The sequence below is a fragment of the Streptomyces iakyrus genome (assembly GCF_000717055.1).
In the GTDB taxonomy this organism is placed as follows: Bacteria; Actinomycetota; Actinomycetes; order Streptomycetales; family Streptomycetaceae; genus Streptomyces; species Streptomyces iakyrus.
Window position 1 is genome coordinate 456,415 of sequence record NZ_JNXI01000001.1, and the last position, 57,190, is coordinate 513,604.

At 71.9% G+C, this 57,190-nt stretch carries 51 protein-coding genes (2 of these 51 running past the window's edge); 19 read left to right on the forward strand and 32 right to left on the reverse strand.

The genetic code is table 11. The features are described 5' to 3' along the window. Positions 1-370: the 5' end (the start) of a DNA repair protein RecO gene (gene recO, locus OO68_RS02060; RefSeq protein WP_033306310.1), read on the reverse strand. The gene continues 377 nt to the left of window position 1, outside the view; the window shows 370 of its 747 coding nt (coding positions 1-370); its start codon is at positions 368-370; its stop codon lies off the left edge, out of view. A 26-nt stretch (positions 371-396) separates the two neighbouring features. Further along, entirely contained in the window at positions 397-612 is a 216-nt protein-coding gene (locus OO68_RS02065) for a hypothetical protein (RefSeq protein ID WP_030836519.1), read from the reverse strand. A 448-nt stretch (positions 613-1,060) separates the two neighbouring features. Between OO68_RS02065 and OO68_RS02070 the strand changes: the two genes are divergently transcribed. Both OO68_RS02070 and OO68_RS02075 read left to right on the forward strand, forming a co-directional pair. Then, complete coding sequence (locus tag OO68_RS02070) at positions 1,061-1,525, forward strand: GNAT family N-acetyltransferase (RefSeq protein ID WP_033306311.1); 465 nt, start codon at positions 1,061-1,063, stop codon at positions 1,523-1,525. A gap of 66 nt (positions 1,526-1,591) precedes the next feature. Continuing rightward, a complete protein-coding gene (locus OO68_RS02075) occupies positions 1,592-3,067 on the forward strand; it encodes an alpha/beta hydrolase (RefSeq protein WP_033306312.1) in 1,476 nt (491 codons plus the stop codon). 7 nt (positions 3,068-3,074) lie between these two features. Here OO68_RS02075 and OO68_RS02080 read toward each other — a convergent pair whose 3' ends face one another. Then, on the reverse strand, positions 3,075-3,512 hold the full coding sequence (locus OO68_RS02080; protein WP_033306313.1) for a VOC family protein: 438 nt from the start codon (positions 3,510-3,512) through the stop codon (positions 3,075-3,077). Positions 3,513-3,649: 137 nt separating this feature from the next. Next, the gene (locus OO68_RS02085) at positions 3,650-4,087 is read right to left on the reverse strand and encodes a protein-tyrosine phosphatase family protein (protein ID WP_033306314.1); all 438 of its coding nucleotides are present in this window, start codon (positions 4,085-4,087) and stop codon (positions 3,650-3,652) included. Between the two features lie 226 nt (positions 4,088-4,313). Here OO68_RS02085 and OO68_RS02090 point away from each other — a divergent pair, with 226 nt between their 5' ends. From OO68_RS02090 to OO68_RS02110, 5 genes are read left to right on the forward strand one after another with little or no spacing between them, the layout of a single operon-like run. After that, the gene (locus OO68_RS02090; protein ID WP_033306315.1) at positions 4,314-5,942 is read left to right on the forward strand and encodes an ABC transporter substrate-binding protein; all 1,629 of its coding nucleotides are present in this window, start codon (positions 4,314-4,316) and stop codon (positions 5,940-5,942) included. Between the two features lie 4 nt (positions 5,943-5,946). Beyond that, positions 5,947-6,909 (forward strand): ABC transporter permease, encoded by a 963-nt coding sequence (locus OO68_RS02095; RefSeq protein ID WP_033306316.1) that lies wholly within the window; start codon positions 5,947-5,949, stop codon positions 6,907-6,909. After that, complete coding sequence (locus OO68_RS02100) at positions 6,906-8,876, forward strand: dipeptide/oligopeptide/nickel ABC transporter permease/ATP-binding protein (protein ID WP_033306317.1); 1,971 nt, start codon at positions 6,906-6,908, stop codon at positions 8,874-8,876. Before OO68_RS02095 ends, OO68_RS02100 begins: the two co-directional genes overlap by 4 nt. Beyond that, complete coding sequence (locus tag OO68_RS02105) at positions 8,873-9,892, forward strand: oligopeptide/dipeptide ABC transporter ATP-binding protein (protein WP_033306318.1); 1,020 nt, start codon at positions 8,873-8,875, stop codon at positions 9,890-9,892. The genes OO68_RS02100 and OO68_RS02105 overlap by 4 nt, the downstream gene beginning before the upstream one ends. Continuing rightward, the gene (locus tag OO68_RS02110; RefSeq protein ID WP_033306319.1) at positions 9,889-10,821 is read left to right on the forward strand and encodes a dihydrodipicolinate synthase family protein; all 933 of its coding nucleotides are present in this window, start codon (positions 9,889-9,891) and stop codon (positions 10,819-10,821) included. Before OO68_RS02105 ends, OO68_RS02110 begins: the two co-directional genes overlap by 4 nt. Before the next feature lie 15 nt (positions 10,822-10,836). Here the strand turns inward: OO68_RS02110 and OO68_RS02115 are convergent, their stop codons facing one another. The 5 genes from OO68_RS02115 to leuA all read right to left on the reverse strand — a co-directional run bounded on the left by OO68_RS02115 (position 10,837) and on the right by leuA (position 17,665). Continuing rightward, complete coding sequence (locus OO68_RS02115; protein ID WP_033306320.1) at positions 10,837-11,499, reverse strand: response regulator; 663 nt, start codon at positions 11,497-11,499, stop codon at positions 10,837-10,839. Further along, complete coding sequence (locus OO68_RS02120; RefSeq protein WP_051814291.1) at positions 11,496-12,737, reverse strand: sensor histidine kinase; 1,242 nt, start codon at positions 12,735-12,737, stop codon at positions 11,496-11,498. The genes OO68_RS02115 and OO68_RS02120 overlap by 4 nt, the downstream gene beginning before the upstream one ends. 50 nt (positions 12,738-12,787) lie before the next feature. Then, positions 12,788-14,881, reverse strand: a complete 2,094-nt coding sequence (locus OO68_RS02125) for an MMPL family transporter (protein ID WP_033306322.1) — start codon at positions 14,879-14,881, stop codon at positions 12,788-12,790. 152 nt (positions 14,882-15,033) lie between these two features. Continuing rightward, positions 15,034-15,732: a tellurite resistance TerB family protein gene (locus OO68_RS02130; RefSeq protein ID WP_033306323.1), complete on the reverse strand. Its 699-nt coding sequence runs from the start codon at positions 15,730-15,732 to the stop codon at positions 15,034-15,036. 211 nt (positions 15,733-15,943) lie between these two features. Next, complete coding sequence (gene leuA / locus OO68_RS02135) at positions 15,944-17,665, reverse strand: 2-isopropylmalate synthase (RefSeq protein WP_033306324.1); 1,722 nt, start codon at positions 17,663-17,665, stop codon at positions 15,944-15,946. Positions 17,666-17,999: 334 nt separating this feature from the next. Between leuA and OO68_RS02140 the strand changes: the two genes are divergently transcribed. The 4 genes from OO68_RS02140 to OO68_RS02155 all read left to right on the forward strand — a co-directional run bounded on the left by OO68_RS02140 (position 18,000) and on the right by OO68_RS02155 (position 21,388). After that, a complete protein-coding gene (locus OO68_RS02140) occupies positions 18,000-19,061 on the forward strand; it encodes a M4 family metallopeptidase (RefSeq protein WP_033306325.1) in 1,062 nt (353 codons plus the stop codon). Between the two features lie 20 nt (positions 19,062-19,081). Then, positions 19,082-19,348, forward strand: a complete 267-nt coding sequence (locus OO68_RS02145; RefSeq protein WP_033306326.1) for a protealysin inhibitor emfourin — start codon at positions 19,082-19,084, stop codon at positions 19,346-19,348. A gap of 100 nt (positions 19,349-19,448) precedes the next feature. Further along, complete coding sequence (locus tag OO68_RS02150; protein ID WP_033306327.1) at positions 19,449-20,771, forward strand: GH1 family beta-glucosidase; 1,323 nt, start codon at positions 19,449-19,451, stop codon at positions 20,769-20,771. Positions 20,772-20,941: 170 nt separating this feature from the next. Beyond that, the gene (locus tag OO68_RS02155; RefSeq protein WP_078625131.1) at positions 20,942-21,388 is read left to right on the forward strand and encodes an ATP-binding protein; all 447 of its coding nucleotides are present in this window, start codon (positions 20,942-20,944) and stop codon (positions 21,386-21,388) included. Positions 21,389-21,402: 14 nt separating this feature from the next. Here OO68_RS02155 and era read toward each other — a convergent pair whose 3' ends face one another. Then, entirely contained in the window at positions 21,403-22,365 is a 963-nt protein-coding gene (gene era, locus OO68_RS02160; RefSeq protein WP_106974241.1) for a GTPase Era, read from the reverse strand. Between the two features lie 160 nt (positions 22,366-22,525). Between era and OO68_RS02165 the strand changes: the two genes are divergently transcribed. Next, on the forward strand, positions 22,526-23,836 hold the full coding sequence (locus OO68_RS02165) for an ammonium transporter (protein WP_033306328.1): 1,311 nt from the start codon (positions 22,526-22,528) through the stop codon (positions 23,834-23,836). Further along, on the forward strand, positions 23,833-24,171 hold the full coding sequence (locus tag OO68_RS02170; protein WP_033306329.1) for a P-II family nitrogen regulator: 339 nt from the start codon (positions 23,833-23,835) through the stop codon (positions 24,169-24,171). The genes OO68_RS02165 and OO68_RS02170 overlap by 4 nt, the downstream gene beginning before the upstream one ends. Positions 24,172-24,200: 29 nt before the next feature. Here the strand turns inward: OO68_RS02170 and OO68_RS02175 are convergent, their stop codons facing one another. From OO68_RS02175 to OO68_RS02215, 9 genes are all read right to left on the reverse strand, one after another. Then, positions 24,201-24,677, reverse strand: coding sequence for a hypothetical protein (locus OO68_RS02175; protein WP_033306330.1), 477 nt, complete (start codon positions 24,675-24,677; stop codon positions 24,201-24,203). Positions 24,678-24,847: 170 nt separating this feature from the next. Beyond that, a complete protein-coding gene (locus tag OO68_RS02180; RefSeq protein ID WP_033306331.1) occupies positions 24,848-25,201 on the reverse strand; it encodes a cytidine deaminase-like protein in 354 nt (117 codons plus the stop codon). A gap of 20 nt (positions 25,202-25,221) precedes the next feature. Next, entirely contained in the window at positions 25,222-25,581 is a 360-nt protein-coding gene (locus tag OO68_RS02185) for an MmcQ/YjbR family DNA-binding protein (RefSeq protein WP_033306332.1), read from the reverse strand. Continuing rightward, positions 25,578-26,882 carry a hemolysin family protein gene (locus OO68_RS02190; protein ID WP_033306333.1) on the reverse strand — a complete coding sequence of 435 codons (1,305 nt, stop codon included), beginning with the start codon at positions 26,880-26,882 and terminating at the stop codon, positions 25,578-25,580. Before OO68_RS02190 ends, OO68_RS02185 begins: the two co-directional genes overlap by 4 nt. A 9-nt stretch (positions 26,883-26,891) precedes the next feature. Continuing rightward, positions 26,892-27,389: an rRNA maturation RNase YbeY gene (gene ybeY, locus OO68_RS02195; RefSeq protein WP_033306334.1), complete on the reverse strand. Its 498-nt coding sequence runs from the start codon at positions 27,387-27,389 to the stop codon at positions 26,892-26,894. Between the two features lie 14 nt (positions 27,390-27,403). After that, entirely contained in the window at positions 27,404-28,471 is a 1,068-nt protein-coding gene (locus tag OO68_RS02200) for a PhoH family protein (protein WP_078625132.1), read from the reverse strand. A 133-nt stretch (positions 28,472-28,604) separates the two neighbouring features. Next, positions 28,605-29,741: a carbohydrate kinase family protein gene (locus tag OO68_RS02205; protein ID WP_033306336.1), complete on the reverse strand. Its 1,137-nt coding sequence runs from the start codon at positions 29,739-29,741 to the stop codon at positions 28,605-28,607. Between the two features lie 80 nt (positions 29,742-29,821). Next, positions 29,822-31,111 carry a glucarate dehydratase family protein gene (locus OO68_RS02210; protein WP_033306337.1) on the reverse strand — a complete coding sequence of 430 codons (1,290 nt, stop codon included), beginning with the start codon at positions 31,109-31,111 and terminating at the stop codon, positions 29,822-29,824. After that, positions 31,108-32,058, reverse strand: a complete 951-nt coding sequence (locus OO68_RS02215) for a 5-dehydro-4-deoxyglucarate dehydratase (RefSeq protein WP_033306338.1) — start codon at positions 32,056-32,058, stop codon at positions 31,108-31,110. Before OO68_RS02215 ends, OO68_RS02210 begins: the two co-directional genes overlap by 4 nt. Positions 32,059-32,156: 98 nt before the next feature. Here OO68_RS02215 and OO68_RS02220 point away from each other — a divergent pair, with 98 nt between their 5' ends. After that, positions 32,157-32,939: an IclR family transcriptional regulator gene (locus OO68_RS02220; protein WP_033306339.1), complete on the forward strand. Its 783-nt coding sequence runs from the start codon at positions 32,157-32,159 to the stop codon at positions 32,937-32,939. Positions 32,940-33,164: 225 nt separating this feature from the next. Next, positions 33,165-34,478 carry an MFS transporter gene (locus OO68_RS02225; RefSeq protein ID WP_033306340.1) on the forward strand — a complete coding sequence of 438 codons (1,314 nt, stop codon included), beginning with the start codon at positions 33,165-33,167 and terminating at the stop codon, positions 34,476-34,478. 5 nt (positions 34,479-34,483) lie between these two features. On the opposite strand, the gene OO68_RS02230 is transcribed toward OO68_RS02225, so the two are convergent. From OO68_RS02230 to hrcA, 10 genes are all read right to left on the reverse strand, one after another. After that, positions 34,484-35,476, reverse strand: coding sequence for an adenosine deaminase (locus tag OO68_RS02230; RefSeq protein WP_033306341.1), 993 nt, complete (start codon positions 35,474-35,476; stop codon positions 34,484-34,486). A 20-nt stretch (positions 35,477-35,496) separates the two neighbouring features. After that, complete coding sequence (locus OO68_RS02235) at positions 35,497-36,402, reverse strand: ribonuclease Z (protein ID WP_033306342.1); 906 nt, start codon at positions 36,400-36,402, stop codon at positions 35,497-35,499. A gap of 6 nt (positions 36,403-36,408) precedes the next feature. Then, positions 36,409-36,762 carry a histidine triad nucleotide-binding protein gene (locus OO68_RS02240; RefSeq protein WP_033306343.1) on the reverse strand — a complete coding sequence of 118 codons (354 nt, stop codon included), beginning with the start codon at positions 36,760-36,762 and terminating at the stop codon, positions 36,409-36,411. Between the two features lie 98 nt (positions 36,763-36,860). Further along, entirely contained in the window at positions 36,861-40,052 is a 3,192-nt protein-coding gene (locus OO68_RS02245; protein WP_078625133.1) for a S41 family peptidase, read from the reverse strand. 45 nt (positions 40,053-40,097) lie between these two features. Further along, positions 40,098-40,643, reverse strand: coding sequence for a hypothetical protein (locus tag OO68_RS02250; RefSeq protein WP_051814293.1), 546 nt, complete (start codon positions 40,641-40,643; stop codon positions 40,098-40,100). A 49-nt stretch (positions 40,644-40,692) separates the two neighbouring features. Further along, positions 40,693-41,085, reverse strand: a complete 393-nt coding sequence (locus tag OO68_RS02255) for a VOC family protein (RefSeq protein WP_033306345.1) — start codon at positions 41,083-41,085, stop codon at positions 40,693-40,695. Between the two features lie 16 nt (positions 41,086-41,101). Next, complete coding sequence (locus OO68_RS02260) at positions 41,102-41,842, reverse strand: 16S rRNA (uracil(1498)-N(3))-methyltransferase (RefSeq protein WP_033306346.1); 741 nt, start codon at positions 41,840-41,842, stop codon at positions 41,102-41,104. Then, positions 41,839-42,912, reverse strand: coding sequence for a nitronate monooxygenase (locus tag OO68_RS02265; RefSeq protein ID WP_033306347.1), 1,074 nt, complete (start codon positions 42,910-42,912; stop codon positions 41,839-41,841). Before OO68_RS02265 ends, OO68_RS02260 begins: the two co-directional genes overlap by 4 nt. A gap of 191 nt (positions 42,913-43,103) precedes the next feature. Continuing rightward, positions 43,104-44,240 carry a molecular chaperone DnaJ gene (dnaJ, locus tag OO68_RS02270; RefSeq protein ID WP_033306348.1) on the reverse strand — a complete coding sequence of 379 codons (1,137 nt, stop codon included), beginning with the start codon at positions 44,238-44,240 and terminating at the stop codon, positions 43,104-43,106. Then, positions 44,240-45,256 (reverse strand): heat-inducible transcriptional repressor HrcA, encoded by a 1,017-nt coding sequence (gene hrcA, locus OO68_RS02275; RefSeq protein ID WP_033306349.1) that lies wholly within the window; start codon positions 45,254-45,256, stop codon positions 44,240-44,242. The genes dnaJ and hrcA overlap by 1 nt, the downstream gene beginning before the upstream one ends. Positions 45,257-45,426: 170 nt before the next feature. Here hrcA and OO68_RS02280 point away from each other — a divergent pair, with 170 nt between their 5' ends. Beyond that, positions 45,427-46,158, forward strand: a complete 732-nt coding sequence (locus tag OO68_RS02280; protein WP_033306350.1) for an MBL fold metallo-hydrolase — start codon at positions 45,427-45,429, stop codon at positions 46,156-46,158. A gap of 31 nt (positions 46,159-46,189) precedes the next feature. Further along, complete coding sequence (locus OO68_RS02285; RefSeq protein ID WP_033306351.1) at positions 46,190-46,993, forward strand: DUF3097 domain-containing protein; 804 nt, start codon at positions 46,190-46,192, stop codon at positions 46,991-46,993. A 141-nt stretch (positions 46,994-47,134) separates the two neighbouring features. Here the strand turns inward: OO68_RS02285 and hemW are convergent, their stop codons facing one another. Both hemW and OO68_RS02295 read right to left on the reverse strand, forming a co-directional pair. Next, positions 47,135-48,367: a radical SAM family heme chaperone HemW gene (hemW, locus tag OO68_RS02290; RefSeq protein WP_033306476.1), complete on the reverse strand. Its 1,233-nt coding sequence runs from the start codon at positions 48,365-48,367 to the stop codon at positions 47,135-47,137. Between the two features lie 27 nt (positions 48,368-48,394). Further along, entirely contained in the window at positions 48,395-50,614 is a 2,220-nt protein-coding gene (locus OO68_RS02295; RefSeq protein WP_033306352.1) for a SpoIIE family protein phosphatase, read from the reverse strand. 192 nt (positions 50,615-50,806) lie between these two features. Here OO68_RS02295 and OO68_RS02300 point away from each other — a divergent pair, with 192 nt between their 5' ends. After that, positions 50,807-54,802, forward strand: coding sequence for a HAMP domain-containing protein (locus tag OO68_RS02300; RefSeq protein ID WP_033306477.1), 3,996 nt, complete (start codon positions 50,807-50,809; stop codon positions 54,800-54,802). Beyond that, on the forward strand, positions 54,799-55,269 hold the full coding sequence (locus tag OO68_RS02305; RefSeq protein WP_033306353.1) for a response regulator: 471 nt from the start codon (positions 54,799-54,801) through the stop codon (positions 55,267-55,269). The genes OO68_RS02300 and OO68_RS02305 overlap by 4 nt, the downstream gene beginning before the upstream one ends. Before the next feature lie 65 nt (positions 55,270-55,334). Here OO68_RS02305 and OO68_RS02310 read toward each other — a convergent pair whose 3' ends face one another. Next, positions 55,335-57,190, reverse strand: the 3' portion of a protein-coding gene (locus OO68_RS02310; protein ID WP_033306354.1) for an AMP-dependent synthetase/ligase. 19 nt of this gene lie beyond the right edge of the window; only the last 1,856 of its 1,875 coding nucleotides appear in the window; its start codon lies off the right edge, out of view — the gene reads right to left on this strand; its stop codon occupies positions 55,335-55,337.

The following is a 57,190-nucleotide window of genomic DNA, read 5'->3' on the forward strand; positions in this document are numbered from 1 at the left end:
GCAGCAGGTACTGCTGCACGGCCGGCTCCCCCTCATGGTCGGTGAACCGCTCGGCGGTCTCCAGCATGACGGTGCCGGCCGTGTACCGCGCGTAGTCGCTGACGATCCCGCCGCCGTACGGCGCGATGGTCTCGCTCTGCGTGCACAGCGGCAGCCCACGCCCGACGAGCTCGCTCCCCTTGGCGAAGAACTGCACGTCGACGTGGGAGAACGGCTCCAGGCGCGCACCGAATTTCGACTTCGTCCGGCGCACGCCCCGGGCCACCGCGCGCACCCGTCCGTGACCGCGCGTGAGCAGCGTGATGATCCGGTCCGCCTCACCCAGCTTCTGGGTGCGCAGCACGATGCCGTCGTCGCGGAACAGACTCATGGAGCCATTCTGGCAGGGTCGTCACGTCAAGGGACCTCGCCCCTGCTGCGGGCGTTGGCGTATGCGGTCGCCGCGCGCAGCCGCTCGGCCGGGGTGGCGTGCCGGACGGCTCCGGGGTCGGCGTCCCACTCCCTGCCGCCCCCGTACGGCCGCAACTGCACATAGGGCCCCTCATGCCCCATCACGATGCCGATGCGGCCGCTGCGGGTGTCAACGACGTACGCGCCGACGGGAGGCTTCATCGCGGCACCGCCGCGAGCCGCCGGGCGGTATCCGATGCACACCTGCCCCCTTCGCTGAGCGGGCAGGGCGCTTCCCTCACAAAACTCACCGGGTCAAGTCCCGGTGAGGGCAGGATAATTCCGTCCTTGACGAGTTCTGCCCGCAATTCTTTCAACGCGTCCTCCGCTCCTTCGGCGCAGAGCGCCGAGTGTCGTGCCTCCACCGTGCTCCCCCTCCTGTCGTGTTTTCACTCTTCGCATCTCCCCGGTCACGCTCCGCGTCTACACTCAGGAAGGGTCTGTGCCGTACAACTGCGGCGCGGCACAAAGGGGTTCGGTACGGGATGCCGCAAAACACCCCTGGGAGAATCGCTTTGGGGAGGCCGATGGCGACGAGCGGCATGCTGCGGTCCGTTGAGACAATCCAGCTGTGCAAACACCACAGGGGAATGCGCAGCCGGAATGGGGCATGCGTCCCGCGCGGCCGGCGGATGTCGAGGCGATAGCGGAACTACGGGCCGTGGTGATGCGCCCGGGCCTGGAGCGGTTGGGCCGTTACGACGAACACCGGGTCCGGCAGCGGCTGCGGGACGGCTTCTGCGCACAGCACACGTCGGTCATCACGAGCGCCGGCGATTTCGCGGGCAGCGTGGCGCTGCGCCCGTCCGAAACCGGCCACTGGCTGGAGCACTTCTACCTCGCTCCGGCACTCCAGGGCCGGGGCCTGGGCTCCGTGGTCCTGGGAACCCTTCTGGGCAGGACGGACGCCTCCGGTCACCTCGTCCGCCTGAACGTCCTCCAGGGCAGCCGGGCCCGCCACCTCTACGAACGGCACGGCTTCACGGTGGAGAGGCAGGACGCGATCGACGTCTTCATGCTGCGATCGCCGGGGGCCGGTCCCGGAGCTTCGGCCAACCGCACCACCGTGGGGTAATCCCCCTGGAATAGCGGGAGTTACCCGGATGTGGCCGCACGCCGAAGTCCGCCAGGCTTGCTCGGCATGAAGCAGATCACGAAACATCTGGCGCTGGTCGCCGTCGCCGGTGCGGTGCTCGGGTTCGCCGGTCCCGGCGGTGCGTCCGAGCCCCCGGCCGCTCCCCTCGACTGGACCCGGTGCACCGGCCCCGGCCTCGACCCCAGACAGCAGTGCGCCATGCTCGACGTCCCCATGGACTACTCCGACCCCGACAGCCCGGAGATCCGGATCGCCGTCAGCCGGATCCCCAGTGAGAAACCGTCCGCGCGGCGGGGCACGCTGTTACTCATCCCGGGCGGGCCCGGCGGGGACAGCCTCGGCGACCCCTCCGGCAAGGGGCAGAAGCTGCCGCAGCGGGTGCGGGACGCTTACGATCTCGTCGGGTTCGCGCCGCGCGGGATGGCGCCCTCCACCTCCGTCGACTGCAAGGCCGACCCCGCCGACATCAGCATGACGAAGCGTGTGCCCTGGCCGGCCCCGGACGGTTCCATCGACGGGAACATGGCCACCGCCCGGCGTACGGCCGAGGCCTGTGTCCGCAACGGCGGTGAGCTGATCCGGCACATCAGCACCGCCAACGAGGCCCGTGACCTGGACCGCCTGCGGGCCGCCCTCGGCGAGCAGAAGATCTCCGCGTGGGGTGTCTCGTACGGCACCTACGTCGGCGCGGTCTACGGCCAGTTGTTCCCGCACCGCACCGACCGCATCGTGCTGGACAGCAACAACAACCCCGACCACACCCGCGTGACCCGCAACTGGCTCGCCGCCTTCGAGACCGGGGTCGAGGACAACTTCCCCGAGTTCGCCACGTGGGCGTCCAGGCCCGGCAATCCCCACCGGCTCGCCCGTACGCCCGCCGAGGTCCGCTCAGGCTTCCTGCGGCTCGCCGCCCGGCTGGACCGCGACCCCCTCCCCTGGCCCGGCGCCAACCCCCCGCTGCTGGACGGCAACGCGCTCCGCCAGACCATGCTGTCCAGCCTCTACGACCCCGACGGCTACCCGGTCCTGGCCGAGGCCGTCCGCGCCGCCCGCAGGGGCACCGTGCCGCCCGCGCCCGTGTCCCCGCCGGAGTCGGTCCTGCAGAACCTCGCCGCGGTCGGCGTCGGCACCATCTGCAACGACGTCGAGTGGCCCGGCTCCGCCGCCGCGTACCAGAAGGACGTCGACGAGAGCCGGGCCGCGTACCCGCTGACCGCGGGCATGCCGCGCGGGCCGATGGTGTGTGCCGCGTGGCCGTACAAGCCGAAGGAGCCGGCCGTGCGGATCACCGACCGCGGTCCCTCCAACGTCCTGCTCGTGCAGAACGAGCGGGATGTCGCCACCCCGCTGGCGGGAGCCCGGAAGCTGCGGCAGGCCCTCGGCGACCGGGCGGTCATGGTCACCGTGAACTCCACCGGCCACGACGCCTATCTGGCCAACGGCAATGCCTGCGGTGATGCCACGGTCTCCCGCTTCCTGGCGACGGGCGAACGCCCCCGCCGGGACCTGTACTGCGACTAGGGCCCGTTCAGCGTTCGGCGAGGGCGGCCGGGGCCTCCTGGACCGCCCAGCCGTTGCCGTCGGGGTCCTGGAAGAAGACGAAGGAGTTCCAGTCGTCCTCGCCCCGGCCCTCCGCCCAGCCGGACGCGCCCACGTGCAGGACCGGGGTCACCTCGACCCCGCGTCCCACCAGTGCCGCCCTGGCCGCCTCGATGTCCGTCACACAGAGCTGGAGGCCCCGCAGCGAACCGGGGGCCGTCCGCGGCTGCCCGGGCGGCTCGGGCATCCCCGACTCCAGCACGATCGAGCAGCGGGACCCGGGCGGAGTCAGCTGGACGAAGCGGCCGACGCCCTCGAAGAACGCGGCGTCGATCTCGGCCCGGAATCCGCACTGGTCCTGGTAGAAGGCCTTGGCCCGGTCCAGGTCGGAGACCGGCACGACGAGCACTTCGAGGGTCCAGTCCATACGCACACCTCCCCGGCCATGGTCCCCCCGCCGCACGGACCGCGCGCGTCAGCCGTGCCGGCCGTACCGGCGGGCCACCGCGCGGAACGCCTCCTCCAAGGTATGCGGTGCCGCGCCGAAGGAGACGCCCATCGGGCTCACCCCTCGCCGAATCCGCGTACGTACCGCCGCTGCCAGGGCGTCTCCACGGCATGCCGGTCGTAGTGCCGGCGGACGTACTCCACCGCTTTCTCCCCCGGCACCCCGTCCAGCACCGCCAGGCAGGCCAGGGCCGTGCCCGTGCGACCGCGTCCGCCGCCGCAGGCGATTTCCACCCGCTCCCCGGCGGCCCGCTCCCACACGCCGGCCAGCACCGCGCGGGCGGCCGCCCGGTCCGCCGGGAGGCGGAAGTCGGGCCAGCGGATCCAGGCGGACTCCCAGGGGACCCCGGGCGGGCGCCGGCCGAGCAGGTAGACACCGTAGGAGGGCAGGGGCGCGTCGGGGTGCAGGGGATGCCGCAGGCCCCGGCCCCGGACCAACCGGCCGGAGGGCAGTCGCAGGACACCGGCGTCGCTCTCGCTCCACAGCTCGCTCACGCCCTCATCATGCTCCGTGTGCGCCCGTCCGGTGGCGGACTTGCCCTGACGGGCGGTCAACTCACGTCGGGCGCGGTGCCGATGGTGCGCCCTGCGGCGGATACGCCATTCGTGTGCGATCCCTTGACCACCCCCACGGCCCCTCCTATGGTCGCGCTGACCGCAGGACGTAGGACGTCGTATCTCCCCTGCCGGTCCCCTGCCACCGGATCTCGCTGGAGGACCCGTGCGCGACGTGACCCCCGACGTGCCGGCGCCGCACCGCCGGTCGTTCCTGAAGTACACCGGCGCGCTGGGCGCGGCCGCCGCCGTCTCCGCGTCGCTGTCGGCCTGTTCGTCCGGTCCGGAGTCCACCAACGACACCGGCACCGGCGGTGGCCGGGACCGCACCCTCACCGCGGTGATCGGCTACGGCAACGACGGCAGCTGGGACCCCACCCAGACGGCGTCCGCGTTCTGTATGGCCGCCAACCACCACATCTACGAGGGGCTGCTGGACACGGACCCGATCTCCCGTGAGCCGTACGCGGCGCTGGCGACGGAGGTGCCGGGGAATCCGGACAGCACGTCCTGGAAGTTCACCCTGCGGGCGGGCGCGACGTTCCACGACGGGAAGCCCGTCACCGCCGACGACGTGGTCTTCGTCTTCGAGCGGATCCTCGACCCGGACACCCAGACCCTCGCCAAGGGCTTCTTCGCGAGCTGGCTGAAGGAGGTCCGCAAGATCGACGCGCGGAACGTCGAGCTGGTGCTGAAGTTCCCCTTCCCGGACGGTCTTTCACGGCTGACGCTCGCCAAGATCATGCCGAAGCACGTGTTCTCCCGGCCGGGAGGCTGGGAGGAGGCGATCAAGGGCAAGGCGATCGGCTCGGGGCCGTACCGGCAGACCGCGCACCACCCGAAGTCGAACACGACCTTCGAGGCGTTCGACGGCTACAACGGGCCGCGCAGGCCCGCTTTCCGGAAGATGAACTGGCTGACCATCGTGGACGCGGCCCCCCGCGTCGCGAAGATCTCGGGCTCCAGTGCCGGCGCGCAGATCGCGGACAACATCCCGTACGCCAACATCGGCCGGCTGGAGAGCGGCGGGATGACGGTCGCCGGCGGGGCCGGGATGAACAACCTGTTCCTGATGTTCAACACCGGGCACAAGCCCTTCGACGACCCGCGCGTGCGCCAGGCCCTGCACTACGCCATCGACACCGAGAAGATGGTCGAGGTCGCCCTCAAGGGCCACGGCAAGCCCTCCACCTCCTTCCTCGACGAGGCCAACCCGTCCTACCGCAGGGCCAGGACGGTCTACGACCACGACCCCGACAAGGCGAAGGCGCTGCTGAAGGCGGCCGGGGTCAAGGGTCTGAGCATCGAGATCCTGGCCGTGAACGTCAGCTGGATCGTCGACTGCCTGCCGACGATCAAGGCGTCCTGGGACGCGATCGGGGTGAGGACGGCCCTGTCCCCGCAGGAGACCACCGCCGTCTTCACCAAGATGGACCAGAAGCAGGACTACCAGGTCGTGGCCGCCGCTTCGAACCCCAACCAGTTCGGCATCGACGCGGACCTGATCATGCACTACAACTACGGGCCCGGGAACCTGTGGATGCAGTACACCCGCTGGGCCTCCGACCCCGTCGCCAGGCAGCTCTTCAAGGACATGGAGCGCGCCACCCGGGAGCCCGACCCGGCGAAGAAGAAGACGATGGTCCAGGACTACATCGACGTCGTCGCCGAACAGGCCGTGCTCTACCCGGTCGTCCACAACGAGCTCATGACCGCCTGGGACCCCGCGCGGCTCAGCGGCATAAGGGCACAGCCGTACCCGGGCATCAACCTCCTCCAGGCCAAGTGGGCCTGAGCGTATGACGGCCGTCCTGCGGATCCTGCTCCGCCGTGTCGCCCTGCTCGTGCCGCTGATGCTCGGCATCGTGCTGTTCGTGTTCCTGGTGATGCGGTTCTCGGACGTCGACCCGGCGTCCGCGTTCTTCCAGGGCGCCAACCCCACCCCGCAGCAGCTGCACGACTTCCGCGAGGAACACGGCCTGCTGGACCCGCTGCCGGTGCGCTACGCGGACTTCGTGGCCGACCTGCTCCACGGCGACCTGGGCACCAGTGCGCTGACCCGGGCGCCGGTGATCGACCAGGTCACCACCGCGCTGCCGCTCACCCTCCAACTCACCTTCCTGGGACTGGGCATCGCCGTCGTGCTGTCCCTCGTGGGCGGGGTGACCGCGGCGATCCACCGGGACCGGCTGCCCGACCAGATCATCCGGGTGGTGTCCCTGACCGGTGTCGCCGCGCCCGGCTTCTGGCTGGCGCTGCTGATGATCCAGTACCTCGCGGTCGACCTGGGCTGGTTCCCGACCGGCGGCTACATCAACCCGGCGGACTCCTTCACGGGCTGGCTGAAGACCATGACCCTTCCCGCCTTCGCGCTGTCGCTGCCGGTGGCGGCGCAGCTGACCCGGATCGTGCGGACGGCCGTGGTGGAGGAGCTGGACAAGGACTACGTGCGCACGGCGATCGGCAGCGGGCTGCCTCCCCGGGTGGTGGTGGGCCGGAACGTGCTGCGCAACGCGCTCATCAACCCGCTCACCGTGCTCGGCCTGCGCGTCGGCTATCTGCTGGGCGGCGCGGTCGTCATCGAGACGATCTTCTCGCTGCCCGGCATGGGCAAGCTGATGATCGACGCCGTGAAGAACGGCGACCCGGCCGTCGTCCAGGGCGTCGTGCTGACGACGGCGGCCGGGTTCGTCGTCGTGAACCTCGTCATCGACGTCCTGTACCTGCTGGTCAACCCGCGACTGAGGGACGCAACCCCATGATGACCCGCAAGAGTCTCACTGCGGCGCTGTCCCGGCCCGGCGTCCGGCTGCGCGGCCTGCGCAGGCTTCCGCTGCTGTCGAAGATCGCCGTCTGCTTCCTGGTGGTCGTCGCGCTGATGGCGCTGCTCGCCCCGTTGCTCGCCCCGCACGATCCGCTCGACCAGCAGCCGCCCGTCGACGGCACCGGGCATCCGTCCGCCGGGCACTGGATGGGCCAGGACAGCCTCGGCCGGGACATCCTCAGCCGGCTGATGTACGGGGCGCGCTGGTCGCTCGCGATCGGGCTCGGCGCGACCGGACTGGCCCTGGTGGCCGGAGCGCTGCTCGGGGCGGTCGCGGCGACCTCCCGCAAGGCGGTCGACGAGACGCTGATGCGCTGCCTGGACGTCGTCATGGCGTTCCCGGGCATCGCGCTGGCCGCCGTGCTGGTCGCGGTGTTCGGCGGCGGCATCACGGTGCTGATCTGCGCTATCGCGTTCCTGTTCACCCCGCCCGTGGCGCGGGTGGTCCGGGCGAACGTCCTCGACCAGTACGGCGAGGACTATGTGACGGCGGAACGGGTGATCGGCGCCCGGACCCCGCACATCGTGCTGCGGCACGTGGCGGTCAACTGCGCCGCGCCGGTGCTGGTGTTCTGCACGGTCCAGGTCGCCGAGGCGATCGTCTTCGAGGCGTCACTGTCCTTCATCGGGGCGGGCGTGCGGCCGCCCGACCCGTCCTGGGGCAGTGTCATCGCGGACGGCAAGAACATGGTGCTGACCGGCGGCTGGTGGGCGACGGTGTTCCCCGGGCTGCTGATGCTGGTCACGGTGCTGTCGCTGAACGTCCTGTCCGAAGGCGTGTCCGACGCGTGGGCGGCCCCGTCGGCCCGGCAGGTGGACGTACCGGAGGACGACGACCGGCTGGAGGCGCCGGAGCCCGGCAGCGGGGAGGTCGTGCGGCTGCCCGGTCTGGCGGAGGCCGCGCGGCGGTTGCGGGCCCGGGCCCGGCACATCCCCCGGGACGGTCAGCCGGTGCTCGCGGTGGAGAACCTCGCCATCGGCTTCGACGGGCGGCACGGCGGCGTCGACGTCGTGGACGGCGTCAGCTTCGAGGTGCACCCCGGCGAGGTGCTCGGGCTGGTCGGCGAGTCGGGCTGCGGCAAGTCGCTCACCGCACTGGCGGTCATGGGCCTCCAGCCGAAGGGGGCGCGCGTGCGGGGCCGGGTCCGTTTCCGCCAGCGGGACCTGCTCGCCGAGCCGATGCGGGTGCGCCGCGGGCTGCTCGGCCATGAGATGGCGATGATCTACCAGGACGCACTGTCGTCGCTGAACCCGGCGATGACGATCCGCGCGCAGCTCAAGCAGGTCGTGCGGCGCGGCGGCCGCCGCGTTCCCGCCGAGCTGCTGACGATGGTCGGCCTCGACCCCGAACGCACCCTGCGCAGCTACCCGCACGAGCTGTCCGGCGGGCAGCGTCAGCGCGTGCTGATCGCGATGGCCCTGTCCCGCGACCCGAACCTCATCGTCGCGGACGAGCCGACGACGGCCCTCGACGTGACCGTGCAGGCGCAGGTCATGGAGCTGCTGCTGCGGCTGCGCGAGGAGCTGGGCTTCGCGTTGATCCTGGTCTCGCACGACCTGGCGCTGGTCGCGGACGTCACCGACCGGGTGGTGGTGATGTACGGCGGGCAGATCGTGGAGACGGGCGTGACCGCCGACCTGGTCGAGTCCCCGGCGCATCACTACACGCGCGGGCTGCTCGGCAGCGTGCTGTCGCTGGAGTCGGCGCAGGAGCGGATGACGCAGATCAGGGGCGTCGTGCCGTCCCCGGCCGACTTCCCCGCGGGCTGCCGCTTCGCCGGCCGGTGCCCGCTCGCCACCGGGACCTGCCGTACGACACCCCCCGGCCTGCTGGGCACGCCGACGCACACGGCCGCCTGCCACCACCCCGCGATCGACCTGGTCACCCCGGAGGCCGTGACGTGAACGCCCTGGTGGAGCTCTCCGGCACGCACGTCGTCCACAAGGCCCGCAGCGGCGGCCTGTTCACCCGCGACCGCGTGTACGCCCTGACCGGTGCGGACCTGGCCATCTCCCCCGGCGAGACCGTCGGCGTGGTCGGCGAGTCCGGCTGCGGGAAGTCGACGCTGGCCAGGGTGCTGGTCGGGGTGGAGCGGCCGACGCGGGGGACGGTGTCCTTCCGGGGCAGGGACCTGTGGGCGATGCCGGCCACCGAGCGCCGCCGGGCCGTCGGCGGCAGCACCGGCATGGTCTTCCAGGACCCGTCGACGGCCCTGAACCGCCGCCTGACGGTCCGGCAGATCCTGCGGGACCCGCTGGACGTGCACGACCGGGGCACTCGCCCGCAACGCGACGAGCGCGTCCGGGAGTTGATGTCCCTGGTCGGCCTCCCCCGGGCCCTCGCCGACGCCCTGCCGGGACAGCTGTCGGGCGGGCAGCGCCAGCGCGTCGCGATCGCCCGGGCGCTGGCCCTGGACCCGGACCTGGTCGTGGCGGACGAGCCGACGAGCGCCCTGGACGTGTCGGTCCGGGCGCAGATCCTCAACCTCCTCCTCGACCTGAAGGAACGCCTGGGCCTGGCCCTGGTGTTCGTCTCCCACGACATCCAGACGGTACGGCGGATGAGCGACCGTGTGATCACCATGTACCTGGGCCGGATCGTGGAGGAGACCCCGGCCGCCCTGGTCAGCGATCGGGCCCGGCATCCTTACACCCGGGCCCTGTTCTCCGCCACGCCCGGCCTGCTCGACCCGGTCGAGCCGATCCCGCTGGCCGGCCCGGTCCCGTCGGCGACCCGTCCGCCGAGTGGCTGCCCGTTCCGCACCCGCTGCTGGAAGGCGGACGGGACGTGCGCGGAGCGAATGCCGGGTTTCTCCGCCGCGTCGGCGCCCGCGCACCGCTTCCGCTGCCACCATCCTGTCCGGGAGGACGAGTCGACCCGTGACCTCGTCCACCGGCGCGATCCGATGGAGGCCCCATGACGTTCACCCCGCTGACCGGTGTCATCCCGCCCGTGTGCACGCCCCTGACACCGGACGGTGAGGTGGACGTCCCCTCGCTGACCGGGCTCGTCGACCATCTGGTGGCCGGTGGCGTGCACGGACTGTTCGTGCTCGGCTCGACCTCGGAGGCCGCGTTCCTGCCGGACCGGCAGCGCCGCCTGGTCGTCGAGTCCGTGACGGGCCACGTGGGCGGGCAACTGCCGGTATTGGCCGGGGCGATCGACATGACGACGCCCCGGGTCCTGGACCATGTGGCGTCGGTGACGGCGGCGGGCGCGGACGCGGTCGTCGTCACCGCCCCGTTCTACACCCGCACCCACCCGGCGGAGATCGCCCGCCACTACCGCGCGGTCGCCGCGGCGAGCCCGGTCCCGGTGATCGCCTACGACCTTCCCGTCGCCGTCCACACGAAGCTGCCGGCCGAGGTGGTGCTGGAGCTGGCCGCCGAGGGTGTCGTGGCCGGGCTCAAGGACTCCAGCGGGGACCTCGCCGCGTTCCGCCAGGTCGTGACCGGCGTGCGGGAACGCCGGGGCATCACCGGCTTCAGCGTACTGACCGGCTCCGAGCTGATCGTCGACGCGGCCCTCGCGATCGGCGCGGACGGCACGGTGCCGGGCCTCGGCAACGTCGACCCGCACGGCTACGTCCGCCTGGACGGCCTGTGCCGCGCCGGGAACTGGGACGAGGCCCGTACCGAACAGGAGCGCCTGTGCGCCCTGTTCGGCATGGTGGGCGTCGGCGACCCGGCCCGGATGGGCCCCAACTCCTCGGCGATCGGCGCCTTCAAGGCGGCGCTGCACCTGCGCGGCGTGATCGCCTGCCCGGCGACGGCCCGGCCGCAGATCCCGCTGTCGCCGGAGGAGGTGGAGCAGGTGGGCAAGTACCTGGCGGCGGCGGGGCTGCTGTAGCGCCCCGCCCGCCGGTCAGACGCTGCCCGGTGTCACCATGCCCGACTCGTAGGCGATGATGACCAGTTGGGCCCGGTCCCGTGCCGCCAGCTTGCCCATGATGCGGCTGACGTGGGTCTTCGCGGTGAGCGGGCTCAGGCCCAGCGCGTCGGCGATCTCCGTGTTGTTGAGGCCGCGCGCGACCAGCGCGAGCACCTCCCGCTCCCGGCCGGACAGGCACTCGGGCCCTCCGGTCGCCGGCGCGGAGGGGCTGCGCAGGAACCGCTCGATCAGCCGCGCGGTGGGTCCGGGCGACAGCAGGGAGTCCCCGGCGGCGACCGTGCGGATGGCGTCGAGGAGTTCGGCCGGCCTGGTGTCCTTGACCAGGAACCCGGAGGCGCCGGCGCGCAGCGCGTCGACGACGTTCTCGTCGGTGTCGTACGTGGTGAGGACGAGCACCCGGACGCCGGCGAGATCCTCGTCGGCGGCGATGAGCCGGGTGGCCTCGATGCCGTCCAGGTCGGGCATGCGGATGTCCATCACGACGAGGTCGGCCCGTGCGCCACGGGCCAGTTCCACGGCCTGCCGGCCGGTGGCGGCCTGGCCGACGACCTCCATGTCCCGGGCCGACTCCACGAGCATCGCGAACGCCTCCCGTACCAGAGTCTGGTCGTCCGCGAGCAGCACTCGGATGGTCATCCGTTCCTCTCCCCCGTCGTGGTCAGCGGCAGGACCGCGGTCACCACGAATCCGCCCCCGGTGCGCGGTCCGGCGTCGAGTGTGCCACCGACGCTGCGGGCCCGCTCCCGCATCCCGACGAGTCCGAAGCCCGGGGTGCCGCCCGGGGCGGGTCCGGTGCCGTCGTCGCGGACCGACAGGTGCAGGGCGCCCTGCCGCTCGTCCAGTTCGACGCGGACGGCCGGTCCGGGCCCCGCGTGCCGGACCGCGTTCGTCAGGGCCTCCTGCACGATGCGGTAGGCGGCGGCGCCGACGGCGGGCGGCGCCTGCCGTATCCGTACGGTCTGCTCGACCCGGGCGCCGGCCAGCCGCGCGGCCCGGGCCAGGTCGGGCAGCCCGTCGAGGCCGGGCAGCGGGCCGCGGGCCTCCGGGGGGCCGTCCTCGCGCAGGACCTCCAGGGTCGTGCGGAGTTCACCGCGGGCGCTGCGGCAGGTCTCAGCGATGTCGTCGAGGGCCTTGGCCACCGTCTTCCGGTCGAGCCGCTCCGGGTCGGCGGACAGCACATGGGCGGCGACGGAGGTCTGCACGCCGATGAGGGTGATGGTGTGGGCGAGCAGGTCGTGCAGGTCCCGGGCGATCCGCAGCCGCTCCTCGGCGACCCGCCGCCGGGCCTCCTCCTCACGGGTGCGTTCGGCCCGTTCGGCGCGTTCCACGATCGAGGTGACATACCGACGGTAGAAGCGCACGTCGACGCCGAGGAACAGCACGGCGACGACCCAGCCGGACGCCTTCAGCAGCCCCAGCGCCTCGTGGGCGCTGATGGTGAGCATCACGCCCACCGACAGGGTGATGACGCCGATGCCGACCAGCACGGTGCGCAGCGCCCGGCCGGTGACGGCGACGGTGTAGAGGGCCACGTAGGCGGCCTGGGTGCCCGCGGTGTGCGCGTAGCCGAGGAAGTGGTAGGGGAAGACGCAGGCCACCACGGCGAGCAGGACGAGCACCGGGCGGCGGCGGCGCCACACCAGCGGCACGTGGGAGACGAGCAGCAGGGCCCAGCCGAGCGCGTCGGGCCGGTGCCCGTCGTCGACGAGCAGCGCGAGCGTGACGGCGAGCGCGGCCGCCAGAACGGCGAGCAGCGCGTCGTTGCGGAGGGCATGCGGGGCGGTCAAGGGGTCCCGGTTGATCGCGGCCATGTACCGCTCGGCGTACCGCGTCCAGGTCGTCGATGCTGTGGTGGGTGCCTGCACGGGCAACATCCTCGGCCAGAAGGGCGCCCCTCCGGGAGGGGAGGGGCGCCGTCGGTCGGTCAGGGGGCGTTCGCGGCCACGGGCTCGTGTTCCTCCGGCGGTGCCGTCCGCTCCGGAGCGCGGGAGAGCCTCCCGGGCCACCACATCCGCCGCTTGAGCAGCACGCTCGCCGTGGTCACCAGATACGTGCGCACCAGGAACGTGTCCAGCAGCACCCCCACCGCGATCACGAACCCGAGCTCGACCAGGCCGACCATCGGCAGCGTGGTCAGCACCGCGAACGTCGCCGCGAGCACCACTCCCGCCGAGGCGATGACCCCGCCGGTCGTCCGCAGCGCGGTGAGCGCCGCGGCCTCCGGCTCGGCCCCGCCCACGGACTCCTCCCGCATCCGGTGCATCAGGAAGATGCCGTAGTCGACACCGAGGGCGACCAGGAACACGAAGGACAGCAGCCCGAGCCCGGGATCGTTCCCGGCGAAGCCGAACACCGGGTCGAACACCAGCCCGCCGATGCCGAGAGCGGCGCCCCAGACCGCCACCACCGCCGCCAGCAGCAGCAGCGGCGCGACGAGGCTGCGCAACAGCCCGACCAGGATGACGAACACGGCCCCGAGCACCAGCGGCACGATCACCTTCCGGTCCCGCGACTCGCTCTCGGCCAGATCCATCTGCTGCGCGCTGGGGCCGCCGACGTACGCGCCCTCGGGATCGAGCCCGGCCCGCAGCGTCTCGATGGTGCGGGTCTCGGCCGGGGTCTCGGGGGCCGCGGTGGTGAAGACGGCGATCTCCGTCCAGCCCGCCCCGGTGCGTCCGGCCGCCACCTCGGCGACGCCCTCGGTCCTGCGGGCCCGGTCGGCCGCCGCCTCGGCCTGTTTCTCGGGCACGATCACCGTCACGGGCCGGCTGCTGCGCTCGGGATACTCCCGTGCCAGCGTCTGCATCGCGGTGATCGACTCAGGCCGGTCGGTGAAGGAGTCCTCCTGCTTGATACTCCCGGACAGATTCAGTGTGCCGAGCGCGAGCGCACCGAGCAGCGTGGCACCGCCCACGAGCACGGTGACGGGCCGCCGCGTCGCCGAGGTGCCCATCGCGGCGAACAGCGACCGCCGGGCCTTCGGCTCACTGCCGAACGCGGGGATCAGCGGCCAGAAGATCCGCCGTCCCAGCAGCACCAGGACGGCCGGCAGCAGGGTCGTCATGGCGACCAGCGCGGCGAGCACCCCGATCGTGCCGACCGGGCCCATGCCCCTGCTGCTGTTGAGGTCGGCGGCGAGCAGGCACAGCAGTCCGGCCGCGACCGTCCCCGAGGAGGCGAGGATCGCCGGCCCGCAGCCGCGCAGGGCGGTGCGCATGGCGTCGTACGGCCGCTCGTGACGCCGCAGTTCCTCGCGGTAGCGGGCGATGAGGAGCAGCGCGTAGTCGGTGCCGGCGCCGAGGACCAGCACGGTCATCACGCCGCCGCTCTGCCCGGTGACCGTGACGTCGAACAGTTCGTGCAGCCCGTACCCGGCGGCCATCGACACGGTGGCGGCGACCCCCGCCACGGCGAGCGGCACCAGCCACAGGAAGGGGCTGCGGTAGATGAGGATGAGCAGCACGGTGACGACGGCGAGCGTGGCGAGCAGCAGCGTGGCGTCGAGCGTCCCGAACACCTTGTCCATATCGGTGTTGAGCGCGCCGGGCCCGCCGACCTCGACGCTCAGCCCGCCGTCGCCGTCGGCGATGTCCCGCACCTCGTCGACGAAGGCCTCCCGGGCCTTGTCGTCCTGGCCGGGCTGGGTGCTGGTGACCGGGTACATCAGGGTGGAGCCGTCCTTCGAGGGGATGCCCCGCGGCTCCCCCGTCAGATCGTAGGCGCCGCTGACCTCGGCGATCTGCTCGGCGGCGGTGCGCCGGTCGGCGTCGGTCAGCCCGCCGTCCCGGTGGTAGACGAGCACCAGGTCGGTCGACTCCCCGCCGGGCAACCGGTCCTGGATCCGCGCCACCTGGGTCGAGTCGGCGCTGTCGGGCAGGTAGTCGACCGCACGGTTCTGCTGGACGTCGGCGAACTTCCCGGCGAGCGGCCCGACCAGCACGAGCGCGGCGAGCCACAGCCCGACCACCACCCAGGGCACGGCCCGCTTCCGCCCGGTGCGTGTCCTTACGGCCGCCATGTGTACGGCTCCCTCCGGTCGGGTGTCTGGGATCGGTCTCCAGACTCCCGCCGCGTGAGGGCCGTTCCGTCGGGCGTGAGGTCGATTCGGGGGTTACTGCGGAGGGCGGCTTCCGCCGCGCTCTACTCCCCGGGGAGTAACGCGGGGGTGCGCTACGAGGGCGTGCGGGCCGCCGCTGCCAGCAGTCGGGTGATGTCGTCGGAGCAGATCGTGAGCGCCCCTCCCACGGTCGCCAGCACATCGCGCTCGGCCGGGGTGTAGGGCCCGTCCGCCAGGGCGATGCGGGCGCCCTGGAGCAGGATCGATTCGCGGCCGACGCCGGCGAGGTGCGGGGCGAGCGGGTCCAGCGCCTCGTGCAGCTCTATGGCCAGCCCGGCACCGCAGGGTTCACCGGTGATCCGGCCGGTGTCCGCCTCCAGCGCCTCGACGAGCGCGGCCAGCTGCTCCTCCGTGCAGTCGTCGAAGCCGGCCGCGCGCACGGCGAGCACGGCGGCCTCCAGTGCCGTACGGGATCCGGCGCCGCCCGCGGCCAGCACGGCGAGGGCGACGGTGTGCACGGCGTCGCGGAGCATCGCGGAGAAGCGGACGGTGGTCGGATGGTCGAGGACGTCGGTGCCGAAGTGGCGGCGGCAGGCCGCGCACTCCACGACCGGGCCGGTCACGCCGCGCGGCAGCACGGGCAGGCCGAGCAGGGTGAAGCGGCGCTGTCCGGTCAGCCGCTGGTAGTTGCGGTCGCCGCCGCAGCCGGGGCAGAAGAACTCGCCGTCACCGGCGGCCGTCCACGCGGTGCGGGTGCCCAGGATGCGAGAAAGCCTGGCGGCATGACCGTTTCGTCCCCGTCCTGGCAGCACGTCGCACCTCCGTCACGCCGCACGGCAACGCCGCCGTGCTTGCGTGATGTTAGCCACATCCAGGACGAGGAGTCAGCACCCCGGAGGAGGCCTTTCCGTGACCTCCACAGACAATGGCCGGTATACGACGGGGCTCCACCCGCCGGACATCGGCGGACGGAGCCCCTGCGGCAGTCGCGTACGGGTGCGCGCCGCGGACCCGTACGGCTGGTCAGCGAGCCGCGCGGTTGACGGCCGAGACGACCGCCTTCAGCGAGGCCCGCGTCGTGTTCGCGTCGATCCCGATGCCCCACAGGACCTTGTCGCCGATGGCGCACTCGATGTAGGAGGCGGCCTGCGCGGAGGCGCCCTCGCTCATCGTGTGCTCCTGGTAGTCCAGCAGGCGCACGTCGATGCCGACGGACTGCAGGGCGTCGAAGAAGGCCGAGATCGGACCGTTGCCGGAACCGGTCAGGACGGTGTCCTGGCCGTCGACCGTGGCCTCCACCTTCAGCGTGTCCACGCCGTCGGTGTCGGTCGTCGACTGGTTGTTCTTGACCTGGATCCGCCCCCACGGGTTCTCGGGGTTGGGCAGGTACTCGTCCCGGAAGACCGACCAGATGTCCTTCGGCGTGACCTCGCCGCCCTCGGCGTCCGTCTTGGCCTGGATGAGCTTGGAGAACTCGATCTGCATCCGGCGCGGCAGTTCCAGCTTGTGGTCGTTCTTCAGGACGTAGGCGATACCGCCCTTGCCCGACTGCGAGTTGACCCGGATGACCGCCTCGTAGGAGCGGCCGACGTCCTTGGGGTCGATGGGCAGGTAGGGGACGGCCCATTCGATGTCGTCGACGGTGACGCCCTGGGCGGCCGCGTCGGCCTCCATGGCGTCGAAGCCCTTCTTGATGGCGTCCTGGTGGGAGCCGGAGAAGGACGTGTAGACCAGGTCGCCCACGTACGGGTGGCGCGGGTGGACGTCCATCTGGTTGCAGTACTCCCACGTGCGACGGATCTCGTCGATGTCGGAGAAGTCGATCTGCGGGTCGACGCCCTGCGAGAAGAGGTTCATGCCCAGGGTGACCAGGTCGACGTTGCCGGTGCGCTCGCCCTGCCCGAACAGGCAGCCCTCGACGCGGTCGGCGCCGGCCATCAGGGCCAGCTCGGCGGCGGCGACGGCGGTGCCGCGGTCGTTGTGCGGGTGGATCGACAGGCAGACGTGCTCGCGGCGGGAGAGGTTGCGGCCCATCCACTCGAAGCGGTCGGCGTGCGTGGAGGGCGTGGAGCGCTCGACGGTCGCCGGCAGGTTCAGGATGATCTCGCGGCCCGGGCCGGGCTGCCAGACGTCCATGACCGCCTCGCAGACCTCCAGCGCGAAGTCCAGCTCGGTGTCGGTGAAGATCTCGGGGCTGTACTGGTAGCCGAACTCGGTCTCCGGGCCCAGCAGCTTCTCCGCGTACTCCATGACCAGGCGGGTGCCGTCGACGGCGATCTGCTTGATGTCGTCCCGGGAGCCGCGGAAGACGACCCGGCGGAAGACGGGGGCGGTGGCGTTGTACAGGTGGACGGTGGCGCGCTTGGCGCCCTTCAGCGACTCCACCGTGCGCTCGATCAGGTCCTCGCGGGCCTGGGTCAGTACGGAGATGGTGACGTCGTCGGGGATGGCCCCGGGCTCCTCGATGATGGAGCGCACGAAGTCGAAGTCGGTCTGGCCGGAGGCCGGGAAGCCGACCTCGATCTCCTTGTAGCCCATCTTGACCAGCAGGTCGAACATGGCGCGCTTGCGGGCCGGTGACATGGGGTCGATCAGGGCCTGGTTGCCGTCGCGCAGGTCGGTGGAGAGCCAGCGGGGGGCGGTGGTGATGCGCTGCTCCGGCCAGGTGCGGTCCGGGATGTCGACCTGCTCGTAGCGGCCGTACTTGTGGATCGGCATGGAACTGGGCTGCTGGCGGTTCGCCATGATGCGGGGGCTCCTCAGGGGGTGTCCGGAAGGACGGCCGACGACGCAGCACCAAGCTCCGCGGGGAGGGAGTCGGCCTCGACTACAGGCCCTCGCCGCGGCAGCTAAGGAGAAGCAGCCCGAAACGCATGATGCGCAGCATGCTAGCCGAGCCTCTCTCCGGCGCGTTGGGTCGTATCAGTATGCGGGACCGGACGCACATATGGGACAAAAAGTGCGCTATGCCACTTCGTCATACCACCCGCCACGGAGCGTGAGGGCCGTTGTCCCGGTATTTCACCAATCATGGTGGCCACTAGTGACAGTTTCGTCACGCAGTGCAAGGGTGCCGGGCATGACGATCCACGGGGGCTTCGAGCCCGTCTTCTGCACCATCGTTCCGCCTCATGTCCTCGACAAGCTCGCCCAGGCCGAGGATCCCGCGCTGGCCGGTCCGGCCCGCCGCACCCTCCAGCGCGACGCCTTCGAGCGCACCCAGCGCCGCCTCACCACGGTCATCGGCGCGAGCGCCGTCGCGGCGGTCGCCGACGGCAAACCCCAGCGCACGATCCACGACGCCCGGCACGGCACCGACCTGCCCGGCCACAAGGTCCGCGGCGAGGGTGACAAGCCCGGCAAGGACGCCACCGTCAACCGCGCCTACGCCGGTCTCGGCGCCACCTTCGAGCTGTTCCTCCAGGCCTACCGGCGCGACTCGATCGACGGCGACGGCCTTCCGCTCAACGCGACGGTGCACTACGACCGCGACTACAACAACGCGTTCTGGAACGGCGAGCAGATGGTCTTCGGCGACGGGGACGGCGAGATCTTCCTCGACTTCACCATCCCGATCGACGTCATCGGCCACGAACTCGCCCACGGCGTCACGCAGTACACGGCCAACCTCACCTACTTCGGCCAGCCCGGCGCGCTCAACGAGTCCCTGTCGGACGTCTTCGGCGCCCTGATCAAGCAGTACACGCTCGGCCAGACCGCCGCCGAGGCCGACTGGCTGATCGGCGCGGGCCTGCTCGCCCCGCGGGTGACGGGCACGGCGCTGCGCTCCATGAAGGCACCGGGCACGGCGTACGACGACGACGTCCTCGGCAAGGACCCGCAGCCCGCGACGATGGACGACTTCGTGCGCACCGGCCGCGACAACGGCGGTGTCCACATCAACTCGGGCATCCCGAACCACGCCTTCTACCTCGCGGCCACGGCCCTCGGCGGGCACGCCTGGGAGCGGGCCGGGCAGGTCTGGTACGACGTGCTGACCGGCGGCGAGCTGCGGCAGGACGCGATGTTCGTCGACTTCGCCACCCTCACCGTCAAGGCCGCCCGGGAGCGCTTCGGTGACGGGGAGGAGCTGGACGCCGTGTCGAAGGGCTGGGAGCAGGTCGGGGTGCGGACCCTGTAGTTCCGTACTAGACAGGTGCCATGCGTATTCAGGTGCGGCGCACGGGCGGGTTCGCGGGCATCGAGCGGCATGCCGAGGTGGACACCTCGGGCCGGTCCGATGCCGCCGAGTGGCACGCGCTGGCCGAGGAGGCCCTGGCCGACGGCCGGAGCATTCCGCCGGTCGGGGTCCCGGACGGGTTCAGCTACCAGCTCACGGTGGACGGGAAGACGGTGTACTGCGCGGATCCCCGGCTGACGGACGGGCAGCGGAAGCTGATCTCGCGCGTGCTGAAGGAAGGGGCGTGACGGGGGAAGGGGTTTGACGGGTCCGCGTCGCCGGCCGGGCAACGCCTCCTTCCGGCCCGGCCGTTGACTTCCGTTACCACCGGTACGGATGATCCAGCGCATGGCGACTGACGCAGGCAACCCGATCCCCCGCTTCCCGGCCGGCTTCCTCTGGGGCGTGTCCACATCGGCGCACCAGATCGAGGGCGGCGCGGACGAGCGCGAGCCATCCGTGTGGGACGCCTTCACGGCCGAGCCGGGGCGGGTGAAGGACGGCTCGACGGCGGCGGTGGCCTGCGACCACGTCCACCGCCACCGCGAGGACGTGGCGCTCCTGGCCGGCCTGGGCGTGAACGCCTACCGCTTCTCGCTCTCCTGGCCGCGGGTGCGCTCCGGGAAGGGCCTGGACTTCTACGACCGGCTGGTGGACGACCTGTGCGCGGCGGGCGTCCGCCCGGTGCCGACGCTGTTCCACTGGGACCTGCCCGCGGACCTGGACTGGCTAGAGCGGGACACGGCCGAGCGCTTCGCCGAGTACGTGTCCCAGGTGGCCGGCCGTCTCGGTGACCGCGTGACGAAGTGGATCACCCTGAACGAGCCCGCCGAGCACACCTTGCTGGGCCACGCCCTGGGCGTGCACGCACCGGGGAAGAAGCTGCTGTTCGACGCGCTGCCGGTCGCCCACCACCAGCTGCTCGCCCACGGCCTGGCCGTCCGGGCCCTGCGCGCCGCGGGCGCGTCGGACATCGGCATCGCCAACTCGCACGGCCCGACCTGGGCGGCGTCGACCGAGGCGGCGGACCTGGAGGCGGCGGACTTCTACGACCTGCTGCTGAACCGGCTGTTCGCGGACCCGCTGTTGCTGGGCCGCTACCCGGACGGCATCGGCGAACTGATGCCCGGGGACGTCGAGGCGGACCTGAAGGTGATCGCCGAACCGCTCGACTGGTACGGGATCAACTACTACGCCCCGACCCGGGTGGGTGCCCCGCAGGGTGCGGAGATCGAGTTCGGCGGGGTCGCCATGCCCGCCGAACTGCCCTTTTCCGTACGGGAGATCGAGGGCCGGCCGGTCACGGACTTCGGCTGGCCGGTCGTCCCCGAGGGCCTCACCGAGCTGCTCACGGCCTTCCGCGACCGCTACGGCGACCGGCTCCCGCCCGTCGTCATCACCGAGAACGGCTGCTCGTACCCGGGCGTCGACGACCAGGACCGCATCGCCTACCTGGACGGCCACGTCCGGGCCCTGCACCGGGCCGTGGCGGCGGGCGTCGACGTGCGCGGCTACTTCGTGTGGTCCCTGCTCGACAACTTCGAGTGGGCGGAGGGCTACACACGCCGCTTCGGCCTGGTCCACGTCGACTTCGGCACCCTGGAGCGGACCCCGAAGGCGTCGTACCACTGGTACCGGGAGCTGCTGAGGGCGCAGGGCCGTACGGCTTGACGCCGAGATTCCGCCGAAATGATCAGGCAGGTAGTTGCAGCGTGAACTGCTCTACGAGCATAGTTACTTGGGTAACCAGAGTTCCGGAAGCAGCAACTCCCCCACCCGGCCGGTCCGTTGCCCGCTCGCCCCTTCCTTGACTTCGCCCACCCCCACGGAAGGCGATCGCCGTGTCCCCCCACACGACATCCACTCCCCGGTTCCTGGACGCGGTGCGCCCCGACCGCACCGACTGGCTGGAGCTGCCGCCACAGCGGACCAGTGCCAGAGTCGCCCGTCACGCCCTGCGCGCCCGGCTGGCCGCGTGGCAGGTGCCCGAGGAGGCATGCGCGAACGCCGTGCTGCTCGTGTCCGAGCTGGTGACCAACGCCGTGCTGCACACGCTCAGCGAGCGGATCCTGTGCGGCGTCCAGCTGATGACGGACGCGCGCTTCCGGCTGGAGGTGCACGACGGCGACCTCACGGGCCGCGGCATCCCCGATGGCTGCCCCGACCCCGACGACGAGGGCGGCCGCGGCCTGCTGCTCGTCCGGGAGATAGCCGAGGCCTGGGGCGTCACCCGCTCGGCCCTCACGGGCGGCAACGCGGTGTGGGCGAGCCTGGGGGCGCCGTTGTAGCGCGGCGCGGGACCTCAGAACCCCAGCTTCCGCAACTGCCTCGGATCCCGCTGCCAGTCCTTCGCCACCTTCACGTGCAGGTCCAGGAAGACCGGTGTGCCGAGCAGCGCCTCGATCTGCTTGCGGGACTTGATGCCGACCTCCTTCAGGCGCTTGCCCTTGGGGCCGATGACGATGCCCTTCTGGCTGGGGCGCTCGATGTAGACGAAGGCGTGGATGTCGAGGAGCGGCTTGTCGGCGGGGCGGTCCTCGCGGGGGAGCATCTCCTCGACCACGACCGCGATGGAGTGCGGCAGCTCGTCGCGGACGCCCTCCAGCGCGGCCTCGCGGATCAGCTCCGCGATCATGACCTGCTCGGGCTCGTCCGTGAGCTCCCCGTCGGGGTAGAGCGCAGGCCCCTCCGGCAGCAGCGGGACGATCAGGTCGGCCAGCAGGCCCACCTGCTGGTCGCCGACCGCCGACACGGGCACGATCTCCGCCCACTCGAAGCCGAGTTCCTTGCCGAGCTGGTCGATCGCGATGAGCTGCTCGGCGAGCGTCTTGCCGTCCACCAGGTCGGTCTTGGTGACGATCGCGATCTTCGGCGTCTTCTTGATGGACGCCAGTTCCTTCGCGATGAAACGGTCACCGGGGCCGAGCTTCTCGTTCGCCGGGAGACAGAAGCCGATCACATCGACCTCGGCCCACGTCGTGCGCACGACGTCGTTGAGCCGCTCGCCCAGCAGCGTGCGCGGCTTGTGCAGGCCGGGGGTGTCGACCAGGATCAGCTGGGCGTCCGGGCGGTGCACGATGCCCCGTACGGTGTGCCGCGTCGTCTGCGGCTGGTTCGCCGTGATCGCCACCTTCTGGCCGACCAGAGCATTCGTGAGGGTGGACTTGCCCGCGTTGGGGCGGCCCACGAAGCAGGCGAAGCCGGCCCGGTGGACGGCTCCGGCCGGCTCTTCGGATGACTGGGTACGAACGCTCATGGCGCCCATTGTCCCTGATCCCCGGAGCCGCCCCGCACCGGACGGGTTCCGTGAGCTTTCCGAAACCCTCACGCAACGAAACGTCGCGGAAACACACCCGTACGCAGCCGGAAACGCGGGCCGGTGAACCTCTGACGAGCCCCCGGAGCCCCCACCCGTTGGAGACACCGTGCCTCTGGCCGCCGCAAGCGCCGACACCGGCGACACCGCCTGGCTGCTCGCCGCCACCGCCCTCGTCCTGCTGATGACCCCCGGCCTGGCCCTGTTCTACGGCGGCATGGTCCGTACGAAGAGCGTGCTCAACATGCTGATGATGAGCTTCGTGTCGATCGCCCTGGTCACGGTGGTGTGGCTGGCGGCCGGCTACTCGCTCGCCTTCGGCGAGGACGCCGCCGGGGGGCTCATCGGCGGGCTCGACCACGCCGGCATGAGCGGCCTCGGCCCGGACAGTGTCCAGGGCACGGTGCCCACGGTGCTGTTCGCCACGTTCCAGCTCACGTTCGCGATCGTCACGGCCGCCCTGGTCAGCGGCGCCGTCGCCGACCGGGCGAAATTCGGCGCCTGGCTGGTCTTCGTGCCGGTGTGGGCGCTGCTCGTATACGTTCCGGTCGCGCACTGGGTGTGGGGCCCGGGCGGCTGGATCCTGGAGAGGCTGGGCGCGCTGGACTTCGCCGGCGGACTGCCCGTGGAGATCGTCTCCGGCGCCTCGGGGCTTGCCTTGTGCCTGGTCCTGGGCCCGCGCATGGGCTTCAAGAAGGACGCCATGCGCCCGCACAACCTGCCCATGGTGATGCTGGGCGCCGGTCTGCTCTGGTTCGGCTGGTTCGGCTTCAACGCCGGCTCGGCGCTCGGTGCCAACGGTCTCGCCGCCGCCGCGTTCCTCAACACCCTCGCCGCGGGGTGCACCGGCCTGCTCGGCTGGCTCTTCGTGGAGCAGAAGCGCGACGGCCACCCGACGACCCTGGGCGCCGCGTCCGGCGCGGTCGCCGGTCTGGTCGCCATCACCCCGTCCTGCGGGTCCGTCTCGCTGCTCGGCGCGCTGGTCGTCGGCCTCGCCGCCGGTGCCGTCTGCTCGTACGCGGTGAGCTGGAAGTTCAAGCTGAACTACGACGACTCCCTGGACGTCGTCGGCGTCCACCTGGTCGGCGGCGTCATCGGCACGCTCCTCATCGGAGTCTTCGCCGTCGAGTCGATGACGGGCGGCGCCGAGGGCCTCCTCCACGGCGGCGGCCTCGGCCAGCTCGGCAAGCAGCTGGTGGCCGTGGTCGTGGTGGCGGTGTACGCGTTCGGTGTGACGTACGGGATCGCCAAGCTGATCGACGTCACGATGGGCCTGCGCGCGAGCGAGGAGCAGGAGCAGACCGGCCTGGACCTTACGGTGCACGCCGAGACGGCCTACGATCACGGGGTCCTGGGCCACGGCGCCCCGGTCTCCTCCTCCGTCGTCCCCCACGCCCAGAAGGTCACCCCCCAGGCATGAAGCTCATCACCGCGATCGTCAAGCCGTACCGCCTCGACGAGGTCAAGAACGCCCTTCAGGAACTCGGCGTGCACGGCCTGACCGTGAGCGAGGCCAGCGGCTACGGCCGGCAGCGCGGCCACACCGAGGTGTACCGCGGCGCCGAGTACCAGGTCGACCTGGTGCCCAAGGTCCGGATCGAGGTCGTCGTCGAGGACGCGGACGCCGATGCCGTCATCGACGCGGTCGTTAAGGCCGCGCACACCGGCAAGATCGGGGACGGCAAGGTGTGGGCGCTGCCCGTCGACACGGTCGTGCGGGTGCGGACGGGCGAGCGCGGGCCGGACGCCCTGTAGGCACCCGGCCCGCACCTGTGCGCGGAGGGTCAGTCGAACACGAACGGGCCCGGTGACTGCGGTCCGCTCGCCGTGCAGGTGATGGTGATGCCGAAGACGGTCATCTTCAGCGAGCCGCCGAAGGCCTCCAGGCTGTCGCCGGAGGCCACGGTGCCGCTGAGCGGGCCGACCTCGACGGGGGCCCCGGCGGCCATCGCCGGGTTCTCCGTGCCGGTGAAGTCGACGGTGCCGCCGCCGCTCTTCACCAGGGTGAGGGTGGACGAGATCGAGTCCTCGCCGAGTCCGATCGGCGCGGTGATGGCGGAGGACTTGACGGTGACGGTGGCGGCGGTGCCGTCCTGCGTGGCCGTGAGGGTGGCCTCGCCACTGCCGAAGGCGCCGCAGTCGGCGTTGATCGTCGCCGTCTGCGGGGTGACGGCGAGGGCCGCGGGGGCGACGGCGAGCCCGGTGACCGCGAGGGCCCCGGCCGCCAGTGCCGCACCTGCTCCGATTCGCTTGCATCTCATGGGATCCGGCTCCGTTTCCGTGGGGGGCGGACCGCTCGGCGCGTGGATGCGGACACACCGCCGAGAGTCGAACCTGACGGTCCGTCGGAACTGACGGTTCCATTGATGCGTGTGGGGCAGGCGGCGGCAAGGTTGAAAACTGGCCTAATTACCGCCGGTTACAGTGAAGTTCAGCCAGCGGTGACGGTGGTCCGGACCGTTCCGTCGGGCCCGGCCACGAGCAGCGGCGTCTCGCCGCTCCCCAGGTCCCGTACGGCCGCCCGGTCCTCCTCGGACACGGTCTCCGCCTCCGTGACGACCGCCGCCGCCTCCAGGGACGTCGCGCCCGAGGCGACCGCCATCGCCACCGCCGTCCGCAGGGCACTGAGCTTCAGTGAGTCGAGGGCCACGGTGCCCGCGACATAGGTGCGTCCGGTCTCGTCCCGTACGGCCGCCCCCTCGGGCACGCCGTTGCGGGCCCGCGCGGAACGGGCCAGGGTGACGATCTTGCGGTCCTCGGGGTCGAGCGCGCTGCTGTCGGTCATGATCCGAGCATACGGAAGCGTCAGGGGCGGTCGAGGCGCAGGCGGTCCGCTCGGGGCAGGCCCGCGACGACCAGGTCGTAGGAGTCCTCGATGAGCTCGCGGACCAGCTGGTCCGCGAGGTCGCCGTCGACCGTGACCGTGTTCCAGTGGCGCTTGTTCATGTGCCAGCCGGGGACGATGAGGCCCTCGTGCTCGCGGCGCAGCCGGATCGCTTCATCCGGGTCGCACTTGAGGTTGGCCTTCAGAGGGCGCGCGTCGAGGAACGACAGGGCGAAGAGCTTGCCCCGGACCTTGAAGACTGAGATCTCCGGGCCGAAGGGGAAGTCCTCCACCGCCGCGTTGAACGACAGGCAGAACGCGCGCAACTCCTGCGGGGTCACTCCGGCTTCTCCTCCTCGGGCGGTTCCGCCGGGCCGACCGGCTCCGCCAGCACCGTCACGATCTTGTTCCGGCGGCCGGCCGCGGCCTCCGCGGTCAGGCGCAGCGCCCGGCCGTCGGGCAGGTCCACGACGGAGGAGGCCCCGGCGATGGGGACGCGGCCCAGCGCCTTGGCCAGCAGGCCACCGACCGTCTCGACGTCCTCGTCGTCGTACTCCTCCAGGCCGTACAGCTCGCCCAGGTCGCCGATGTCGAGGCGGGCCGTGACGCGGAAGCGGTCCTCGCCGAGCTCCTCGACCGGCGGCAGTTCACGGTCGTACTCGTCGGTGATCTCGCCGACGATCTCTTCGAGGATGTCCTCGATGGTGACGATGCCGGCCGTGCCGCCGTACTCGTCGATGACGACGGCGACGTGGTTGCGTTCCTTCTGCATCTCGCGCAGCAGGTCGCCGGCGTTCTTGGTGTCGGGGACGAAGAACGCCGGGCGCATGGCCGTGGACACCTGCTCGGACTCGGCCTCGCGGCTGATGTGCGTCTTGCGGACCAGGTCCTTCAGGTACACGATCCCGACGATGTCGTCCTCGCTCTCGCCGGTGACCGGGATGCGCGAGAAGCCGGAGCGCAGGGCGAGGGTGAGGGCCTGGCGGATGGTCTTGAAGCGCTCGATGACCACGAGGTCCGTGCGCGGCACCATGACCTCGCGGACGAGGGTGTCGCCCAGCTCGAAGACGGAGTGCACCATGCGGCGCTCCTCGTCCTCGATGAGGGACTCCTTCTCGGCGAGGTCGACCAGGGCCCGCAGCTCCGCCTCGGAGGCGAAGGGGCCGCGCCGGAAGCCCTTGCCGGGGGTGAGCGCGTTGCCGATGAGGATCAGCAGCGACGGGATCGGGCCCATGACCCGGGCCAGCGGCACCAGGACGTACGCCGAGACCGTCGCGGTGTTCAGCGGGTGCTGGCGGCCGATGGTGCGCGGGGAGACCCCGACGGCGACGTACGACACGAGGACCATGACCGCGATGGCGACCAGGAGGGCCTCGGTGGTGCCGTCGAACTCCTTCAGGCAGCCGTACGTGATCAGCGCGGCGGCGGCCATCTCGCAGGCGACGCGGACCAGCAGCGCCACGTTGAGGTAGCGGGTGGGGTCGGCGGCTACCTGGGACAGCTTGGCGCTGCCCCGGCGGCCGGAGCGCACGGCCTCCTCGGCGCGGAAGCTGGAGACGCGCGCGAGGCCCGCCTCCGCGCAGGCGGCGAGCCAGGCCACGACGACCAGGGCGATGGCGCCCAGGGCGAGTTGCGGACTCATCGGCGGGCGTTACGAGACCGTCGGCGCCGGGGACGGGCCGGTCAGGCCCCGCTCCGCGCGCCAGCCGTCCACGATGGCCGCCTGGAGGCCGAACATCTCGGCCTTCTCGTCCGGTTCCTCGTGGTCGTAGCCCAGCAGGTGCAGCACGCCGTGGACGGTGAGGAGCTGGAGCTCCTCGTCCATGGAGTGCTGCGTCTCCGCTTCCTTGCCCTGCTTCAGCGCGACCTCGGGACACAGCACGATGTCGCCGAGCAGCCCCTGCGGCGGCTCGTCGTCGTCCTTGGAGGGCGGGCGCAGCTCGTCCATCGGGAAGGACATGACGTCCGTCGGACCCGGGAGGTCCATCCACTGGATGTGGAGCTGCTCCATGGCGTCGGCGTCCACGACGATGACCGAGAGCTCGGAGAGCGGGTGGATGCGCATCCGGGCGAGCGCGTAGCGGGCGATGTCGAGGATCGCCTGCTCGTCGACCTCGGTGCCGGACTCGTTGTTGACGTCGATCGACATGGTGCTGTGTGTGTCTACTTCCCCTTGTGCCCGGACTTGCCGCGGCTCTTGTGCGTGCCGTTCTGGGTGCCGTGCGTGGTGTCGTACTTCTCGTACGCGTCGACGATACGGCCCACCAGCTTGTGCCGGACGACGTCCTGGGAGGAGAGACGGGAGAAGTGCACGTCCTCCAGGCCCTCCAGAATGTCCTGCACCTGCCGCAGACCGCTCTTCGTCCCGTCCGGCAGGTCGACCTGCGTGACGTCACCCGTGATCACGATCTTCGACTCGAAGCCGAGGCGGGTGAGGAACATCTTCATCTGCTCGGGGCTCGTGTTCTGGGCCTCGTCCAGGATGATGAAGGCGTCGTTGAGCGTGCGGCCACGCATGTAGGCGAGCGGCGCGACCTCGATGGTGCCCGCCGCCATCAGCCGCGGGATGGAGTCCGGGTCGAGCATGTCGTGCAGCGCGTCGTAGAGCGGGCGCAGGTAGGGGTCGATCTTCTCGTAGAGGGTGCCCGGGAGGAAGCCGAGCCGCTCTCCGGCCTCGACCGCGGGGCGGGTCAGGATGATGCGGTTGACCTGCTTGGACTGCAGGGCCTGCACGGCCTTGGCCATCGCCAGGTACGTCTTGCCGGTGCCCGCCGGGCCGATGCCGAAGACGATCGTGTGCTTGTCGATCGCGTCGACGTAGCGCTTCTGGTTGAGCGTCTTGGGACGGATCGTGCGGCCGCGCGAGGACAGGATGTTCTGCGTGAGCACCTCGGCCGGGGTCTCCTGGCCGTCGCTCTCGCCGTTGTCGCTCGCCTTCAGCATGGCGATCGAGCGTTCCACTGCGTCCTCCGTCATCGGCTGCCCGGTGCGGAGCACCAGCATCATCTCGTCGAACACGCGCGAAATGAGGGCGACGTCCTTCTGGTCGCCGACCGCGCTGATCTCATTGCCCCGGACGTGGATGTCGGCCGCCGGGAAGGCCTTCTCGATCACGCGCAGGAGGGAGTCGCCGGACCCCAGGACGGTGACCATGGGGTGCTGGGCGGGGACGGTGAGCTGTGCTCTCGCCTGCTCCTGCGCGGGGGTGTGAGCTGTCGATGATTGAGTCATGGGCCGGCGCTGAAGGCCTGCGGTTCCTCCTCGTCACGGCCGCGCAGCTGAGGGCGGCCTCGCGATTCCCAGGGTACGACGGGGGAGTGACAAGGCCGTAGGGGTTTTGGAGTCGGGGTTCCGGCCTTCCGCCTCACGCCGAGCGCCGGAAACCGATCGTGGGAACGGCTCTGCGCAGCGGCCAGGGCCTCACCAGTTCCTCCGACACCAGGTCGGCGAGGAAGCCGTACCTCTCCAGGGCCACCGCCGACTGGCCCTCGACCGACTGCACCTTCCGCCACCACGCGGCGATCTCCGACCACCCCGGCGCCGACAGCGACCCGCCGAACTCCTGCACCGACAGCGCCGCCGTCAGCCCGGCGAAGGCCAGCCGGTCCGCCAGCGGCCAGTCCGCCAGGGTCCCGGTCACGAACCCGGCGACGAACACGTCACCGGCCCCGGTCGGATCGAGCGCCTCGACGGCGATGGCCGGCACCTCCGCCGTCTCCCCCGTGCGCCGGTCCACCGCGTACGCCCCGTCCGCCCCGAGGGTGACCACCGCGAGCGGCACGTACTCGGTCAGGGCGTGCGCGGCGGCCCGGGGGCAGTCCGCGCCCGTGTACCGCATGGCCTCCTCCGCGTTCGGCAGGAACGCCTCGCAGTGCCGCAGGTCGGGCAGCCCGGCCAGGTCCCACGCCCCGGTGTCGTCCCAGCCGACGTCACCGAACACGCGGGTGCCCTTGCCGGCGGCCTGGGCGATCCAGGGCGCGCTCACGCCGGGCGCCAGGGAGGCGACGGCGGCACGGGCGCGGGGCGGGCACTGAGGGGCCGGTTCCTCGGGGGGCGGCTCGTGGCCGTGCGAGACCATCGTGCGCTCCCCCTCGTAGGCCATGGAGACGGTCACCGGGGAGTGCCAGCCGGACACCGTGCGCGACGGGGAGAGGTCGATGCCCTCGCCGTGCTCCAGGGCGTCCCAGCAGTAGTCGCCGTAGTGGTCGTCGCCGAAGGCCGCGGCGAGGGACGTGCGCAGGCCGAGGCGGGCCAGTGCGGTCGCCATGTTGGCGACGCCGCCGGGACTCGACCCCATCCCGCGCGCCCAGGACTCCGTCCCGCGCACCGGGGCGGAGTCGAGGCCGGTGAAGATGATGTCCAGGAAGACCGTGCCGGTGAGGTAGACGTCCCAGGGCGGGTCGTCCGGTGTGCGCAGCGGGGCGAGGGGGTCGACCTGGCTCTGGCGGGCCGATCCCTTTCCGGTGGGGCCCTTTCCGGCCGGGGCGGTGGACGCGGTCACGATGCGCTCCCTGACGTGGTGCGGATCAGGCCAGTCTGCACCACATCACTGACACCGTGACGCCGATCACGCAGCCGGCCCTACCAGCGGGGCATCGAGGGCGTCACCCACGCGGGGTCGGCGATCCGCATCGCCGCCGCGTCGTCGCGGTCGCGCAGGGTGCCGTCGTCGTCCAGCCACCGCCGGTGCAGTACCGCCAGCCGCTCGCGGTCGAGTTCCACGCCGAGGCCGGGGGCGTCGGACACGGCGACCTTGCCGCCCTCGAAGGTGAGCCGCTCGGTGAGGACGTCCTCGGACTGCCAGGGGTAGTGGGAGTCGCAGGCGTGGTGGAGGTCCGGGACGGTGGCCGCCACGTGGGTCATCGCGGCGAGCGAGATGCCCAGGTGGGTGTTGGAGTGCATCGACACGCCGACGCCGAAGGTGCGGCAGACGGCGGCGAGCTGCTGGGTGTTGCGCAGCCCGCCCCAGTAGTGGTGGTCGGAGAGCACGACCTGGACGGCGCCCTCGGTGAACGCCTCCTGGATCTCGGCGAAGGTCGTCACGCACATGTTGGTGGCGAGCGGCACCCCGGTCCGTGCGGCGACCTCAGCCATGGCGGGCGTGCCGAGCGCCGGGTCCTCCAGGTACTCCAGGACGTCCCCGAGCTCCCGGGCCACCTCCACGGACGTCTCCACCGACCAGGCGCCGTTCGGGTCGAGCCGCAGCGGGTGCCCCGGGAAGGCCTCGGCGAGTGCCCGGACGGCCGCGATCTCCTCGGCGGGCGGGAAGACGCCGCCCTTGAGCTTGAAGGAGGTGAAGCCGTACCGCTCCGTGAAGCGGCGGGCCTGCTCCACCACGCCCGCCGGGTCGATGGCGGCGCCCCAGTCGTCCTTCTCGGCCGGCACGCCCTCGGGGTGGTGGGCCCACTTGTAGAACAGGTAGGCGCTGTACTCGACGGCGTCGCGGACCTTGCCGCCGAGCAGGGTGTGCACGGGCAGTCCGAGCGCCTTGCCGAGGGCGTCGAGGCAGGCGACCTCGAAGCCCGAGACGACGGACAGCCGGAGCTTGTCGGCGGTCTGGACGCCGCGCAGCCCGCCGACGTCGACGGCGTTCTCGACGCGGGACGCGTCCACCGCAACCTGGTCGGCGACCGTGAACAGGCCGTTCAGATCGCTGACCTGGCGTCCTTTCAGCCGCTCGGCGAAGGGCCGGGCCAGCTCCAGGTACTTGGCGTCGCCGTAGGTCTCCCCCACGCCGGTGACCCCGTCCGCGGTCTCGACCTCGACGATCAGCCGGGGCGTGTACGGCTGGTGCACGCCCTGGGTGTTCAGCAGCGGCGGGTCCGCGACCAGGATCGGTGTGAGCGTCACGTCGGTGATGGTGAGGTTCACAGGGAGGCTCCCACGAGGTCGAGTCCGGCGGTGAGGACGGCGGTGAGGGCGGCCAGGTCGGCCGGTGACGGGTCGGTGAGCGGGGCCCGCACGGGGCCCACGCGGTGGCCGCGGAGCCGGGCCGCCGCCTTCACCAGCGACACGGCGTACCCGGGGACGCGGTCGCGCAGTTCGACGAGCGGGACGTAGAAGTGGCGCAGCAGCTTGTCGGCCGTGCCGTGGTCGTTGTCGCGCAGGGCGGTGAAGAAGGCTCCGGCGATCTCGGGGGCGAAGGCGTGGACGGCGGAGGAGTAGGCGGGGACACCGACGGTGGCGTAGGCGCGGGCCTGGATCTCGGCGGTGGAGGCCCCGTTGAAGAACAGGAAGTCCTCGGGCGCGGCCAGCGTCAGGCGCTGGAGCCGGTCGAGGTCGCTGTGGCCGTCCTTGAGGCCGATGACGTTCGGCAGGGCGGCGATGCGGCGGAGCGAGCCGGCGGTGAAGGCGACCTGGCCGCGCTGGTAGGCGATCAGGGGCAGCGGGGTGCGGGCGGCGATCTCCTCCAGCTGGGCGACCAGGCCGTCCTGCGGGGCGGCGACGAGGTAGTGCGGCAGCACGAGGAGCGCGTCGGCTCCGGCGTCCTCGGCGATGCGCGCGAACCGGACGGCCTGAGCCCAGCCGTAGCCGGTGCCCGCGACGACGGGGACGCGGCCCGCCGCCTCCTCGACGGTGATGGTGACGACCTGCCGGTACTCGTCCTCGTCGAGCGAGAAGAACTCGCCGGTGCCGCAGGCCGGGAACACCGCGCCAGGCGCTGCGGCGAGCCGCTCGGCCACGTAGGCGCGGAAGCCGTCCGGGTCGAGGGTGCCGTCGTCGCGGAAGGCCGTCAGCGGGAAGGACAGCACGCCGCCCGCCATCCCCTCCCGCAGCCGCCGCGCGACCGCCACCGGTGCGGCGCTCACGGTCGTCATTCCCCGTCATCTCCTCATGTAGATGTCATCCACGTATGAGAATGAGGGTTGTGTATGCGAACGTCAACTGCCCGGGGCGGCCCGCTTACCATCGGTGCATGTCAGACACAGGGGGCGTCCGTGAGGTGAAGTCCGCGGCACGCACGGTCGAGCTGCTGGAACTCCTCGCCGCGCGCGGCGACCGCCCGGCCCGCCTCCAGGAACTGGCCGGCGAACTCGGCGTGCCGCGCAGCTCGATGTACGCGCTGCTGCAGACGCTGATCTCGCGCGGCTGGGTCCGCACCGACGTCACCGGCTCCCTGTACGGCATCGGCATCCACGCCCTGCTCACCGGCACGAGCTACCTCGACTCCGACCCGCGGGTCCGGGCCGTACGGCCGTATCTCGACGAGGCGTCCGAAGCGCTCGGCGAGACCATCCACATGGGCCGGCTGGACGGCCGGGACGTGGCGTATCTGGCGACGCGCGAGTCGCACGAGTACCTGCGCACGATCAGCCGGGTGGGACGGCGGCTGCCCGCGCACGCCGGCGCCCTGGGCAAGGCCCTGCTGGCGGAACGCCCGGACGGGGAGCTGCCCGAGGGGCCGTACGAGGCCCTGACCCCGAACTCGCACACGAGCAGGGAGTCACTCGCGACCGACCTCGCCGAAGTCCGGGCCCGCGGCTACTCGGTGGACCGGGAGGAGGGCGTGACCGGCATCGTCGGCTTCGGCTTCGCGCTGCGCCACGACACCCCGGCGCAGGACGCGATCAGCTGCTCGGTGCCGGTCGCCCGGCTCACCCCCGCACACGAGGAGCGGATCGTGGCCGTGATGCGGGAGATCCGGGCGAAGGCCGAGGCGGCCGTTCCGGCGGGGCCCGGATCGGTGCACTGGCGCTAGCGAAGGCGCCTGCGAGCGGCGGCGGAAGCCCGCTCGACGCCTGGCGAAAGGCGCTCGTTTACCCGGGCTTCACCACCCCAAACACAACGTGCCCCAGATCACACCCCCCGGGCTCCCGTGGGCGACTACGTGCTTGATACAAATTGCTCGCGCGTTCCTGTCCGTCGACGGTCGTCGCCCAACCCCCCTTTCTCCCCGCTCCTTTCGCATGCCCTGGGAACGCCCGTGTTCGCCCCCCGCACCACCCCCTGGCCCCTCGTCGCCCTTTTCACGGCCGGGTACCTCGCTCCGTATCTGCTGCCCACCACCGTGGGCAGGCTCGACTCGGACCTTCCCCTCTCCGCCACCCAGGCCGGCGCCGTCGGCAGTGCCCTGCTGCTGAGTTCGGCCGCCGCCGGATTCGTCCTCGCCTCCCGGGTCGAACGGATCGGAGCCCGCACTCTCGCCCGGCTCGGTCTCGCCCTGGCCCTGCTCGGCTACGGCGGCGCGGCCCTGAGCACCGCCGTCCCCGCGGTCATTGCCGGCGCGATCGTCGGCGGGTTCGGCTCGGGCACGGCCACCACCGTCGCCGCCACGCTCATCGCCGCCCAGCGGGATCCGCACCGGGCCTCCACGGCCGGGCTGCTCAGCGTCTCCGCCCTCGCGGGCGCCGTGTACCTGACCGTGCCGCACCTCGGCCCGGGCCACGGTCTGCCCCTGGCCGCGATCGCCCTCACGGCCCTGGCCGTCTGGCCGCTGACGGGTCGCCTCCCCGCAGGTGCGCCCGCCGCCCCCGCCCGGCAGGACAAGGCCCGGCTGCCGCACGCCCGTTCCGGGCTGGTGCTCGCCGCCGCCATGGTGTGCTGGTCGCTCGCCCAGAACTCCCTGTGGGGCGTGAGCGGCCGGATCGGCCTGGAGCAGGTGCACCTGGGTGAGGCCACCGTCGGTGTGGTCTTCGCCCTCGGCCTCGGCGCCGGGCTGGCCGGGGTCCTCGCGGCGGGCGCCCTCGGGGCCCGTCTCGGCCGCGCGCTGCCCATCGGCGGCGGCACGGTCCTCATCGCCGCCTGCATCGTGCTCAGCGCCTCCGCGACCGACCTGGGGAGCTTCGCGGCCGGCGAGATCGCCTGGAACACGCTGTACCCGGTGGTGCTGTCGTACCTCATCGGGCTCGCGGCCTCGCTCGACCCGCGCGGCCGCTGGGCGGTGCTGGTCGGCTCGGCGTCCTCGCTTGGCACCGCCGCCGGGCCGCTGACCGGCAGCGTGCTGTCGGCGCAGGCCGGGTTCCCGGTCATGGGCGCGGTCCTCGGCGCGGGACTGCTGGTGATCGCCCTGCCGATGACCGCCGTCGCCCTGCACACCGGCGGCCGGCCGCTGCTGCCCGGCGCGATCCGCCGCCGCGGCGGCCACCCGGCCGCGCTGGTCGCCGCCGCCACGGGCACCCCCACCGGCGCGATTCCCGAGATCGGAGCCCCGGAGCAGCCGGTGGTGGAGATCCCGGTGGAGACCCCGGCCGTCCCCGCCCAGCGTGCCTACGACAAGGCGGGGTCGGAGGTCTTCTGAGGCCCCTACCGGAAGGTGTACGCCTCCACCTCGGCGAGATACCGCGCCCGCAGCTCCTCGTCGTCCTCCAGGAACGAGGCGAGGAAGGAGTTGCGGGCGAGCTCGCGCAGCCGCTCGTCGGTGAGGCCGAGGGTGGTGCGCACGGCGTCGAAGTTGTCGCCGGCGTAGCCGCCGAAGTAGGCCGGGTCGTCGGAGTTGACCGTGCACATCAGGCCGGCGTCCAGCATGGCGGGCAGGGGGTGGTCGGCGAGGGTGTCGACCGTGCGCAGCCGGACGTTGGACAGCGGGCACAGCGTCAGCGGCACCCGGTCGCGCACCAGCCGCTCCACCAGCGCCGGGTCCTCCACGCAGCGCAGCCCGTGGTCGACGCGTTCGACGCCGAGGACGTCCAGCGCCTCGGTGATGTACTCCGGCGGACCCTCCTCACCGGCGTGGGCGACCCGCCGCAGCCCGAGGGCGGCGGCGGCCTCGTAGACCTCGCGGAACTTCACCGGCGGGTGCCCGACCTCGGCGGAGTCGAGGCCGACGCCGGTGATCCGGTCCAGGTAGGGCTTGGCCGCGTCCAGCGTGGCCAGGGCCGACTCGGCGGACTCGTCGCGCAGGAAGCACAGGATCAGGCGGGTCGAGACACCGTGGTTCGCCTCGCTGTTCCCCAGCGCCCGCCACAGCCCCTCGACGACCGTGCCGATGTCCAGGCCGCGGCCGGTGTGGGCCTGCGGGTCGAAGAAGATCTCCGCGTGCCGCACGCCCTGCCCGGCGGCCCGGGCGAGGTAGGCGTTCGCGAGGTCCTCGAAGTCCCGCTCGGTGCGCAGGACGGCCATGAGCTCGTAGTACAGGTTCAGGAAGGACCGCAGGTCCTCGAACCGGTAGGCCTCGCGCAGCTCGTCCGTGTCGGCGTACGGCAGCGTGACACCGTTGCGCGCGGCAAGCTCAAAGGCGAGTTCCGGTTCCAGGGTGCCTTCGATGTGAAGGTGCAGTTCGGCTTTGGGGAGGAACATCAATTCATCGTACGGCCGTTTCACCGACGCTTCGGAACCGGCACCCTCAGGAGATCGTGGGCCACGGTCAGCTCGCCGTCGAACCCCGCGGCCCGGGCCTGGCGCTCGAACTCCTCCGGATCGGAGTAGCGCTGGCTGAAGTGGGTCAGCACGAGGTGCCGCACACCGGCGTCCCGGGCCACCCGGGCAGCCTGGCCTGCCGTCAGGTGACCGTGCTCGACGGCGAGTTCCTCGTCCTCGTCGAGGAACGTCGACTCGATGACGAGCAGGTCGCAGCCCTCGGCCAGGGCGTGGACGCCGTCGCACAGCCGGGTGTCCATGACGAACGCGAACCGCTGCCCGCGCCGCGTCTCGCTGACGTCCGCCAGGCTGACTCCGCCCAGTTCTCCCTCGCGCTGGATGCGGCCGACGTCCGGGCCCTTGATGCCGTGCGCGGCGAGCCGCTCGGGCAGCATGCGGCGGCCGTCGGGCTCGACGATCCGGTAGCCGTACGACTCCACCGGGTGCGACAGCTTCCGGGCCTCCAGCGTGTAGCCGCCGGTGCGGGCCAGCGGCCCGTCGGCGGCGACCGGGGCCTCGGTGATGCCGACCGTCTCTCGGTAGGCGGTGGCGTACCGGAGCCGGTCGAAGAAGCGCTGCCCGGAGCGGGGGTAGTGGGCGGTGATCTCGTGCGGGACCTTGTCGAGGTTGATGCGCTGGATCACCCCGGCGAGGCCGAGGGAGTGGTCGCCGTGGAAGTGCGTGACGCAGATCCGGTTCAGGTCGTGCGCGGCGACCCCGGCGCGCAGCATCTGGCGCTGCGTGCCCTCGCCGGGGTCGAAGAGGATGCCCTCGCCGTCCCAGCGCAGCAGGTAGCCGTTGTGGTTGCGGTGCCGGGTCGGGACCTGGCTGGCGGTGCCGAGGACCACGAGTTCACGTACGGACAAGGCGGACTACCCCGGGGGCCATTCGAGGCCGCGGCCGCCGAGCACGTGCCCGTGCACGTGCCAGACCGTCTGGCCGGCGCCGCTGCCGGTGTTGAAGACGAGGCGGTAGCTGTCGAGCTTCTCCTCGTCCGCCACGGCCTGGGCCTCGCGGACCACGTCGGCGGTGAGGGCCGGGTCGGCGACGGCGAGGGCGGCGGCGTTCTCGTAGTGCGCCTTGGGGATGATCAGGACGTGGGTGGGGGCCTGGGGATTGATGTCGCGGAAGGCGATGGTGGTGTCCGTCTGGCGGACGATCGTCGCCGGGATGGTGCCTGCGACGATCTTGCAGAACAGGCAGTCTTCCTGGGGCTCCCCTGCCATGTCTCCTCCGAGGGTTGGGCCGGTGCGGTCCGACTTGGGCATCGTATCGTCGTCGGGTGCGGGTGCGTTGTGGCTGGTCGCGCCGTTCCCCGCGCCCCTTAGGTGGGCAGGCCCGGAGGCGTTTTGGCGGGTGCGGTCTCCAGGCTCTCCAGTGCCAGCCGGATTGCTTCGTCCAGTTGGGTGTCTCTGTCCGCCGCGTAGTCCTGAGGGCGCTGGACCACCTCCACGTCCGGGTCGACCCCGTGGTTCTCGACGCCCCACTCGTAGCCCTCCAGCCAGAAGGCGTACTTGGGCTGGGTGACCAGGGTGCCGTCGACGAGGCGGTAGCGGCTGTCGATGCCGATGACGCCGCCCCAGGTGCGGGTGCCGACGACCGGGCCGAGGCCGAGGGCCTTGATCGCCGCGTTGACGATGTCGCCGTCGGAGCCGGAGAACTCGTTGGCGACGGCCACGACGGGGCCGCGGGGGGCGTCCTCCGGGTAGCTGTAGGGGCGCATGCCGCGCGGGACGGCCCAGCCGACGATGCGGCGGGCCAGCTTCTCGACGACCAGCTGCGAGGTGTGGCCGCCCCGGTTCTCGCGGACGTCGACGACCAGGCCCTCGCGGGCGACCTCGACGCGCAGGTCGCGGTGGATCTGGGCCCAGCCGGGGGCCTGCATGTCGGGGACGTGGAGGTAGCCGAGGCGGCCGCCGGACTTCTCGTGGACGTAGGCCCGGCGGTCGGCGACCCAGGCGTGGTAGCGCAGCGGCTCCTCGTCGGCGACCGGGACGACGACCGCGTGCCGGGGGTCGCCGCCGCCGGACGGGGAGATCGTCAGCTCCACCGGCTTGTTGGCCGTGCCGATCAGCAGCGGGCCGGGGCCGAGTACGGGGTCGACCGGCTGTCCCGCGATGGCGACGATGGCGTCGCCGGGGCGTACCGCGACGCCGGGGGCGGCCAGCGGGCTGCGGGCGTCCGGGTCGGAGGTCTCGGAGGGCAGGATGCGGTCGACCCGCCAACTGCCGTCCTCGTGGCGGGAGATGTCGGCGCCGAGCAGGCCCTGGCGGGGGCCGCCGCCGTGGCCGCCGCGCGGGGTGACGTAGGCGTGCGAGGTGCCGAGCTCGCCCTGGACCTCCCACAGCAGGTCGACCAAATCGTCGTGGGTGGCGAGCCGCTCCACGACCGGGCGGTAGCGGTCGAGGACACCGTCCCAGTCGACGCCGCTCATGTCGGGCCGCCAGAAGTGGTCCCGCATGATGCGACCGTTCTCATCGAACATCTGGCGCCACTCGGCCGCCGGGTCGACGAACTGGCGTACCCGGCCCAGGTCGACGGTGATGTTGGAGTCGCTGTCGTCGTCGCCCGAGGCGCGCCGGTCGCTGGGCACGACCTTCAGCCGCCCGTCGGTCCACAGCAGCACCCGCTTGCCGTCACCGCTCACCGCGAAGTGGTCGGCGTCGACGGCGAGATGCTCGACGCGCTGCTGGGCGAGGTCGTAGCGCTCCAGCTCGGACTTGGGGTCGGGGTCGTCGGGAGTGGCCCGGGACGCGCCGAGCACACCGGTGACCGGGTGGCGCAGCCACAGGACGCCGTCCTTGGCGGCGCGCAGGTTGGTGTAGCGGGCGGCCTCGACCGGGAAGGGCACGATGCGGTCGGCGAGGCCTTCGAGGTCGATGCGGGTGGTGGGGGTGCCCTCGCTGTCGGGGGTCTCCTCCCGGTCGGGCGTCTCGAAGGACCGGCCGTGCCGCTGCGGCCCGAACGGGGAGGGCGTGGTGGCCGCGAGGGTGATCAGATGCGGCCGGGCGCCGACGACGAAGGCCAGGTCGAAGACGTGCTCGTCGTAGACCGGGTCGAAGGAGCGGGTCGACAGGAACGCGAGGTGCTTGCCGTCCATCGTGAACGCGGGCGCGTAGTCCTGGAAGCGCAGCGGGGTGGCCTCGGTGACCGACAGGTCGGTGGTGTTGGCGAGCTTCAGCTGGCACAGGGGCCGGGGGCCGGGGTGGGACCAGGCCAGCCAGGACGAGTCGGGTGAGAAGACGGGCCCGGACACATCGCCGTCCGCGCTGCGGTCCACCTCGCGCACCTCGCCCGTCTCCCGCTCCACGAGCAGCAGGCGGCCGTCGTGGCAGGCGACCGCGGCCCGGCTGCCGTCGGGCGCCATGGCGAGGTCCAGCACCCGGCCGAGCTGCCCGGCGGCGATCCGGCGGGGAGTCGCCCCGGGGGCGACTCCGGTGGCGGGCGCGAACTCCAGGGCGTCGTCGCCCTCGGCGTCCGTCACCCACACCACCCATTCCTCGCCGTCCGCCCGGAACGTCCGCGGCAGCCGGGCCCGCACCCCGGGCGTGGCGGCCAGGGCGCGGGCCGGTCCTGCACGGTGGGTGACCCAGTGCACGGAGCCGCGCACGGCGACCGCGCTGCCGCGCGCGGTGTGGTCCGGGGACGCCGAGCCGAACCAGCGGGAGGCGTTCACCGGGAACGGCTGGAGATCGGTGCGCTGTCCACCCAGCCGCACGTCCAGCCGCCGCGGCTCGGCCCCCTCCAGGTCATCGAGAACCCACAGTTCACCGGCGCTGGAGTAGACGACACGGGTGCCGTCGGTCGCGGCGTGCCGGGCGTAGAAGCCGTCGAGAGGGGTGTGGCGCCGCAGTTCGGAGCCGTCGGCGAGGGAGGAGTAGAGCGCTCCGGTGCCCTCGTGGTCGGAGAGGAAGGCGATCCTGTCGCCCGCCCACAGCGGGTACTCGATGTTCCCGTCGACGTCCTCGTGCAGCCGCACGAACTCGCCGTCGCCCTCTCGGTCGATCCACAACTTCCCCGCCGTACCGCCCCGGTACCGCTTCCACCAGGCCGCCTCCCGGCCCATCGGCGCGGACAGCAGCACCGTGTGCGGGCCGTGGGCGACGTCGCCGACGGGCCCGTACGGCAGGGTGGTGGCCGGGCCGCCGTCCAGCGGGACGGCACGGGCCCAGGTGCGGCGCAGGCTCGCCTGCCCCACGGTGCTGATCGCCAGGACCTCGCCGTCGGGAGTCCAGCCGCGCACCTGCGTCTTGAGACTCCCCCAGTACGTCAGCCGCTTGGCCGGACCGCCGTCGACCGGGGCGACGAGCACCTCAGGGGCGCCGTCTCTGGTGGAGGTCCAGGCGACCGTGGTGCCGTCGGGCGAGATGCGGGGGTGGGTCACCGGCATGTTGTCGGCGCTGACCCGCCAGGCCCGGCTGCCGTCGAGCGGGGCGAGCCACACGTCGTCCTCGGCGGTGAAGGCGACCAGGTCGCCGTGCACATGGGGGAACCGGAGGTAAGCAGACGATGTCACCTGATCACCCTATGCAGGGACGACGCCGCGCGGACAGGGTTCGGATCACTTGCCCTCGACGGGGCGGCAGTCCGGATACTGCTCGCACCAGATGGTCTGGGTGACGGTCACCGTGACGGTCGGACCGGGCTGCCCGGCCGGCGGCCCGCCGACGGGGGGCGGGCTGGTGGAGTTGCAGTCGCCGAGCCCGTCGACCTCGAACCACACCTTGCCGTCCACCTTGGCGGTGATCTTCCCGCGCACACAGGCCCCGTCCACCGCGTGGGTGACCTTGCCGTCGACGGTGATCTCCTTGCCGTCGTCGGTCTCGCCCTCGCAGTCGACGGTCGCGACGGTCCGCTCACGCGCCGAGGGTGACGACTTCCCGCCGCTCTCCCCGTAGGAGGCGGTGCAGGTGAGCCAACGCACGCCCGCCTTCTGCCGGTTGAGCTCTTTGGTCACGGTCTCGTCGGTGGTGTACGCGACGGACGCCGAGCTGATGCTGCCCGGCTCGCAGGCGACGGCGCCGCCCACCGCCACCGCGGCGAACGCCGCCGCGACCGCCACGCGCCGCCCGCGCGGCCCCAGTCGATTCCTCGTCGAAGCCCCCATGGAGGGGAGCCTGCCACTGACGGAGGCCGCGCGGTAGGGCGCAAAGGCGTCAGCCGCGCAGCAGCAGCCACTCCTGGAGCTCCACCAAGTTGCCCTCGGGGTCCTTGAGATGCGCCACCCGCATCCGGTCCGTCATGGGCACCGGCCCGTGCAGCACCGTGGCCCCGCGCATCGTGATCTCCTCGCAGTACGCGTCCAGCCCGTCCACCCGCAGCACCACGAGGGAGCGGTGGCCCTCGGCCGTATCGCCCAGTTCGTCGAGCACCTCGGCCATCATCGACCGGTGCTGCAACGCGATCCCCGCGGAACCGACAGCGGGGCTGAACTTCTCGTACGGACCGTCCGCCGCCCCCGACTGCGGTTTGAGGCCGAGGACCTCGCCGTAGAAGCGGTAACAAGCGGCGAAGTCGGTCACCAGCAGACGAACCTGTGCGAGCTCCATGGTGCCTCCAGGGGAATCAGGACCAGCGTCCGGTGCGTGCCAGGAGCACGGCCGCTGCGGCCGTCCCGGCAGTCGATGTGCGCAGCACACTGCGCCCCAGGCGGTACGCCTGCGCCCCCGCCTCCTCGAACAGCGCCAGCTCCTCCGGCGCCACGCCCCCCTCGGGCCCCACGACCAGCACGATCTCGCCGGTGGCCGGCAGTTCGGCCGTGGCCAGCGGCGCGTCCCCGCTCTCGTGCAGCACGGCGGCGAAGTCCGCCCCGGCCAGCAGGGCGGCGACCTGTCTGGTCGTCGCCGCCTCCGCGACCTCCGGGAAGCGCACCCGGCGGGACTGCTTGCCGGCCTCCCGAGCCGTCGCCCGCCACTTGCCCAGCGCCTTGACCCCGCGGTCACCCTTCCACTGCGTGATGCAGCGCGCCGCCGCCCACGGCACGATCGCGTCGACGCCGGTCTCGGTCATCGTCTCGACAGCGAGCTCTCCCCGGTCGCCCTTGGGCAGTGCCTGGACGACCGTGACCCGGGGCTCCTGCGCGGGCTCCTCGGACACCGAGTCCAGCTGGAGGATCAGCCGGTCCTTGCCTTCCGTGTCGAGCACGACGCAGTCCGCCCAGCGGCCCGCCCCGTCCGTGAGGACGACGTCCTCTCCGGCACGCAGGCGCTTCACGGAGACGGCGTGCCGCCCCTCCGGCCCGTCGAGGACGTACCGGCCGCCACCGCCCGCGTCGAAGTGCTCGACCACGAACACCGGCGCGGTCACAGCACGCCACCTCCCGACAACGCGGCCCGGGCGGCTGCCAGTTCCCCGGCCAGCACCTCGACCAGCTGCCCGGCGGGCAGCTCCCGCGCCATGCGGTGCCCCTGCCCGGCCCACAGCGCCATGCCCTGTGCGTCACCGGCCTTGGCGGCGGCCTTGCGCAGCGGCGAGGTGAGGTGGTGGATCTCCGGGTAGGCGGGGGGCGCGTACGGGCCGTGCTCGCGCAGGAACCGGTTGACGAGACCGCGCGCGGGTCGCCCGGAGAACGCCCGGGTCAGCTCCGTGCGGACGAACAGGGGGTTGGTCAGGGCCCGCTTGTGCAGGGCGTTCGCGCCCGACTCGTGCGTGGCGAGGAAGGCGGTGCCCAGCTGGGCGGCGCTCGCGCCCGCGGCGAGCACACCGGCGATCTGGCTGCCGCGCATGATGCCGCCGGCGGCGACGATCGGGATGCCGACGGCCTCGCGGACCTGGGCGATCAGCGACAGCAGCCCCAGGCCGGAGCCGTCCGTCTCGGGGATGTCCCGGTGGGTGCCCTGGTGGCCGCCGGCCTCGATGCCCTGGGCGATGACCGCGTCCGCGCCCGCCCGCTCCACGGCCCGGGCCTCGTCGGGGGTGGTCGCGGCGGCCAGGACGAAGGTGCCGACGCGGTGCAGGGCGTCGACGACCTCACGGCTCGGGACGCCGAAGTGGAACGACACCACCGGTACGGGGTTGTCGCGCAGCACCACGAGCTTGGCCTCGAAGCCGTCGTCGCGTCCGCTGTCCGGGTCGCCGAGCTCGGCCTCGTACCAGGTGGCCTCGCCGGCCAGCTGGTGGGCGTAGACGTCGACGGCGGCCGGGTCGGCGTACTCCGGCTGCGGCATGAAGACGTTGACGCCGAAGGGCCTGGTGGTGAGGCTCCGGAGCTGCTTGATCTCCTGGTACATCCCGTCGGCGGTCTTGTACCCGGCGGCGAGGAATCCGAGCCCGCCCGCCTCGCACACGGCCGCGGCGAGCTGCGGCACGGAGACGCCGCCCGCCATGGGGGCCTGCACGATCGGGAGGGGGAAGAGATCGGTCAGTGCGGAGGACATGACCGCATGTTGTCACGTCCTCCGAACAACCCCGAAACCGGCCTGCCGACTGGCATAGACCAGAAGCACGCGCGCCGTCAGCGCCCGTTGAACGCATCCCTCAACCGCGAGAACAACCCCTGCTGCCCGGGCTGACCGTGCCTGCCCGGGGGACGACCCCCGGACCCCCGGCAGCGGCCGGACCGCTCGCGTCAGCGCCCGTTGAACGCATCCTTCAACCGCGAGAACAACCCCTGCTGCCCGGGCTGGAACTGCCCCGTGGGGCGTTCCTCGCCGCGGAGTTTGGAGAGCTCGCGCAGCAGGCGTTCCTGCTCGGGGTCGAGCTTGGTCGGGGTCTGGACCTCGACGTGGACGATGAGGTCGCCGCGTCCGCCGCCGCGCAGGTGCGTGACGCCCCGGCCGTGCAGCGGGATCGACTGGCCGGACTGGGTGCCCGGGCGGATGTCGACCTCCTCCATGCCGTCGAGCGTCTCCAGCGGCACCTTCGTGCCGAGGGCCGCCGCCGTCATGGGGATCGTCACCGTGCAGTGCAGGTCGTCGCCGCGCCGCTGGAACGTGCTGTGCGGCAGCTCGTGGATCTCGACGTAGAGGTCACCGGCCGGACCGCCGCCGGGTCCGACCTCGCCCTCGCCGGCGAGCTGGATCCGCGTGCCGTTGTCGACACCGGCCGGGATCTTGACGGTGAGCGTGCGGCGGGACCGGACGCGGCCGTCGCCCGCGCACTCCGGACACGGGGTCGGCACGACCGTGCCGAAACCCTGGCACTGCGGGCACGGGCGGGACGTCATGACCTGACCCAGGAAGGACCGGGTCACCTGCGAGACCTCACCGCGGCCGCGGCACATGTCACACGTCTGGGCGGAGGTGCCCGGGGCCGCGCCCTCACCGCTGCACGTGTTGCAGACGACGGCCGTGTCGACCTGGATGTCCTTCGTCGTACCGAAGGCCGCCTCGTCGAGCTCGACCTCGATGCGGATCATGGCGTCCTGGCCGCGGCGGGTGCGCGAGCGCGGTCCGCGCTGCGACGCCGTGCCGAAGAACGCGTCCATGATGTCCGAGAAGTTCCCGAACCCGCCGGCTCCGAAGCCGCCCGCGCCGCCGCCACCGGCCTGCGAGAGCGGGTCGCCGCCGAGGTCGTAGACCTGCTTCTTCTGCGGGTCCGACAGCACCTCGTAAGCGGCGTTGATCTCCTTGAACCGCTCCTGGGTCTTCGGATCGGGGTTGACGTCCGGGTGCAGCTCGCGCGCGAGCCGCCGGAAGGCCTTCTTGATCTCTTCCTGCGACGCGTCGCGGCGCACGCCGAGTACGGCGTAGTAGTCCGTGGCCACTACGACTCCGCCAGGATCTGTCCGACGTACCGTGCCACTGCGCGTACCGCTCCCATCGTTCCCGGGTAGTCCATGCGGGTCGGTCCGACCACGCCGAGCTTGGCGACTGCCTCGCCGCCCGAACCGTAGCCGACCGACACGACGGACGTGGAGTTGAGTCCTTCGTGGGCGTTCTCGTGACCGATCCGTACGGTCACGCCCGGATCCTTCGCCTCGCCGAGCAGCTTGAGGAGCACGACCTGCTCCTCCAGCGCCTCCAGCACCGGCCGGATCGTGAGGGGGAAGTCATGCCCGAAGCGGGTCAGATTGGCGGTGCCGCCGATCATCAGCCGCTCCTCGTTCTCCTCGACGAGCGTCTCCAGGAGTGTGGAGAGCACCGTGGAGACCGTACCCCGGTCCTCGTGCTCGAACGCCTCCGGGAGATCCTCCACCAGACTCGGCACATCCGCGAAACGGCGGTTCGCCACGCGGCTGTTGAGCCGCGCGCGCAGATCCGCGAGCGAGGCGTCGCCGAAGGGCGCCGGGCAGTCGACCACCCGCTGCTCGACCCGCCCGGTGTCCGTGATCAGCACGAGCATCACCCGCGCGGGCGCCAGGGAGAGCAACTCCACGTGCCGCACGGTCGAGCGCGTCAGCGACGGGTACTGCACGACGGCGACCTGGCGCGTGAGCTGCGCGAGCAGCCGTACCGTGCGCGCCACGACGTCGTCGAGGTCGACGGCGCCCTCGAGGAAGTTCTGGATCGCGCGCCGCTCGGGCGCGGTCATCGGCTTGACCCCGGCGAGCTTGTCGACGAACAGCCGGTAGCCCTTGTCGGTGGGGATGCGCCCGGCGCTCGTGTGCGGCTGGGCGATGTACCCCTCGTCCTCCAGGGCCGCCATGTCGTTGCGGACGGTGGCCGGGGAGACGCCGAGGCTGTGCCGCTCGGTGAGGGCCTTGGAGCCCACCGGCTCCTCGGTGCCGACGTAGTCCTGGACGATGGCGCGCAGCACCTGAAGCCTGCGTTCACTGAGCATCGCGCACACCTCCAGATGTCTCCGCCTGCTTGCCCTGCCGGTCCGGCCTGGCACTCTGCGTGTGCGAGTGCCAGCATTCCCCGGCCCAGTGTACGGCGGTGGGGTACACCCCCGGCAAGGCTGGTCGGCGGCGCTGTGCCCCGAGCCGGGTGCACCGCTAGCGTCGCGGTATGACGGTGACTTGGGAAGACCTCGGATGGGAACGGGTGGCCGCCGGTGTGGGGCGGTGCCGGCTGCCGGTGTGGGACTGCACGATCGGGCTGGTCGCCGGGGAGGGGGCAGTCCTCATGATCGACACGGGGTCGAGCCTCGCCGAGGGCGCGAAACTGGGCGCGCAGGCGCGAGCGCTCACCGGTCACCGTGTGACACATATCGCGCTGACCCACCCGCACTTCGACCATGTCTTCGGCACCGCGGCGCTCCCGGAGACCGAGGTGTTCGGCGCGGTGGGCGTGGACGCGCTGCTGTCGCGGGCGCGGGACCGCGAGGAGCTGCGCGAGGACGGGGTGCGCCAGGGCCTGGCGGCGCCCACGGCCCAGGAGGCGGCGGACCGGCTGGTCCCGCCCGGCCATCTGGTCTCCGGCGAGTGGACCCTCGACCTGGGCGGTGGCCGCCAGGTGCTGCTGGCGAACGTCGGCCCGGGCCACACCGCGCACGACCTGGCGGTGCTGGTGCCGGGTGATCCGGAGGTGGTGTTCTGCGGCGACCTGGTCGAGGAGTCCGGGGAGCCCCAGGCGGGCCCCGACGCGGTGCCGTCGCACTGGCCGGCCGCCCTGGACCGGCTGCTCGACCTGGGCGGCGAGGACGCGCTGTACGTGCCCGGTCACGGAGCGGTGGTGGACGCGGCGTTCGTGCGGGCGCAACGGGACGCGCTGGCGGCGCGTTTCGGCGTGTCGCGGTGATCGCCGTTCACCTTCTCCTATCGTCATCCGAATGCGCCAGTACTCCGCCGATCTGACCCCGCCGTGGAAGAAGCCGAAGCCGGTGCCCGAGGTCGCGGCGGAGCCGGGCCTGGTGGTGGAGGAGCCGGGGACCGGCTTCTGCGGCGCGGTGATCCGCTGTGAGGCGGGCACGGTGACGCTGGAGGACCGCTTCGGCAAGCACCGGGTGTTCCCGATGGAGCCGCGCGGCTTCCTGCTGGAGGGCAGGGTGGTGACCCTCGTCCGTCCCGCGCCGGGCGGCCCGGCACGTCCCACCCGCACGGCCTCCGGTTCGGTGGCAGTCCCCGGCGCACGCGCCCGTGTCGCCCGCGCCGGCCGCATCTACGTCGAGGGCCGCCACGACGCCGAGCTGGTGGAGAAGGTGTGGGGCGACGACCTGCGCATCGAGGGCGTGGTCGTGGAGTACCTGGAGGGCGTCGACGACCTGCCGTCGATCGTCTCCGATTTCGCCCCCGGCCCGGACGCGCGCCTGGGCGTCCTGGTGGACCACCTCGTGCCCGGCTCGAAGGAGTGGCGCATCGCCCAGTCGGTGACGAGCGAGCACGCCCTGGTCGTCGGCCACCCGTACATCGACGTCTGGGAGGCGGTGAAGCCGTCGTCCCTGGGCATCGACGCCTGGCCCCGGATCCCGCGCGGCCAGGACTGGAAGACGGGCGTGTGCAGGGCCCTGGGCTGGCCGGACAACACGGGCGCGGCCTGGCAGCGGATCCTGTCCGGGGTCCACTCGTACAAGGACCTGGAGCCGGAGCTACTGGGCCGCGTGGAAGAACTGATCGACTTCGTCACGGCACCCTAGCTGCGGGCATGCGTGCCGCCAGGGGCGATGGGGGTCCCCCCTGCTCGAGCGAAGCCGAGAGCTTGGGGGAGGGTGGGCGCAGCGGCACCTCGTCGCGCCGAGTTGCGCAACGCCCCGCCCCCGGCACCCACCCCGAGCACCTCAGTCCACGAGGTCCCGAACAACCCCGTCCGCCAGCAACCGCCCCCGCAGCGTGAGCACGGCCCGACCCTCGTCGTACGGGCCCTTCTCCAGAAGTCCGTCCGACAGAGCCTTGCGGGAAGCAGCAAGCCCCTCCCCCCGCAGCAGCGACAACGGCACCCCCTCCCGAAGCCGCAGCTCCAGCAGAATCCGCTCGACCCTCCGGTCCTCCTCCGACAGCACCTCACGCCCGGCCCCAGGCGACCTCCCCGAAGCCAGCGCCCCCGCATACGCCCCCGGATGCTTGACGTTCCACCACCGCACCCCGCCCACATGACTGTGCGCACCGGGCCCGGCCCCCCACCAGTCGGCCCCCCGCCAGTACAGCTCGTTATGCAGACACCGCCCGGCTTCCGAAGTCGCCCAGTTCGACACCTCGTACCACTCGAAGCCGGCACCCGAGAGCACCTCGTCCGCGATCAGGTACCGGTCGGCATGCACGTCGTCGTCGGTCATCGGCACCTCGCCGCGCCGGATCCGCCGTGCGAGCTGCGTCCCCTCCTCGACGATCAACGCGTAGGCGCTCACATGGTCCGGCCCCGCCCCCAGCACCGCGTCCAGCGAGGCCCGCCAGTCGTCGTCGGACTCCCCCGGCGTGCCGTAGATCAGGTCGAGGTTCACGTGCTCGAACCCGGCGCCCCGGGCCTCCGCGACACACGCCTCGGGCCGCCCCGGCGTATGCGTGCGGTCCAGCACCTTCAGCACATGCTGCCGGGCGCTCTGCATCCCGAAGGAGATCCGGTTGAAGCCGCCCTCCCGCAGGGCCGCGAGATACGCCGGATCGACCGATTCCGGGTTGGCCTCCGTCGTGATCTCGGCGTCCTCCGCGAGCCCGAACTCGTCCCGCACGGCCTTCAGCATCCGTACCAGGTCACCGGCGTCCAGCAGCGTGGGCGTGCCCCCGCCCACGAACACCGTCCGGACCGGCCGCGAGTCGTCGCCCAGCACCTTGCGCGCCAGCCGGATCTCGTCGGCCAGCGTCTCGGCGTAGTTGTCGCGGGAGGCGAGGACGCCGCCGGTGCCGCGCAGCTCGGTCGCGGTGTACGTGTTGAAGTCGCAGTAGCCGCAGCGGGTCGCGCAGTACGGGACGTGCAGGTAGAACCCGAGCGGGCGGTCGGCGGCCCCGGCGAGCGCGGACGCGGGCAGCGTGCCGTCGTCGGGGACGGGCTCGCCGTCGGGAAGTGCGGAAGGCATGCCCTCCATTGTCCAGCACCCGCGCGGTCAGTCCGCCTGGAGCACCAGCAGCGCGAGATCGTCCGCCGGGGGCCGTGCCCCGAACTCGTGCACGAGCCGCTTGATCCGCTCGGCTATGAGCTCCGCGTCCAGCCCGGCGCACCCGGCCAGGGCCGCCGCGAGGCCGTCCCCGTCGTCGAACTGGCGGGAGCCGGAGCGGCGCTCGGTCACGCCGTCGGTGACACACAGCAGCGTGTCGCCGGAACGCAGCTCGAAGGTCTCGCTGGTGTAGGTGGCGTCCTCGACGACGCCCAGCAGGGTCTGCGGCTGCGCGCACGGGTGGACCTCGCCGCCCGCCCCGAGCCGCAGGGGCAGCGGGTGCCCGGCGGAGGCGACGGTGCAGCGGACCCCGCCGTCGAAGGGGACCAGCTCGCCGTAGAGCAGGGACAAAAAGCGCGTCTGCGGGCCGTCGCCGGGCGGGGTCGGTCGCGCGCCCGCCGCCACCAGGGCCCGGGCCGCCGCGTCCGCGGCCTCCGTGGCGTCGTCGAGCAGCAGCTGGTTGAGGCGGTCGAGGACGTCGGCGACGCGGTAGCCCTCGCGGGCGAGCAGCCGCAGCCAGGGCCGGGCCAGGCCGATCACCACGGCCGCCTCGGGCCCCTTGCCCTGGACGTCGCCGACGGCGAAGCACCAACGGCCGTCGCCGGCCGGGAACAGGTCGTAGAAGTCGCCGCTCGGCCCGCCCTTGTCGCAGGGCTCGTAGACGAGGGCGCTGCGCATGCCGGGGATCTCGGCCACGGCGCCGGGCAGCAGGCCGCGCTGGAGGACGGCGCTGATGGTGGCCTGGCGGGCGTACTGGCGGGCCGCGCCGATGGCGAGCGCCACCCGGCGGCCGAGGTCCTCGACGAGGCCGGTGATCTCGTCGGTGAAGCCGGCCTTCCCGGAGCGTCCGATGACGAGGGTGCCCAGCGGGCGCCCCCCGGCGACCAGCCGGTACGCGAGGGCCGCGCCGGGTTCGCCTTCACCGAGCGCCTCGCCGGGCCAGGGGTAGTCGACGGGCCCGGACCCGCCGCGCTCCCGGCCCCGCTCGAAGGGGGACGTCCCCGTCGGGTCGAACGGCTGCGGCGGGTCCTTCTCCAGGACGCGGCGCAGCTCCTCGATACGGTTCTCGCTGCCGTGCCAGACCCGGGCGAGGCGCGGTCCGCCCGCGCCGGCTCCGCCGCTCCAGCCGCCGCCGGTGGCCTCGTCCTCCAGCCACACCGCGCACCAGTCGGCCAGCCGCGGCACGATCAGCTGCCCGGCGAGCGCCGCGACCAGGTCCTCGTCGAGCTGCCCGGCCAGCAGGTCGGAGGCCTCGGCGAGGAAGGAGAGGGCGCCACGGCCGAGCCAGGCGCCGTCGGGCCCGTGGCGTCCCTCGCGGTTCTCGTGCCGGTCCCGCCAGTCCCGCAGGTCGTTCCAGTCGCGCAGGCCGTCCACTTCTCGTGAGTCCGGCCAGTCCCGGGCCTCTCCGCCCTCACGCGAGCCCCAGATCTCTCCCGCTTCGCGCAGGTCCCAGGGCTCTCCCCCGCCACGCCGGCTCCCCAGTGCCTCCTCCGCCTCGTCGTCCGGGTGCGGCTCGGGTGCCAGGATCTCCGCGACCCGCAGGCCGTGCGCCAGCGCGTGCTCCCCGGCGTACGCCTCGATCTGCTCGCCCGCCGTGCACCCCCCGGCGGGCAGCCGGGCCCAGACGGTCTTGCGGCCCGTGCGGTACGTGATCCCCCACGCCTCGGAGAGCGCGCCGACGAGCCGCAGGCCGCGCCCGTGCTCGGGGGTGTCGTGCGGCGTCTCCGGCTCGCTGCCGCGCGGCGCCCGGGAGGGGTGGTGGTCGGAGACCTCGACGACGAGCGCTGCCGAGTCCGGGGCGTCGCCCTCCAGCCGGCACTCCATCTCGACGTCGGTGCCCGCGTGCACGACGGCGTTGGTGACGAGTTCGCTGACGACGAGCGCGGCGTCGTCGGCGAGGCGGTCGGTGAGGTGCTCGGCGCCGGGCAGGCCGAGCCCGGTCCACTCGGTGAGCGCCGCGCGCACCAGGGCGCGGGCGGCGCCCGGCGCGAGCGAACTGCCGGGCAGGGTCGCGCACGCCCGCGCACCCCCCGGCGCGTGCGCCTCCGCACGGGGTGCGGGCTCCTCGGAAACGGGCCCCTCCTGGACGGGCACGGGCGTCTCCCCAGCGTGTGCAGGCGCCTCTGAGGCACGGGAGACGGTCTCCCGTTGCGTCGGAATGGCCCCCATGGACAGCTCCCCGGGCAGTTCGTACGAATACGCCACAGTCGATGCCGACAGAGTGACAGACTGACCACGCCCATAAGCGCCGAGTTACCGAAGTGGGCCGCCATGAGTGAGAACCGTGCTACTCCTGTGGTCGAAGACCGGCACGAAGACGGTCAGATTCGTGCATCCGATCTGCGTCCCCTGCTCGCCGCCATGACAGCGGCACGTGACGGTGATTTCACCAGAGTGCCGGAATCCGGCCACGGGGTGGTGGCCGAACTCACCGCGGTCTTCAACCAGATCATGGACCGCAGCATCCATTTCACCTCCGAGACGCAGCGCGTCAGACGGGAGCTGGTCCGCTACGGCCGGCTCGACGAGCGGCTCTCGGCCAGCCCGGGCCAGGGCCTGTGGACCTCCCGGGTCAACGACGTGAACCAGCTGCTCGACGCCCTGGTCGCCCCGGCGGCGAACGCCACACGTGTGCTGGACGCGGTGGCCGGGGGCGATCTGACCCAGCGGGTCGATCTGCATGACGGCACACGACAGTTGCGCGGCGATCTGCGGCGCCTGGGCCGGGCCGTGAACAAGATGGTGGACCAGCTCTCCCTGTTCACCGGCGAGGTGACGCGGGTCGCCCGGGAGGTGGGCACGGAGGGGCGGCTCGGGGGCCGTGCCAAGGTGCAGGGCCTGTCGGGCAGTTGGCGGGACGTGACGGAGGCCGTCAACACGATGGCCTCCCGGCTGACGGCCCAGGTGCGGGACATCGCGGCGGTGACGACGGCGGTGGCCCGGGGCGACCTGACCCGCACGGTCACGGTCGAGGCGACCGGCGAGCTGCTGGAGCTGAAGCTGACCGTCAACACGATGGTGGACCAGCTCTCCGCCTTCGCCGACGAGGTCACCCGGGTGGCCCGCGAGGTCGGCACCGAGGGCCAGCTGGGCGGCCGGGCGCAGGTGCGGGGCGTCTCCGGCGTCTGGAAGGACCTCACCGACAACGTCAACTTCATGGCGTCGAACCTGACGTCGCAGGTCCGCAACATCGCCCAGGTGACGACGGCCGTGGCCAACGGCGACCTGTCCCAGAAGATCACGGTCGACGCGCAGGGCGAGATCCTCGAACTCAAGTCCACGATCAACACGATGGTGGACCAGCTGTCCGCCTTCGCCGACGAGGTCACCCGCGTGGCCCGCGAGGTCGGCACCGAGGGCAACCTCGGCGGCCGGGCCCAGGTGCGGGGCGTCTCCGGCGTCTGGAAGGACCTCACCGACAACGTCAACTTCATGGCCGACAACCTCACCTCCCAGGTGCGGAACATCGCCCTCGTGTCCACCGCCGTCGCCCAGGGCGACCTGGGCAAGAAGATCACGGTCGAGGCCAAGGGCGAGATCCTGGAGCTGAAGTCCACGATCAACACGATGGTCGACCAGCTCTCCGCCTTCGCCGACGAGGTCACCCGCGTCGCCCGCGAGGTCGGCACGGAAGGCAACCTCGGCGGCCAGGCGCAGGTGCGGGGCGTCTCCGGTGTCTGGAAGGACCTCACCGACAACGTCAACTTCATGGCGCTGAACCTGACCTCGCAGGTCCGCAACATCGCCCAGGTCACCACCGCCGTGGCCAACGGCGACCTGTCGAAGAAGATCACGGTCGACGCCCGCGGCGAGATCCTCGAACTGAAGGACACCGTCAACACGATGGTGGAGCAGCTGCGCGCCTTCGCCGACGAGGTGACCCGCGTGGCCCGCGAGGTCGGCACCGACGGGCGGCTCGGCGGCCGGGCCCAGGTGCTGGGCGTCTCCGGCGTCTGGCGGGACCTCACGGACAACGTCAACTACATGGCCGACAACCTCACCTCGCAGGTGCGCAACATCGCCCAGGTCGCCACCGCCGTGGCGCAGGGCGACCTGTCCCGGAAGATCGACGTGGACGCGCGCGGCGAGATCCTGGAGCTGAAGACCACCATCAACACGATGGTCGACACGCTGTCCTCCTTCTCCTCGGAGGTCACGCGCGTCGCCCGCGAGGTCGGCTCCGAGGGCCAACTGGGCGGCCAGGCCCGGGTGGAGGGCGTCTACGGCACCTGGAAGCGCCTGACGACGAACGTCAACGAGCTCGCCTCCAACCTCACCACCCAGGTCCGCGCCATCGCCGAGGTCGCCTCCGCCGTGGCCCAGGGCGACATGTCGCGCTCGATCACGGTGGAGACCCAGGGCGAGGTCGCCGAGCTGAAGGACAACATCAACCTGATGGTGGCCAACCTGCGCGAGACGACCCGCGCGAAGGACTGGCTGGAATCCAACCTGGCCCGGCTCGCCGCCCTGATGCAGGGCCACCGGGACCTGATGGAGGTCGCCGACCTGATACTCCGCGAGCTGACCCCGCTGGTGAACGCCCAGTACGGCGCGTTCTACCTGGCCGACCCGGAGGAGGACGGCGCGACCGTACCCACCAAGGGCCTGGCCTTCATCGCCGGTTACGGGGCCGCCCAGGACGCGACCGTGGAGACCGGCGGCCTGCCCGTGCACGGTCTGGTCGCGCAGGCGGCCCGGGAGAAGAAGCGGATCCTGGTCGAGGGCGCCCCGCCCGACTACATCAAGATCAACAGTGGCCTCGGCGAGGCGGCGCCCACGACCATCGTCATCATCCCGATCCTCTTCGAGGACAAGCTCCTCGGCGTCATCGAACTGGCCTCCTTCTCCCGCTTCTCGGATGTGCACCTGGCGTTCTTCGACCAGTTCGTCAACACCATCGGCGTCGCCATCAACACGATCATCGCCAACTCCCGCACGGAGTCCCTGCTCGGCGAGTCCCAGCGCCTGGCCATGCAGCTCCAGGAGCGCTCGGACGAACTCCAGAAGCAGCAGGGCGAACTCCAGCGCTCCAACGCCGAACTGGAGGAGAAGGCCGCCCTGCTGGCCACATCCTCCCAGTACAAGTCCGAGTTCCTGGCCAACATGTCGCACGAGCTGCGCACGCCGCTGAACTCGCTGCTGATCCTGGCCCGGCTGCTCTCCGACAACCCGGACGGCCACCTCTCCGACCAGGAGGTGCAGTTCGCGACGACGATCCACCGCTCGGGCTCGGACCTGCTCCAGCTGATCAACGACATCCTCGACCTGTCGAAGATCGAGGCGGGCCGGATGGACGTACGCCCCAAGCGGCTCCCCCTCATCAAGCTGCTCGACTACGTCCACGCCACCTTCCGCCCGCTCACCCTCGACCGGGGGCTGGCCTTCGAGGTCGCGGTCGGCGAGGACGTACCGCGCGAGATGTACTCGGACGAACAGCGGCTCCAGCAGATCCTGCGCAACCTGCTCTCGAACGCGATCAAGTTCACCGCGTCCGGCAAGGTCGAGCTGCGCGTGGACCGGGTGCAGGACGCCGAGCACCGCTGGGTCCGGGACACCGACGACGTCATCGCATTCGCCGTGTCCGACACCGGCATCGGGATCGCGCCGGAGAAACTCCCGGTGATCTTCGAGGCGTTCCAGCAGGCCGACGGCACCACCAACCGCAAGTACGGCGGGACCGGCCTCGGCCTGTCCATCAGCCGGGAGATCGCGGGTCTGCTCGGCGGCCGGATCGTCGCCGAGAGCCAACCCGGCAAGGGTTCCACCTTCACCCTCTACGTCCCGGTCGTCAGCCCCGGTCACACGGCGCCGGCACCGGTACCGGTCCCCGAGGACCGCACCGACCTGCCGCTGCCCCTCCGTCCGGCGACCGAGCCGTTCCCGGTGGCTCACGACACGGACGACGCCTGGCCGTCCCCGACCAAGCTGGAGGCGTGGACGTCCGGCAGGCCGGGCCGGATCCTGGCCGGGCGGCGGGTGCTGATCGTCGACGACGACATCCGCAACGTCTTCGCCCTCACCCATGTCCTGGGCCGGGTCGGCATGACCGTGCTGTACGCGGAGAACGGCCGCGAGGGCATCGAGACGCTGGAGCGCAGCGGGGACGTGGAACTGGTCCTGATGGACATCATGATGCCGGAGATGGACGGCTACGAGACCATCTCCGCGATCCGCCGCACACCCCGCTGGGCGGGCCTGCCGATCGTGGCCCTGACGGCCAAGGCGATGCCCGGCGACCGGGAGAAGTCCATCGCCCGGGGCGCCAACGACTACGTGCCCAAGCCCGTGGACATCGACGGCCTGCTGACGGTCGTGTGCGAACTGCTGGACCCCGAGGGCACGGAAGAAGAGGCATGAGCAGCACGGCCACTCACCCCGAACGCGCCGGCATCCTCCTCGTCGACGACATGGAGGACAACCTGACGGCCCTGGAGGCCGTCCTCGCCTCCCTCAACGAGCCGCTGGTACGGGCCCGTTCCGGCGAGGAGGCGATGAAGGCCCTGCTGCGGCAGCCCATCGCCCTGGTCCTGCTCGACATCCGCATGCCCGGCATGGACGGCTTCGAGACGGCCGCCCACATCAAGCGCCTCGACCAGACCCGTGACGTCCCGATCATCTTCCTCACCGGCGCGGACGACGACTCGGGCTACGCCTTCCGCGGCTACGCGACCGGCGCCGCGGACTACGTGACCAAGCCCTTCGACCCGTGGGTGCTCAGGGCCAAGGTCAGCGTCTTCCTGGACCTCTACCGAAAAGGCAGAGAGGTGGAACGCCTCAGGACGGAGATCCAGGACCTGAAACGCCGTGTGGAGGAAGGCACCTAGGGGCGCGGGGAACTGCGCGAGCGACCACAACGAACCCGCAGCCGCTCGATCAGCCCCAGCGCCCCCTACGCCTCGCGAGAGCCCTCGTACATCTCCTCGATCAGATGCTTGTACTCCCGCTCCACCACGGGCCGCTTCAGCTTCAGGCTCGGCGTGATCTCACCGTGCTCGACGTCGAGATCCCGCGGCAGCAGCCGGAACTTCTTGATGGTCTGCCACCGCTGAAGCCCCTCGTTGAGCTGCTTCACGTACCCGTCGACCATCTCCACGGTCTGCGGCGCCGCCACGATCTCCGCGTACGGCTTGCCCTCAAGACCGTTGTCCTTGGCCCACCCGGTGATGGCGACCTCGTCGAGCGCGATGAGCGCCGTGCAGAAGTTCCGGTCGGCCCCGTGCACCAGGATGTTGGACACGTACGGGCACACCGCCTTGAACTGCCCCTCGACCTCCGCCGGGGCGATGTACTTGCCGCCCGAGGTCTTGATGAGGTCCTTCTTGCGGTCGGTGATCCGCAGATACCCGTCGGCCGACAGCTCCCCGATGTCGCCGGTGTGGAACCAGCCGTCCGGCTCCAGCACCTCCGCGGTCTTCTCGGGCAGGTTGTGGTAGCCCTCCATGATGCCCGGGCCGCGCAGCAGGATCTCGCCGTCGTCGGCGATCCGCACCTCCGTGCCGGGCAGCGGCTTGCCGACCGTACCGGTGCGGTAGGCCTCGCCCGGGTTCACGAAGGACGCCGCCGAGGACTCGGTCAGGCCGTAGCCCTCCAGGATGTGGATGCCGGCGCCCGAGAAGAAGTAGCCGATCTCCGGCGCGAGGGCGGCGGAGCCGGAGACGCACGCCCGCAGGTCCCCGCCGAAGGCCTCGCGGATCTTGGCGAACACCAGCGCGTCGGCGACCTTGTGCTTCGCGCCGAGACCGAACGGCACGGACGCGGTCCCGGTCCGGCGGAAGTTGTCCTGCGAGACCTTGGCGTACTCGCGGGCCACCTCGGCCGCCCACTGGAAGATCTTGTACTTGGCGCCGCCGCCCGCCCGGGCCTTCGCCGCCACGCCGTTGTAGACCTTCTCGAAGATGCGGGGCACGGCCGCCATGTACGTCGGCTGCACCACCGGCAGGTTCTCGATGATCTTGTCGACCCGGCCGTCGACGGCGGTGACGTGCCCGACCTCGATCTGCCCGGAGGTCAGCACCTTGCCGAAGACGTGCGCGAGGGGCAGCCAGAGGTACTGCACGTCCTCGGTGCTGACCAGCCCGGTCGCGGCGATCGCCTTCGCCATGTACGACCAGTTGTCGTGCGGCAGGCGCACACCCTTGGGCCGGCCCGTGGTGCCGGAGGTGTAGATGAGGGTGGCCAGCTGGTCCTTGGTGATCGCGCCGACCCGCTCCTTGACGAGGTCGGGGTCCTTCTCCAGCCGGGCCGCGCCGCGCTTCTCCAGCTCGTCCAGGGTGAGGATCCAGTCGGCCGTCTCCACCCCGGCCGCGTCGATCACCACGACATGCGTCAGCTCGGGCAGCTCGGCGCGCTTCTCCTTGGCCTTGGCCAGCTGCTCGGCGTTCTCCGCGATCAGCACCCGGCTCTCGGAGTCCGACAGGATGTACGCGGATTCGTCGGCGTTGGTCTGCGGGTACACCGTGGTGGTGGCCGCGCCGGCGCACATGATGCCGAGGTCCGCGAGGATCCACTCGATCCGGGTGCCGGCGGCGAGGGCGACGCGCTGCTCGGGCCGCACACCCAGCTCGATGAGGCCCGCCGCGATGGCGTAGACCCGCTCGGCTGCCTGCGCCCAGTTCAGCGACTTCCACTCGTCCGGGCCCTGGCCCGCCGACGACGGGACCGGATACCGATAGGCCTCGGCGTCCGGCGTGGCCGTCACGCGCTCCAGGAAGAGGCCCGCCACGGACGGCGGACGGTTCTCGATCA

Bases quoted from the DNA above. Each gene is read 5' to 3' on its own strand.
- OO68_RS02065 (WP_030836519.1), bottom strand. From the start codon at position 612: ATGAAGCCTCCCGTCGGCGCGTACGTCGTTGACACCCGCAGCGGCCGC.
- OO68_RS02070 (WP_033306311.1), top strand. From the start codon at position 1,061: ATGCGTCCCGCGCGGCCGGCGGATGTCGAGGCGATAGCGGAACTACGG.
- OO68_RS02075 (WP_033306312.1), top strand. From the start codon at position 1,592: ATGAAGCAGATCACGAAACATCTGGCGCTGGTCGCCGTCGCCGGTGCG.
- OO68_RS02080 (WP_033306313.1), bottom strand. From the start codon at position 3,512: ATGGACTGGACCCTCGAAGTGCTCGTCGTGCCGGTCTCCGACCTGGAC.
- OO68_RS02095 (WP_033306316.1), top strand. From the start codon at position 5,947: ATGACGGCCGTCCTGCGGATCCTGCTCCGCCGTGTCGCCCTGCTCGTG.
- OO68_RS02100 (WP_033306317.1), top strand. From the start codon at position 6,906: ATGATGACCCGCAAGAGTCTCACTGCGGCGCTGTCCCGGCCCGGCGTC.
- OO68_RS02110 (WP_033306319.1), top strand. From the start codon at position 9,889: ATGACGTTCACCCCGCTGACCGGTGTCATCCCGCCCGTGTGCACGCCC.
- OO68_RS02115 (WP_033306320.1), bottom strand. From the start codon at position 11,499: ATGACCATCCGAGTGCTGCTCGCGGACGACCAGACTCTGGTACGGGAG.
- OO68_RS02120 (WP_051814291.1), bottom strand. From the start codon at position 12,737: ATGTTGCCCGTGCAGGCACCCACCACAGCATCGACGACCTGGACGCGG.
- OO68_RS02125 (WP_033306322.1), bottom strand. From the start codon at position 14,881: ATGGCGGCCGTAAGGACACGCACCGGGCGGAAGCGGGCCGTGCCCTGG.
- leuA (WP_033306324.1), bottom strand. From the start codon at position 17,665: ATGGCGAACCGCCAGCAGCCCAGTTCCATGCCGATCCACAAGTACGGC.
- OO68_RS02140 (WP_033306325.1), top strand. From the start codon at position 18,000: ATGACGATCCACGGGGGCTTCGAGCCCGTCTTCTGCACCATCGTTCCG.
- OO68_RS02145 (WP_033306326.1), top strand. From the start codon at position 19,082: ATGCGTATTCAGGTGCGGCGCACGGGCGGGTTCGCGGGCATCGAGCGG.
- OO68_RS02150 (WP_033306327.1), top strand. From the start codon at position 19,449: ATGGCGACTGACGCAGGCAACCCGATCCCCCGCTTCCCGGCCGGCTTC.
- era (WP_106974241.1), bottom strand. From the start codon at position 22,365: ATGGGCGCCATGAGCGTTCGTACCCAGTCATCCGAAGAGCCGGCCGGA.
- OO68_RS02170 (WP_033306329.1), top strand. From the start codon at position 23,833: ATGAAGCTCATCACCGCGATCGTCAAGCCGTACCGCCTCGACGAGGTC.
- OO68_RS02175 (WP_033306330.1), bottom strand. From the start codon at position 24,677: ATGAGATGCAAGCGAATCGGAGCAGGTGCGGCACTGGCGGCCGGGGCC.
- OO68_RS02180 (WP_033306331.1), bottom strand. From the start codon at position 25,201: ATGACCGACAGCAGCGCGCTCGACCCCGAGGACCGCAAGATCGTCACC.
- OO68_RS02190 (WP_033306333.1), bottom strand. From the start codon at position 26,882: ATGAGTCCGCAACTCGCCCTGGGCGCCATCGCCCTGGTCGTCGTGGCC.
- ybeY (WP_033306334.1), bottom strand. From the start codon at position 27,389: ATGTCGATCGACGTCAACAACGAGTCCGGCACCGAGGTCGACGAGCAG.
- OO68_RS02200 (WP_078625132.1), bottom strand. From the start codon at position 28,471: ATGACTCAATCATCGACAGCTCACACCCCCGCGCAGGAGCAGGCGAGA.
- OO68_RS02215 (WP_033306338.1), bottom strand. From the start codon at position 32,058: ATGACGACCGTGAGCGCCGCACCGGTGGCGGTCGCGCGGCGGCTGCGG.
- OO68_RS02220 (WP_033306339.1), top strand. From the start codon at position 32,157: ATGTCAGACACAGGGGGCGTCCGTGAGGTGAAGTCCGCGGCACGCACG.
- OO68_RS02230 (WP_033306341.1), bottom strand. From the start codon at position 35,476: ATGTTCCTCCCCAAAGCCGAACTGCACCTTCACATCGAAGGCACCCTG.
- OO68_RS02240 (WP_033306343.1), bottom strand. From the start codon at position 36,762: ATGGCAGGGGAGCCCCAGGAAGACTGCCTGTTCTGCAAGATCGTCGCA.
- OO68_RS02250 (WP_051814293.1), bottom strand. From the start codon at position 40,643: ATGGGGGCTTCGACGAGGAATCGACTGGGGCCGCGCGGGCGGCGCGTG.
- OO68_RS02255 (WP_033306345.1), bottom strand. From the start codon at position 41,085: ATGGAGCTCGCACAGGTTCGTCTGCTGGTGACCGACTTCGCCGCTTGT.
- OO68_RS02265 (WP_033306347.1), bottom strand. From the start codon at position 42,912: ATGTCCTCCGCACTGACCGATCTCTTCCCCCTCCCGATCGTGCAGGCC.
- hrcA (WP_033306349.1), bottom strand. From the start codon at position 45,256: ATGCTCAGTGAACGCAGGCTTCAGGTGCTGCGCGCCATCGTCCAGGAC.
- OO68_RS02280 (WP_033306350.1), top strand. From the start codon at position 45,427: ATGACGGTGACTTGGGAAGACCTCGGATGGGAACGGGTGGCCGCCGGT.
- OO68_RS02285 (WP_033306351.1), top strand. From the start codon at position 46,190: ATGCGCCAGTACTCCGCCGATCTGACCCCGCCGTGGAAGAAGCCGAAG.
- hemW (WP_033306476.1), bottom strand. From the start codon at position 48,367: ATGCCTTCCGCACTTCCCGACGGCGAGCCCGTCCCCGACGACGGCACG.
- OO68_RS02295 (WP_033306352.1), bottom strand. From the start codon at position 50,614: ATGGGGGCCATTCCGACGCAACGGGAGACCGTCTCCCGTGCCTCAGAG.
- OO68_RS02300 (WP_033306477.1), top strand. From the start codon at position 50,807: ATGACAGCGGCACGTGACGGTGATTTCACCAGAGTGCCGGAATCCGGC.
- OO68_RS02305 (WP_033306353.1), top strand. From the start codon at position 54,799: ATGAGCAGCACGGCCACTCACCCCGAACGCGCCGGCATCCTCCTCGTC.